46 protein-coding genes and 2 tRNA genes (1 of these 48 cut by a window edge) are annotated in these 57,534 nt (G+C 62.3%); 29 read left to right on the forward strand and 19 right to left on the reverse strand.

The features are described from left to right. Window positions 1–426: 426 nt before the first annotated feature. Both F3W81_RS04040 and F3W81_RS04045 read right to left on the reverse strand, forming a co-directional pair. A complete protein-coding gene (locus F3W81_RS04040; RefSeq protein ID WP_193082379.1) occupies window positions 427–2,226 on the reverse strand; it encodes a methyl-accepting chemotaxis protein in 1,800 nt (599 codons plus the stop codon). A gap of 423 nt (window positions 2,227–2,649) precedes the next feature. Continuing rightward, window positions 2,650–2,725, reverse strand: a tRNA-Ile gene (locus tag F3W81_RS04045). A 223-nt stretch (window positions 2,726–2,948) separates the two neighbouring features. Here F3W81_RS04045 and purM point away from each other — a divergent pair. Together purM and purN are read left to right on the forward strand one after the other, a co-directional pair. Further along, a complete protein-coding gene (purM, locus tag F3W81_RS04050; RefSeq protein ID WP_193082380.1) occupies window positions 2,949–3,992 on the forward strand; it encodes a phosphoribosylformylglycinamidine cyclo-ligase in 1,044 nt (347 codons plus the stop codon). A 55-nt stretch (window positions 3,993–4,047) separates the two neighbouring features. Further along, a complete protein-coding gene (purN, locus tag F3W81_RS04055; protein WP_264298907.1) occupies window positions 4,048–4,593 on the forward strand; it encodes a phosphoribosylglycinamide formyltransferase in 546 nt (181 codons plus the stop codon). On the opposite strand, the gene F3W81_RS04060 is transcribed toward purN, so the two are convergent. Then, complete coding sequence (locus tag F3W81_RS04060; protein ID WP_193082382.1) at window positions 4,594–4,983, reverse strand: winged helix-turn-helix transcriptional regulator; 390 nt, start codon at window positions 4,981–4,983, stop codon at window positions 4,594–4,596. Between the two features lie 99 nt (window positions 4,984–5,082). On the opposite strand from F3W81_RS04060, the gene F3W81_RS04065 reads away from it, so the two are divergent. Beyond that, the gene (locus tag F3W81_RS04065) at window positions 5,083–6,192 is read left to right on the forward strand and encodes an NADH:flavin oxidoreductase (protein WP_193082383.1); all 1,110 of its coding nucleotides are present in this window, start codon (window positions 5,083–5,085) and stop codon (window positions 6,190–6,192) included. A 161-nt stretch (window positions 6,193–6,353) separates the two neighbouring features. Next, entirely contained in the window at window positions 6,354–7,514 is a 1,161-nt protein-coding gene (gene rnd / locus F3W81_RS04070) for a ribonuclease D (RefSeq protein WP_193082384.1), read from the forward strand. A 52-nt stretch (window positions 7,515–7,566) separates the two neighbouring features. Here the strand turns inward: rnd and F3W81_RS04075 are convergent, their stop codons facing one another. After that, a complete protein-coding gene (locus F3W81_RS04075; protein WP_226941846.1) occupies window positions 7,567–8,115 on the reverse strand; it encodes a hypothetical protein in 549 nt (182 codons plus the stop codon). Window positions 8,116–8,223: 108 nt separating this feature from the next. On the opposite strand from F3W81_RS04075, the gene F3W81_RS04080 reads away from it, so the two are divergent. After that, window positions 8,224–8,622: a SufE family protein gene (locus tag F3W81_RS04080; RefSeq protein ID WP_193082386.1), complete on the forward strand. Its 399-nt coding sequence runs from the start codon at window positions 8,224–8,226 to the stop codon at window positions 8,620–8,622. A gap of 2 nt (window positions 8,623–8,624) precedes the next feature. On the opposite strand, the gene F3W81_RS04085 is transcribed toward F3W81_RS04080, so the two are convergent. The 4 genes from F3W81_RS04085 to F3W81_RS04100 all read right to left on the reverse strand — a co-directional run bounded on the left by F3W81_RS04085 (window position 8,625) and on the right by F3W81_RS04100 (window position 10,765). Further along, entirely contained in the window at window positions 8,625–9,140 is a 516-nt protein-coding gene (locus tag F3W81_RS04085) for a hypothetical protein (RefSeq protein WP_193082387.1), read from the reverse strand. Further along, window positions 9,137–9,790, reverse strand: a complete 654-nt coding sequence (locus F3W81_RS04090) for a DUF1638 domain-containing protein (RefSeq protein ID WP_193082388.1) — start codon at window positions 9,788–9,790, stop codon at window positions 9,137–9,139. The genes F3W81_RS04085 and F3W81_RS04090 overlap by 4 nt, the downstream gene beginning before the upstream one ends. Before the next feature lies 1 nt (window position 9,791). Continuing rightward, on the reverse strand, window positions 9,792–9,956 hold the full coding sequence (locus F3W81_RS04095) for a hypothetical protein (RefSeq protein ID WP_193082389.1): 165 nt from the start codon (window positions 9,954–9,956) through the stop codon (window positions 9,792–9,794). 107 nt (window positions 9,957–10,063) lie between these two features. Beyond that, window positions 10,064–10,765 (reverse strand): corrinoid protein, encoded by a 702-nt coding sequence (locus tag F3W81_RS04100; protein ID WP_193082390.1) that lies wholly within the window; start codon window positions 10,763–10,765, stop codon window positions 10,064–10,066. Window positions 10,766–10,952: 187 nt separating this feature from the next. On the opposite strand from F3W81_RS04100, the gene F3W81_RS04105 reads away from it, so the two are divergent. Further along, a complete protein-coding gene (locus F3W81_RS04105) occupies window positions 10,953–12,041 on the forward strand; it encodes a PA0069 family radical SAM protein (protein WP_193082391.1) in 1,089 nt (362 codons plus the stop codon). Window positions 12,042–12,176: 135 nt separating this feature from the next. Here F3W81_RS04105 and bmt read toward each other — a convergent pair whose 3' ends face one another. Continuing rightward, complete coding sequence (bmt, locus tag F3W81_RS04110; RefSeq protein ID WP_193082392.1) at window positions 12,177–13,193, reverse strand: betaine--homocysteine S-methyltransferase; 1,017 nt, start codon at window positions 13,191–13,193, stop codon at window positions 12,177–12,179. Between the two features lie 34 nt (window positions 13,194–13,227). After that, window positions 13,228–15,048 (reverse strand): phosphatidylglycerol lysyltransferase domain-containing protein, encoded by a 1,821-nt coding sequence (locus tag F3W81_RS04115; RefSeq protein WP_226941847.1) that lies wholly within the window; start codon window positions 15,046–15,048, stop codon window positions 13,228–13,230. A gap of 487 nt (window positions 15,049–15,535) precedes the next feature. On the opposite strand from F3W81_RS04115, the gene purC reads away from it, so the two are divergent. The 6 genes from purC (at window position 15,536) to F3W81_RS04145 (ending at window position 24,474) form a co-directional block, all read left to right on the forward strand. Continuing rightward, on the forward strand, window positions 15,536–16,294 hold the full coding sequence (gene purC, locus F3W81_RS04120; protein WP_193082394.1) for a phosphoribosylaminoimidazolesuccinocarboxamide synthase: 759 nt from the start codon (window positions 15,536–15,538) through the stop codon (window positions 16,292–16,294). Window positions 16,295–16,306: 12 nt separating this feature from the next. Further along, window positions 16,307–16,537 (forward strand): phosphoribosylformylglycinamidine synthase subunit PurS, encoded by a 231-nt coding sequence (gene purS / locus F3W81_RS04125; protein ID WP_193082395.1) that lies wholly within the window; start codon window positions 16,307–16,309, stop codon window positions 16,535–16,537. Window positions 16,538–16,877: 340 nt separating this feature from the next. Further along, window positions 16,878–17,546 (forward strand): phosphoribosylformylglycinamidine synthase subunit PurQ, encoded by a 669-nt coding sequence (gene purQ, locus F3W81_RS04130; RefSeq protein WP_193082396.1) that lies wholly within the window; start codon window positions 16,878–16,880, stop codon window positions 17,544–17,546. Between the two features lie 134 nt (window positions 17,547–17,680). Then, window positions 17,681–19,444, forward strand: coding sequence for a sensor histidine kinase (locus tag F3W81_RS04135; protein WP_193082397.1), 1,764 nt, complete (start codon window positions 17,681–17,683; stop codon window positions 19,442–19,444). A gap of 18 nt (window positions 19,445–19,462) precedes the next feature. Then, window positions 19,463–20,800 (forward strand): sigma-54-dependent transcriptional regulator, encoded by a 1,338-nt coding sequence (locus F3W81_RS04140; RefSeq protein WP_193082398.1) that lies wholly within the window; start codon window positions 19,463–19,465, stop codon window positions 20,798–20,800. A 725-nt stretch (window positions 20,801–21,525) separates the two neighbouring features. After that, complete coding sequence (locus F3W81_RS04145) at window positions 21,526–24,474, forward strand: Rne/Rng family ribonuclease (RefSeq protein ID WP_193082399.1); 2,949 nt, start codon at window positions 21,526–21,528, stop codon at window positions 24,472–24,474. Window positions 24,475–24,636: 162 nt separating this feature from the next. Here the strand turns inward: F3W81_RS04145 and F3W81_RS04150 are convergent, their stop codons facing one another. Next, on the reverse strand, window positions 24,637–24,879 hold the full coding sequence (locus F3W81_RS04150; protein ID WP_193082400.1) for a sulfurtransferase TusA family protein: 243 nt from the start codon (window positions 24,877–24,879) through the stop codon (window positions 24,637–24,639). Between the two features lie 143 nt (window positions 24,880–25,022). On the opposite strand from F3W81_RS04150, the gene F3W81_RS04155 reads away from it, so the two are divergent. The 3 genes from F3W81_RS04155 to F3W81_RS04165 are packed head-to-tail and all read left to right on the forward strand — an operon-like array spanning window position 25,023 to window position 28,509. Then, a complete protein-coding gene (locus tag F3W81_RS04155; protein ID WP_193082401.1) occupies window positions 25,023–25,772 on the forward strand; it encodes a cytochrome c biogenesis CcdA family protein in 750 nt (249 codons plus the stop codon). Between the two features lie 50 nt (window positions 25,773–25,822). Beyond that, the gene (locus F3W81_RS04160) at window positions 25,823–27,106 is read left to right on the forward strand and encodes a hypothetical protein (protein ID WP_226941848.1); all 1,284 of its coding nucleotides are present in this window, start codon (window positions 25,823–25,825) and stop codon (window positions 27,104–27,106) included. Further along, window positions 27,103–28,509: a cytochrome P450 gene (locus tag F3W81_RS04165; protein WP_193082402.1), complete on the forward strand. Its 1,407-nt coding sequence runs from the start codon at window positions 27,103–27,105 to the stop codon at window positions 28,507–28,509. The genes F3W81_RS04160 and F3W81_RS04165 overlap by 4 nt, the downstream gene beginning before the upstream one ends. Window positions 28,510–28,515: 6 nt before the next feature. Here the strand turns inward: F3W81_RS04165 and F3W81_RS04170 are convergent, their stop codons facing one another. Next, window positions 28,516–30,924, reverse strand: coding sequence for a GcvT family protein (locus F3W81_RS04170; protein ID WP_193082403.1), 2,409 nt, complete (start codon window positions 30,922–30,924; stop codon window positions 28,516–28,518). A 356-nt stretch (window positions 30,925–31,280) separates the two neighbouring features. On the opposite strand from F3W81_RS04170, the gene F3W81_RS04175 reads away from it, so the two are divergent. Next, a complete protein-coding gene (locus F3W81_RS04175) occupies window positions 31,281–32,480 on the forward strand; it encodes a DUF2254 domain-containing protein (protein ID WP_193082404.1) in 1,200 nt (399 codons plus the stop codon). A 35-nt stretch (window positions 32,481–32,515) separates the two neighbouring features. Here the strand turns inward: F3W81_RS04175 and F3W81_RS04180 are convergent, their stop codons facing one another. From F3W81_RS04180 to F3W81_RS04190, 3 genes are all read right to left on the reverse strand, one after another. Continuing rightward, complete coding sequence (locus F3W81_RS04180; RefSeq protein WP_193082405.1) at window positions 32,516–33,856, reverse strand: HlyC/CorC family transporter; 1,341 nt, start codon at window positions 33,854–33,856, stop codon at window positions 32,516–32,518. Between the two features lie 177 nt (window positions 33,857–34,033). Then, complete coding sequence (locus tag F3W81_RS04185) at window positions 34,034–34,975, reverse strand: site-specific tyrosine recombinase XerD (protein WP_193082406.1); 942 nt, start codon at window positions 34,973–34,975, stop codon at window positions 34,034–34,036. A 6-nt stretch (window positions 34,976–34,981) separates the two neighbouring features. Beyond that, the gene (locus tag F3W81_RS04190) at window positions 34,982–36,679 is read right to left on the reverse strand and encodes a hypothetical protein (RefSeq protein WP_193082407.1); all 1,698 of its coding nucleotides are present in this window, start codon (window positions 36,677–36,679) and stop codon (window positions 34,982–34,984) included. A gap of 276 nt (window positions 36,680–36,955) precedes the next feature. Here F3W81_RS04190 and F3W81_RS04195 point away from each other — a divergent pair, with 276 nt between their 5' ends. The 10 genes from F3W81_RS04195 (at window position 36,956) to F3W81_RS04240 (ending at window position 48,254) form a co-directional block, all read left to right on the forward strand. Beyond that, the gene (locus tag F3W81_RS04195; protein ID WP_193082408.1) at window positions 36,956–37,501 is read left to right on the forward strand and encodes a shikimate kinase; all 546 of its coding nucleotides are present in this window, start codon (window positions 36,956–36,958) and stop codon (window positions 37,499–37,501) included. Then, window positions 37,498–38,622, forward strand: a complete 1,125-nt coding sequence (gene aroB, locus F3W81_RS04200; RefSeq protein WP_193082409.1) for a 3-dehydroquinate synthase — start codon at window positions 37,498–37,500, stop codon at window positions 38,620–38,622. The genes F3W81_RS04195 and aroB overlap by 4 nt, the downstream gene beginning before the upstream one ends. Before the next feature lie 179 nt (window positions 38,623–38,801). After that, complete coding sequence (gene acuI / locus F3W81_RS04205) at window positions 38,802–39,794, forward strand: acryloyl-CoA reductase (protein ID WP_193082410.1); 993 nt, start codon at window positions 38,802–38,804, stop codon at window positions 39,792–39,794. An 18-nt stretch (window positions 39,795–39,812) separates the two neighbouring features. Beyond that, entirely contained in the window at window positions 39,813–40,226 is a 414-nt protein-coding gene (locus F3W81_RS04210; protein ID WP_193082411.1) for a universal stress protein, read from the forward strand. 137 nt (window positions 40,227–40,363) lie between these two features. Next, complete coding sequence (locus F3W81_RS04215) at window positions 40,364–41,779, forward strand: cryptochrome/photolyase family protein (RefSeq protein WP_193082412.1); 1,416 nt, start codon at window positions 40,364–40,366, stop codon at window positions 41,777–41,779. Window positions 41,780–41,854: 75 nt separating this feature from the next. Next, entirely contained in the window at window positions 41,855–43,078 is a 1,224-nt protein-coding gene (locus tag F3W81_RS04220) for an SAM-dependent methyltransferase (protein WP_193082413.1), read from the forward strand. A gap of 176 nt (window positions 43,079–43,254) precedes the next feature. Further along, window positions 43,255–44,379 (forward strand): NUDIX domain-containing protein, encoded by a 1,125-nt coding sequence (locus tag F3W81_RS04225; RefSeq protein WP_193082414.1) that lies wholly within the window; start codon window positions 43,255–43,257, stop codon window positions 44,377–44,379. A 57-nt stretch (window positions 44,380–44,436) separates the two neighbouring features. Then, window positions 44,437–45,468: a cysteine synthase A gene (locus F3W81_RS04230; protein WP_193082415.1), complete on the forward strand. Its 1,032-nt coding sequence runs from the start codon at window positions 44,437–44,439 to the stop codon at window positions 45,466–45,468. Window positions 45,469–45,477: 9 nt separating this feature from the next. Continuing rightward, window positions 45,478–48,033 carry a DUF3772 domain-containing protein gene (locus F3W81_RS04235; RefSeq protein ID WP_226941849.1) on the forward strand — a complete coding sequence of 852 codons (2,556 nt, stop codon included), beginning with the start codon at window positions 45,478–45,480 and terminating at the stop codon, window positions 48,031–48,033. A gap of 131 nt (window positions 48,034–48,164) precedes the next feature. Continuing rightward, a tRNA-Ser gene (locus tag F3W81_RS04240) sits at window positions 48,165–48,254 on the forward strand. A gap of 101 nt (window positions 48,255–48,355) precedes the next feature. Here F3W81_RS04240 and F3W81_RS04245 read toward each other — a convergent pair. The 4 genes from F3W81_RS04245 to F3W81_RS04260 all read right to left on the reverse strand — a co-directional run bounded on the left by F3W81_RS04245 (window position 48,356) and on the right by F3W81_RS04260 (window position 52,420). After that, window positions 48,356–48,583, reverse strand: coding sequence for a thioredoxin family protein (locus F3W81_RS04245; protein ID WP_193082416.1), 228 nt, complete (start codon window positions 48,581–48,583; stop codon window positions 48,356–48,358). A 15-nt stretch (window positions 48,584–48,598) separates the two neighbouring features. Next, a complete protein-coding gene (locus F3W81_RS04250) occupies window positions 48,599–49,597 on the reverse strand; it encodes a permease (RefSeq protein WP_193082417.1) in 999 nt (332 codons plus the stop codon). Window positions 49,598–49,705: 108 nt separating this feature from the next. Continuing rightward, window positions 49,706–51,970, reverse strand: a complete 2,265-nt coding sequence (locus tag F3W81_RS04255) for an ATP-binding protein (protein ID WP_193082418.1) — start codon at window positions 51,968–51,970, stop codon at window positions 49,706–49,708. 63 nt (window positions 51,971–52,033) lie between these two features. Next, a complete protein-coding gene (locus F3W81_RS04260; protein WP_226941850.1) occupies window positions 52,034–52,420 on the reverse strand; it encodes a molybdopterin-dependent oxidoreductase in 387 nt (128 codons plus the stop codon). Window positions 52,421–52,682: 262 nt separating this feature from the next. Here F3W81_RS04260 and F3W81_RS04265 point away from each other — a divergent pair, with 262 nt between their 5' ends. The 3 genes in view from F3W81_RS04265 to F3W81_RS04275 are tightly spaced (at most 34 nt apart) and all read left to right on the forward strand, a layout consistent with a single transcriptional unit that may run on beyond the window. Next, the gene (locus tag F3W81_RS04265; protein ID WP_193082419.1) at window positions 52,683–55,937 is read left to right on the forward strand and encodes a methyl-accepting chemotaxis protein; all 3,255 of its coding nucleotides are present in this window, start codon (window positions 52,683–52,685) and stop codon (window positions 55,935–55,937) included. A gap of 34 nt (window positions 55,938–55,971) precedes the next feature. Then, on the forward strand, window positions 55,972–57,021 hold the full coding sequence (locus tag F3W81_RS04270) for a protein-glutamate methylesterase/protein-glutamine glutaminase (RefSeq protein WP_193082420.1): 1,050 nt from the start codon (window positions 55,972–55,974) through the stop codon (window positions 57,019–57,021). Between the two features lie 12 nt (window positions 57,022–57,033). Then, window positions 57,034–57,534, forward strand: partial view of a chemotaxis protein CheD gene (locus tag F3W81_RS04275; protein ID WP_193082421.1) — the 5' portion only. Its footprint extends 30 nt past the window's final position; 501 of the gene's 531 nt are visible here — the first part of the coding sequence; the start codon lies at window positions 57,034–57,036; its stop codon lies beyond the right edge, outside the window.

A 57,534-nucleotide genomic window follows, 5' to 3' on the forward strand; every position in this document is an offset into this window, starting at 1 on the left:
GGGCTGCGCGAATGACACTCAAACGAAACGGCGGAGGACGTGCATGTCAACTGCCGAAGCGCTGCGCTCCGATCAGCCGCCCGAACAGATCGCGCGCCAAAATGATGAGGCGTGGAAATGAGGTGCGGGGCAGTGTTGATGGCTCTGGCGTTCGCCGCCTGCACGCCAACGATCCCGAGCGACGCCGGATGCACTACATACGGTGCGGAGCGCAGCCACATGCCCAGACCGCTTCCCAACGGCAAGCTTGGTACGTCGGTTGCTGTCACTGATGCGGCCATGACTGGAGCCTGCAGGTGAGCTGAGCGGGGCGGTACGACCGTTTTCGCCCCGTCACTGGTTTGTTGAATCACATGCAGTGCGGTAGCCGATCGATTGCGATCGGCACGTGACGCAAACATCTTCGCTTCACTGCAAGACTTCGGATCACGCTGCCGTTGCTGGACGAGATCGCCACTTTCCGTCATTTCCGTTGTTGTGTGATCTTCCGGTGTCCTGATCGTGGGAAACGGAAAAGCGCGAAACAAGGGAAACGAGTTTGTCAGCATTGGACTGAAGGCGTTGTGTGACCGCCAAAGAGTTTTCAACCATGGCCACATTTCTCTGCGTCACGCTGTCAAGGTCGCTGATGCCGCTGTTGATCTCACCCAAGCTTACCGATTGCTCCGATGCGCCTGCACTGATGTCCGCTATAAGAGTTGAGATATTGCTCACCCGTTCCACGATCCGCTCCAGACTCTTGCCTGCGGTATCTACCTCCGATACTCCGCGTGATACCAACTGCGCGCTATTGCCGATCAAGGATTTAATCTCGTTTGATGCGTCAGAAGAGCGTTGTGCCAGCGCACGTACTTCAGAAGCGACGACGGCAAACCCACGGCCGCCCTCACCGGCACGGGCTGCTTCGACCCCGGCGTTGAGTGCCAACAGATTGGTCTGAAAAGCGATGTCGTCTATCAGACCGATGATCGAAGCAATCTGGTCGGAGGACTGCTTTATGCCGTTGATTGCAACAATGGCATTGCGCACCACCTCGTCGCCTTTGTTGGCCTCGACCTGCGCTTCGGCGACGATAGTTTCGACCCCACGTGCACCCGTGGCAGCAGACCGGACGCTGGTGGTAATAAGTTCCAGCGCCGCGGCAGTTTCCTCGAGTGTTGCAGCCTGACTCGTCGTGCGTCGCGACAGATCGGTACTCGAAGTCGTGATGTCGCTCGCTTCCTCCCTAATCATCGCCGAGACATCGACCACTTGTGCAATGACCGTGCTGAGCACGTCGATTGTACGGTTGTAGTTAATTCGCAGCGTCTCGTAGTCATCGGGGAATGGATCGTTGATGGTATGGGACAGATTGCCTTCTGACAGATGCTTCAATCCGATGCCGAGTTCCTTGACGACACGTTGCTGTGTTCCCTCCTTCAGCTCACGTTCCAGCTCTCGCGCCTTGACCAACGTGCGTCGCAACGCCTCAAGTGCAGTTGCGATATTGCCGACCTCATCTTCACGTCCGACGCCAGAAATCGCAGCGTCAAGGTTTCCGTTGGCCACGTTGACGATCGAGGCCTTTACCGAGTTCAGCGGTCCGGTGATCCTTTTTGATATGATCAGAGTCAGGACGACGGTTGCGGCAATCGTTGCACATGAAAGGGCAAGTAACAGATTGATCCAAAGAATATTCTCTTTCCGGGCCAACTCGCCTGCCTGATTACCAAGAGTCTCAATCTCTTCGCCAAGAACCTCCATCACATCTTCCAGGTCGCCGAACGCAGTGTCGAATTTAGGACGTTGCACCGCAGCTTTATCAGCGTCAGTCAGAGCGAGCGTAAACGTCGAGAGCGACTGTTCGATATAGGCTTCTAAAAGAGGTGCCACGGCATCCACACCGGAACGGACTTTTTGTGCCAGCGGCAGGGCTTCAAGAGCAGAAATAGACGCGCGGAATTCCGCGGCATGTGCCTCAATTTCCTGCTTGGCGGTGGCCTTCTCCTCGGCTGCTCCCTCCGGACCGGTCAGATATGCAGAGAGGACATCGGAGCGCATGGTATCATGCATCATGTCGGCCTGTTTCTGATGCAGGACTGCAGACGTGGCCGTTACGGAAACCGCAAGCGCCGCATTGCTACGGGTCATACCAATCAGGCCGAAGCCTGCAGTGATCCCTATGGCAGCGGTCGATACCAGGCAAATTAGCAAGAGCCGGTAGCGTACTGAAACGAATTTTTTCATAGGGCCATGTACCTTTTCAGACCGAGTCGATTCCAACCTCCCACGTGGAGATAAAGAAAATCACAACTCTGGTGGTCCGGCCTGAAGGGATAGTCCCGAAACTTCGTTTTAAATCCCACGGTGCCACGCTTTTCGTTCTCAGCGTATCGTGAACATTGCGCGACGAAGCCGGACAAAACGTCATCCAGGTTGACGTTTCCGCTGCGAATTATGGCTTTTCGAATAAGATTGGGGGCATTTCTGAGCGTGCTGCAACTATGAGAGGCAACCATATGTGCAAAGATGGTGGACGCCTTGGAGGCCTTCGGTGCCACCGAAAAGAATCATGGTCCACTTTCCAGCTAACCCATTGATAAGTGGTAGGTCGAAAACAAGGTGCGTGGCGCAGTTACCCATTGAAATTATTGTATAAAATGGGTTTATTGGTAGGCCCGGCAGGATTTGAACCCGCAACCAAAGCGTTATGAGCGCTCTGCTCTAACCGTTGAGCTACAGGCCCTACCTTGGGCGAGAGTGGTAGTTTGCGCACGCGGGAGCGTCAAGAGCAGCGCTTTGTGAGTGCAAAGCAGTGGCCCGGCATTTGTTGGTTGCCACTGGAATTGCGCGGCCGGTACGCGGCTTGGGCGGCTTTGTGATTGCGCCAATGAGGCAGATCGGCTACCGGGTGCCGCAACGTTCCCGGTGTTTTCCGGGGAAAATCGCGGCGTGAGAAGGAGCCAGCAATGACCGAGGGCAAGAACGGCATTACCTACGCGGATGCAGGTGTCGATATCCACGCCGGGAATGAGCTGGTTGAGCGGATCAAGCCTGCAGCCAAGCGTACCAGCCGCCCCGGCACGATGTCGGGTCTCGGCGGCTTTGGGGCTCTGTTCGATCTGAAGGGCGCTGGCTACGAGGATCCGATCCTTGTTGCAGCAACGGACGGAGTGGGCACCAAGTTGCGCATCGCAATCGATACCGGACACGTCGACACGATCGGCATCGATCTGGTCGCAATGTGCGTCAATGATCTGGTTTGCCAGGGCGCGGAGCCGCTGTTCTTCCTCGACTACTTCGCCACCGGCAAGCTGGAACTGGAAAGCGCGACGGCGATTATCGAAGGCATTGCCAAAGGGTGTGAACTGTCTGGTTGCGCCTTGATTGGCGGCGAAACTGCGGAAATGCCCGGCATGTACGCCAAGGATGACTTTGATCTGGCGGGCTTTGCCGTTGGTGCGATGGAGCGCGGTTCCGACCTGCCGAAGGATGTCGCGGCCGGTGATGTGCTTCTCGGGTTGGCGTCGGATGGGGTGCATTCCAACGGGTATTCGCTGGTGCGCAAGCTGGTTGACGTCTCGGGCCTTGGCTGGGACGCCGCGAGTCCCTTTGGCGAGGGCACTCTGGGCGAGGCGCTGCTGACGCCGACGCGGCTCTATGTGAAATCCTGTCTTGAGGCGGTACGCGCAGGCGGCGTGCATGCGCTGGCGCATATCACAGGCGGTGGCTTGACCGAGAACCTGCCGCGCGTCCTGTCGGGACATGGTGCGGAAATCGATCTCGATTCTTGGGAAAAACCGGGCGTCTTCCAGTGGCTTCAAGGGATTGGCGGCACCTCAACAGCGAATATGCTGGAAACGTTCAACTACGGGATTGGCATGGTGCTCGTCATCGCGCCTGAGCGCGCCGATGCCCTCAGCGCGCTGCTGTCTGAGGCAGGCGAGACCGTCTTCCGCCTCGGCACGGTTCAGGAAGAACCGGGCGTGCGCTATACCGGCGCGGGTTCGTGAGGCTGGCCAAGTGAGCAAGCGCGTCGCGATTTTGCTGTCCGGTGGCGGATCCAACATGGTCCGTCTGGTTGAGAGCATGGGGCAGGGGCATCCGGCGAGACCCGTCCTTGTGATGTCGAATGACCCGAAAGCGGGTGGCCTGATCAAGGCGGCCGACATGGGGGTGCCGGTTGCCTCGGTCGATCACAAACCTTTCGGCAAGGACCGCGCCGCGTTCGAGGCACAGTTGATCGCACATCTGGACGCCGCAGAACCAGATATCCTCTGTCTGGCCGGTTTCATGCGCATCCTGACGCCTGATTTCATTCGTCATTTCGAGGGGCGGATGTTGAATATCCACCCCTCCTTGCTGCCGAAATACAAAGGACTGCACACCCACGAACGCGCCATTGCCGCTGGTGATACCGAGGCGGGGTGTTCGGTTCACGAAGTCACTGCCGAACTCGACGGGGGCCCGATCCTGGGGCAGGCACAGGTGCCTGTTTTGCCGGATGACACCGCAGATACCCTCGCGGCGCGCGTACTGGTGCAGGAGCATCGCCTGTACCCCGAGGCGCTGCGTCGCTTCGCGGCCGGGGATCGCAGCCGCTTTCAGCTCTGATCAGCTGTTGCGCGCATCATAGGCCGATCGGGCGCTTTGCACGTCGGCCAAGTGATGTTTCGTCCAGCCATAGAGCGTGCGAAACGGCGGCAGAAGGGTGTTGCCCAGATCGCTCAGTGCATATTGCACGGCGACGGGTGAGGAATGAATCACCTCGCGGGTGACCAGCCCGTTGCGCTCCAGCTTGCGCAGGGTCTGGGTCAGGGACTTTTGCGAGATCCCCTCCAGTTGGCGTTTGATGTCATTGAAGCGGGTCGGGCCCCGATCCAGCACCGTCAGGATCATCATCGACCACTTGTCCGCGATCTGATCGAACAGTTCCCGATTGGGGCAGTCCACCGAAAAGGCTGTCACGTCACAACGGACATACTCGTAGCTGAAATCTTCCATGCGGTTACCTCGGGGTGACGTGGTGCACTTCAGGTGCGTGATTGACACTAGGTCTCTCGAATATACTTAAGCCCGGACGAGATTGAAAGGATACTTCTCATGTCCCATCCGACCGACATTCTGTTCCGTCCCTTCACCCTGAAGGGGCTGGAACTGAAGAACCGCATCGTCATGGCGCCGATGACGCGCTCCATGGCACCCGAAGGCCTGCCGGGTCAGCCGCAAGCCGATTACTATACCCGTCGCGCCGAAAACGAAGTCGGCCTGATCCTCTCCGAGGGCACCGTGATTGACCGTCCGGCATCGCGCAACACCGCCGGCATTCCGTTTTTCCATGGCGAAGCACTCAACGGCTGGAAAACCGTGATCGACTCTGTGCACGCCGCTGGTGGACGTATGGGGCCGCAAATCTGGCACACCGGTTCGACCCGTGGCGGCAAGTGGGAACCAGAAGCGCCGGTCGAGAGCCCCTCCGGTTTGATCGGCCCGAATGACCCCCGCGGCGTCGAAATGTCTGAGGACGATATTCAAGCGACCATCGCAGCCTTCGCCTCGGCCGCCGCAGATGCCAAGCGTCTGGGCTTCGATGTGGCCGAGCTGCACGGCGCGCATGGCTATCTGATCGACCAGTTCTTCTGGGCGGGCAGCAACCTGCGCACGGATGCCTGGGGCGGCAAGACCCTTGCCGAGCGTTCGCGCTTCGCAGTTGAAGTGGTCAAGGCCGTCCGTGCTGCCGTGGGCCCGGACTTTCCCATCATCCTGCGGATCAGCCAATGGAAACAACAAGACTTTACGGTCAAGCTCGCCGAAAACCCTGAGGAAATGGAAGCATGGCTGCAACCGCTGGCCGACGCTGGCGTTGACGTCTTCCATTGCTCGCAACGTCGTTTCTGGGAGCCTGAGTTCCCCGAGATTGACGGCGAAGAGGGGCTGAACTTCGCAGGTTGGGTCAAGAAGATCACGGGCAAGCCGACGATCTCGGTTGGCTCGGTCGGCCTGTCGGGGGAATTCATCGCATCCTTCGGTGGCGAAGGCTCGCAAGCAACCTCGCTCGATAAACTGGTGGCGCGGATGGAGCGTGACGAGTTTGATCTGATCGCCGTTGGCCGCGCCCTGATCAGTGATCCGGCATGGGCGGCAAAGGTCAAACGGGGCGCGGCAGACGAACTGCAAGGCTTCGAAGCCAAGGATCTGGCCGAACTGGTCTGATCGTCGAGCCAATGAAAAAGACCCACCCCTGCGCTGCTGTGCAGGGGTGAACAAGCGGACAGACCACGACGCGGTGCTTCGTGGTCTTTTCAACCCCGCCAATGCACTTTATGACGGTGAAGTGAACGCGGGATGAGCCCGCACCCCAAAGAAAGTGCGAGATGCAGACGATTACCAGTACCGAGGGCTTGGCGGCCTTCTGCGAGCAGGCAAAATCCCATCCTTACGTCACTGTCGACACCGAGTTTCTGCGCGAGCGCACGTATTACTCCCAGCTCTGCCTGATTCAGTTGGCTTTTCCCGGTCCGGAGGCCACCTGTGCCGCGATCGTCGATCCGCTGGCCGAAGGGCTGTCGCTTGAACCCCTGTATGACCTGTTTCGCGATACCTCTGTCGTAAAGGTGTTCCACGCCGCACGTCAGGATCTTGAGATCTTCTTTGTCGATGCGGGTCTCATCCCCGAACCCTTGTTCGACACGCAGGTTGCGGCCATGGTCTGCGGCTTTGGTGAACAGGTCGGATACGAGACTCTGGTGCGCAAGATCGCGCATCATCCGCTCGACAAATCCTCGCGCTTTACAGACTGGTCGCGCCGTCCGCTGAGCGATGCTCAGCTGAAATACGCGCTGGCTGATGTCACCCACCTGCGCGAGATTTACGAATACCTCGCCAAGCAGATCAAAAAAGCAGGCCGCGAAAAGTGGGTCGAGGAAGAATTGGGCATTCTGACCAGTCCCGACACCTATATCGTGCAGCCTGACGAGGCCTGGCAACGGGTGCGCACCCGCACGAGTTCGGGACGCTTCCTGGCCATCCTCCGCGAGCTGGCCAAGTTCCGCGAGAGTTTTGCCCAGACGCGCAACGTGCCGCGCAACCGTGTCTACAAGGACGACGCCATGGTGGAGCTGGCCTCAACCAAACCCCTGAATGCGCAGGATCTGTCCCGGTCGCGTCTGTTGCTGCGCGAGGCCCGCAAGGGCGAGATCGCCGATGGCATCATCGCCGCCGTCAAAGCTGGGATGGAGTGCCCTGACAGCGATCTGCCGCGTCCTGACATGTCGGCGGAGAAACTGCAGGTCAACCCGGCGCTGGCAGATCTGCTGCGTGTCTTGTTGAAAGCCAAGTCCGACACGGCGGGTGTAGCGGCCAAGCTGATTGCAGCGACCTCTGAGCTGGATGCGCTGGCGGCGGGTTTGCGCGATGTGCCGTCGTTGCATGGCTGGCGTCGGGATGTATTTGGGGCTGACGCCCTGCGCCTCTGCGATGGAGAGATCGGTCTGGCCACCAAGGGCCAGAAAGTCGTCACCGTCGATCTGCGCTAAAACACCGATAAAGCAAGGGGGCGCCGCGCAGCATGCGTGCGCCCCTTTTCTATCAGCGGGTCTTGCTGAGAGCGTTCTGCCCGCCGACCACTTCGATCTTGCTGACGCCTGACAATTCGATATCCGAGAGCCGCGTCGCAGCAACCACTTTGCGCGAGGCATCTGTGCCGACGGGCAAAAGGCCACCACGCGTTACGGGCAGATATGCCTTCAAGGTGTATTGTGCCACGCCATCAACCGGGCCATCCACGCTCTGCGGAACCAGACCAACCTGGAACGAGCCCTGATAGGCCGCCGTGGCGCTGACGCGAATGATCGCGCCGCCGGGCACTTTTTCAATGTCCAGGGTATCAATCCGGGCGACGGGATCGCGCCGGTCGACGACCTCTTTCTTGCTGCTCAGCAGACGCTCGGGAATCAGCGGGTTGGCGGTGCCTGCGGTGGTGTTGACAGGTGCTGAATAGCTCCGTCCGAACCAATTGGCCGGGTTGGCCCGGCTGTTTCGGATTGTGGCGCATCCGGCCAATGTGAGGGCGGCGATCACCACGACGGGAATAGTCTTGCGCATATGTCCGGGGCCTTTGTGAACCAGTGTCTCCATCTAACCCACTCGGGGACGGTTGAAAAGCCGCGCGTGGCTCTGGACCTTCCCGGGATCGGCGGCTACCTCGGTGGGCATAGCATCGGAACACTGCAGAGGAAGCGGAATATGGCGCAGGAAGCCTTTGAAGAGATCGTCGCGGACTTTGAGTTTCTCGAGGATTGGGAGGATCGCTATCGTCATGTCATCGATATGGGCAAGGCAATGGACCCACTGCCGGATGCGCTGAAGGTGCCCGCTACCAAGGTGGACGGATGCGCCAGTCAGGTCTGGCTGCATCCGCGCCCTGAAAACGGCACCTTCTATTTTGACGGCGAAAGCGATGCGATGATCGTGCGCGGGCTGATTGCCGTGCTGCGCGCACTCTACAATGGCGTCCCGATGGATCAGCTGGCCAAGGTCGATGCCCATGCCGAACTGGCGCGGCTCAGCCTTGAGGACAACCTTTCGGCGCAACGCTCCAACGGGCTGCGGGCCATGATCAAGCGGATCGGCGAGCAGGCGTAAAGTCAGCGCGTCTGGGCCTGTGCGACGTAGCGCCTGAGCGAGCGGACAAAGGCATCAATGGCCTTCTCCGCGGTGCTGGCAGGGAAGGCGGCGACAATCTGTGGGTCCAGTTTGGCCGACAACTTGTCGATATGGGCGCAGCGGATCGCCTCGTCACTGACGGACAGAGGCAATGCCCCTGCCGCGACCAGAAGTTCGATCCTCTGGTGAATGGCGCGCATGCCCGCAAAAGACGTGATCATCGGCCCTGCCAGCTTGGGCAGATCCCGCCAGCTGAGGCCGTCGTAAATCTCCTGCGTGACCCGTTGCCCGGCGCCGAGGCAGTCATAGGCGACGCATCCTGAATAGCCTTTCGGTATCAACTGACTGTGGATCGAACAGTCATGACCTGAGAGGTTGGGGCAGGGCAGACCTGCAGGCTTGTCGATGGCAAAGCTGTCACCTGCGTCCAGCGCCAAAGCCAGGCAGCACAGGGCCGCGCATTGGCTGCAGTCGGCCTTCAACTCGGGTGCAGTCATCGGGTGGCCTCCTCCGTCAGCTCTCGTGCCAGATCGCCGTAGCCGGTGAAGCGGCGCTCAAAGGACAGGCCCAAGCGGGCTGCGCAGTCGCGCGCCTTCTCGGTGAGGCCGGGGTCCTCTGTCTGGGCCAAGAATACCAGCGTTTCATAGTTGGAAAAGTACATCTCGCGCAGGTCCGGATGGCGGTCGAGACCAAGAGGCTGCCAAACGAAGGCATCGAACTGCCGAGCGAGGAAATCTGTAAGGTAGAAGGATGTCACCTCGCCGCGCGCCTCGAATTCTGCGACGCCATCGAAAAACGCATAGCAATGCGGCCCGGAGAGCATCGTAACGCCCATCTCCCTGCAGGCCACCTCCAGTAGCCCCCCGGTGCCACAATCGGCATATAGGACGAAAATGCGCGGATAGGTGGCGCGATGCTCGGCCACTTTGGCGCGCACGGCGTCGGTGATCCGGTCAGGCGTATTGTGCAGAATCGCGGGCAGACAGATCAGATCCAGATGATCCCAGCCGTTGATGCGTTTCAGTGCAAGCACTTCGCGCGCCAATGCGCCACAGGCGATCAGCAATGTACGCTCGGCGCGCGGTGCGAGATCCCGCAGGTCCGCGCCGTCGCAGGTCAGAACCGGGTCAGTCGGAAGCGCACTCATCTCAGCGCCGTTTCTTGTTCAGCACCACGCGCAGCAGCAGGACGCCCCCGATCAGGATGGGCATGCCAACGGGGGCAAGCTGCGGATAGCTGGACGCAACCCAGACGGTGACGCCGGCAAAGGCGACGACAGCGGCGAGCAGCAGCATGAATTGGGGCCAGGGCATAGGGGATCCTCCTGCCTTTTAGGTAATGGGTTGGGGCGGAAACAAAAGGCCCGCCGAAGCGGGCCTTGTCGGAATACCAAGAATACCCCGGTCAGATCCGCCGCAAATCAGCTCGGCGCGCGGTTGTGTTTGCGCGCCATGAAGGATTTCGCGGTCTCGACGGCGACGGCGGCATCCCGGCAATAGGCATCTGCGCCAATGGCACGACCGAATTCCTCGTTCAGAGGGGCACCGCCGACCAGCACGATATAGTCGTCGCGTTTGCCTTGTTCCTTCAGCGTGTCGATCACGACCTTCATGTAGGGCATCGTCGTGGTCAACAGCGCCGACATCCCGAGGATATCTGCCTTTTCGTTTTCCAGCGCCTCAAGATAGCCATCGACGGCGTTGTTGATGCCGAGGTCGACGATCTCGAAGCCCGCACCCTCCATCATCATGGCGACGAGGTTCTTGCCGATGTCGTGGATATCGCCCTTGACCGTGCCAATAACCATCTTGCCGATGGTCGGCGCGCCGGTTTCCACCAGCAGGGGCTTCAGGATCGACATGCCGCCCTTCATCGCATTGGCGGCCAGCAGCACCTCGGGTACAAACAGGATACCGTCGCGGAAGTCGTTGCCAACGATGGTCATGCCGCCGACCAGAGGCCGGGTGAGGATGTCGTAGGGGGTCCAGTTCCGCTCAAGAAGGATGTTGACGGACTCCATGATCTCGTCTTTCAAACCATCATAGAGGTCGTCCATCATCTGATCGACAAGGTCGTCGTCGCTGAGGTCGGACAGGATGATATCGTCTTCTTCGTCGGACATGTGCGTTCCTGTGTCTGTTTGCGCGCTAAGGATCAGTCCATAGACCAAGCCTTGTCGCAACTCGGGTCAAGCGACTTTGCGAAATGCGACTTATCGCGCGATGCTGCCGACTTATAGCGTTTCTGACAAAAAGAAATATTGAAAAAATTTCATGGAGATCATGGGGCTGACAGTCTAAGTTCCGTCTATGTTCCAGACAGACTCACATCCCGTTGAAAAAGAGACCCGCAAAGGCCGTGCCGCAGGCAGCAATGCCAGTGGCCGTTTCGAGGCGCATGAGCGTGTGCCCGAAGACGACGGCTGGGATATTCCGGAGGAAACCGGTCAGATCCGCACCCAGGTGCGCGACGAAATAGCGCGCAGCCTGATCAGTTACAATGCATCGCCCGACCTGCCCTTTGATCGATCGATCAACCCCTATCGCGGGTGTGAACATGGCTGCATCTATTGCTTTGCCCGTCCCACCCATGCCTACCTTGGTCTCTCTGCCGGGCTGGATTTCGAAACCCGTTTGATCGCGCGGCCGAATGCGGCGGCGGTGCTTGCTGAAGAATTAGGCAAGCGCAGCTATCAGGTGGCGCCAATTGCCATCGGGACCAACACAGATCCTTATCAGCCGATCGAGAAACAGCGCGGAATCATGCGGGAATGTCTTGAGGTCCTGTGGGAGCATCGTCACCCGGTTGCGATCGTCACCAAAGGCACGGGAATTCTGCGCGACATGGATATCCTGCGCAAGATGGCGAAACTGGGGCTGGTGCGCGTCGGGATCTCTCTCACCACTCTGGACCGCGACATCGCCCGAACGATGGAGCCTCGGGTGCCCGCGCCGGAAAAACGCCTGCAAGTGGTACGCTCTCTGGCGCGGGCACAGATCCCCGTGCGGGTCATGGTCTCGCCCGTGGTGCCGGGGCTGACGGACGCTGAGGTTGAGGCGATCCTGACCGCTGCGCAGGCTGCGGGCGCCAGCTCCGCCAGCTGGATCATGCTGCGTTTGCCACGAGAAGTGTCGCCGTTGTTTCAGGATTGGCTGGCCGAGCATTATCCAAACCGGGCCGCCCGCGTGATGGCCCGCTTGCGCGAAATGCATGGCGGCAAGGAGTACGACGCCAACTGGCATCGTCGGATGCGCGGGGAAGGGCCCTATGCAGCGATGATCGGTCAGCGCTTCAAGACAGCGGCCAAACGGCTGGGGCTGGATGAGGCGCAACCGCCGCTGCGCTGTGATCTGTTTCGCGTGCCGGTCAAGCCGGTTGAGCAGTTGAGCCTGTTTTGAGGGAGTTGGCGCGTCTGGCGACGCGACAAGCCTCCGGCGGGAATATTAAGAGCAAGAAGAAGCTGGGTGTATCGCCGGGGGAAATGCAAAAGGCGCCCGTTCAGGGGCGCCTTTGGGTTGGTCAGCTTTGGTCTGTCAGACGCGGCGCCGGCGCGTTGCGCGACGGGTGGGAGCGTCGCTGAGATCGCCTGTGCCATCATTGGCGGAAGAAAACCCGCCCAGCAGTTCGGTGATCTGTTCGAGTGTCGGACGCGGGCCGCGGGGCCGTGAGGAGAGCGCCTCGTGCATTTTGGAGAGGTGGTCGGGCATGGTGCCACAGCAGCCGCCGATGATCATTGCGCCACAGTCGCGCGCCATGACGGCGTATTCGCCCATCAGCTCGGGTGTGCCGTCATAGTGGATGTGACCGTCTTCGTATTTCGGGATGCCCGCATTGCCCTTGGCGATGATTGGACGTTCGACACCCATGGCGGCAAAGCCCAGCACGGTGCGCAGCAGGTCGGAAGCGCCGACGCCACAATTCGCGCCATAGGCAATGGGCGGATTTTCCAGCTTTTCCACCATTTTGACCATCGCCTCTGAGGTCACGCCCATCATGGTGCGACCGGCGGTGTCGAAACTCATCGTGCCGCACCAAGGCATGTCGGCGAGTTTGAACGCCTCGGCAGCGGCCTTGTATTCTTCGGGTGCCGAGATCGTCTCAAGCCAGAGAACGTCGGCGCCTCCCTCTTTCAGACCTTCCGCCTGCTGGTGAAAAATTTCGACAGCAAGCTCATGTGTCAGCGGGCCCATGGGGGCCATAATTTCACCGGTCGGGCCGACAGACCCCGCGACGATCACAGGACGCCCGGCCTTGTCGGCAACCTCGCGGCCAAGTTCGGCCGAGATGCGCGACAGTTCGCCCGCGCGCTTTTCCGCATTATGAAGCTTGAGGCGTGAGGCATTGCCGCCAAAGGAGTTGGTCAAAAAGATATCCGAGCCTGCGTCCACGGCGCCCTGATAGAGCTTCATGATGCGATCGGGATGCTCCTCGTTCCACATTTCTGGTGCGTCGCCAGAGCTGAGGCCCATGTTGAAGAGGTTCGTGCCAGTGGCGCCATCGGCCATCAGCCAATCTCGTTTCTCCAGCAGGCGGGAGAGGGCATTCGTCATAGCGGACTCCTTGCGGGTTTCACGGCCGCGTTTCTCACATGGGTGCAGCCGGGGCAATTCCATGGTCTTCATACGCCTCCTCGTCCCCGGTTGGAAGGGGATGGGCAGGTGAGGGGCGCCTTCGCATGGTCAGAGCCAGATCGATTGCCCCAAGGATCAGCGACGCATGAGACGGGGCTGCGATATACAGAGGGATGCGGCGTGGCGCAAAGCTGTCCTTGAACCGGCACAGCCCGTCTCCCCCTGTCCGTTTGGCGACATGCGCACGAAAGCGGGCCAGAAGGGCGTGTTCGGCGACGCTGCGGGCAGGCATCGCGGCGAGGGAGAGCGGCACGCCGTCCCGAGCCGCGTCCTCGATCGCGCGCAGGACCAGCAGGTGCATGGTGCCGTCGGGCAGGCTTGCGCCATGGCGCATCAGATCCAGACAGAGCTGGTTTGGGTTCGTGTGGAAGCTAACGAAGGCCACCAGCTGCTGCTCACGCCAGGCGCAATACACGCGCTGATGATGGATATATCCGACCTCGAAACGCCCTGTGGAGAGGCCGCGAGGTTCGCCATGTGTCTGTTTCCATTGCTGATCGAGCCTGGCCATCTGCTCCAGCAGGCAGGGGGACAGTCCTGCGGCAGGCTGCGTGATCTCGACACCGGCCTTTTCGGCCTGACGGATTTTGCGGCGCAGTTGGCGATGGCGCGCCCCGGAGAGGCAGAAATCACCAGGGTCCAGTACGGCCTCATCAGCGACCCGGGCCACACGCCAACCGGCGCGGCGCGCGGCGATGGCGTGGGAGGCCGTGCATTTATACACCAGCGGGAGCCGGTTGGAGGCGCGCGCTGCGGCGGCGAGCCGTGGCAGCAGTGCCGTGATCGGGCCGTTCAGGGGGTCAAACAACAGCGTCAGGCTCTGTGAGGTATCAACCGTCAGCGCATTGGCATGCGGGCTGGCCAATACGCGGGCGCTGTTCTGGCGTGCAATCCCTACCTCGGCGCGCGCGGCCTGCTGTAGCAGCGCCTCTGGCACGCGCCGTGTGATGCGTTCGCGGGGCAAGGTGTCAATCTGGGCACGTGGGCGAAACACATGTGCCGAGGCGATCACGGCAGGCAGGGCGTAGTAGATCAGGCGAAACGCGAGGATGGCAGCGATCAGATCAGCCTCGGCCACCTGTGGAAGCAGGGCGAGCATCGTCAGTTCGAACGGACCCACTCCGCCGGGCGTTCCGGCGAAAAGTCCAGCTCCGAGGGCCAGCAGGAATGCCGGGAACAGGGTTGTGAAGGCCAGGCCTTCAGGCAGAAAAACCTGCAGGGCAGCCGCGGCGGCGAGAGTATCGATCAGCGCGAAAAAACCTATTGCGCTCATGGCTTGAAGGCTCGGCAGCCGCAGCTTGAGGTGGTGGATCCTGAGGGTGGGAAACAGCAGGCTGATCAGCGGCAGGCTGAGGGCGAGGGCGATGGTGCATCCCGCAAGCCAGCCCGGCAGCAGCGACGGCGCCAGTAGCACACAGGCCAGAGCGGCAATCACCGCCCAGGCCAGCAGAAAGGAGGCCGCCACGGCAGCCGTTACCTTGGCGGCGCGGATCGGGCCGAGATCTGGCAGCAAGCGCCAGCGCGCCAGCGTACCTGTCAGCATACCGAGGCCAAGCACCTGCGACAGGGCGATGGCTGTGATGCCGGATGTCTGGGCGCGCCCCTCAGAGACCCCGGTGCGCAGATGACGGTGCATGACCGCATCGTAGCGTCCGAGCGACCAGAAACTGACCGCTGTCGCCGCCGCAGCTGCCAGCCATTGCGGGTAGGTCACCGCAGTGAAGGCCTGCCACATCAAGGCGGGCTCAAGCGCGGTCAGGCGCCCTGCCAACATCCAGAAACAGACCGCGCCAACCAGAAAAGGTACCGCAAGACGAACCCATCCACTGCGCGCCCAAAGACGCGATCCCATTGCCCAAGCCATTGCTCTAACCCTTCCACTCAACCCACTTCAGGGAGTAGGCAGGCTTTCTTGCCGAGTTCTTAATGCCGTCGCCAGAAACCCGTCGCATTGTAGTGGATCCGGCGTGCCGCGCGCAGGGCCACGGCCAAATTCGCGTTCTATCCCAAGGAGCTGGTCGGTCTGCGCCGGAACACCCAGGGGAACGGGGTCTGTCATGGGGCGTTTGAGCGCTTGGAGCAGGGTGCTGAAGACACCGCTGCCCGAGGGCTGCAATCCGGTGCGTTTACCGCCATTTCCTGAGGTTTTCGCGACGCTTGCAGTCGCGCGCGACGCGGCGTTACTTGCGACACATCACGAGGTACACTAAGAGGGCGCAAAGGCGAGACTCTCTCGCTGCATCAAAAGAGGCCGTTCGCCCATGGCACGACGCAAGAAAATCTATGAAGGCAAGGCCAAGATCCTGTACGAAGGCCCGGAGCCGGGAACGATCGTGCAGTACTTCAAGGATGATGCAACCGCCTTCAACGCCCAGAAAAAGGACGTGATCGAAGGCAAGGGCGTGCTGAACAACCGCTTGTCGGAATTCTTCATGACCGGGCTGAACAACATCGGTGTACCGACCCATTTTATCCGCCGTCTGAACATGCGTGAGCAGCTGTGCCGCAGCTGCGAGATCATTCCCCTCGAAGTGATCGTGCGCAATTTCGCGGCCGGGTCGATGTCCAAGCGTCTGGGCATCGAAGAGGGCACGCCGCTGCCACGGCCCATCGTCGAATATTGCTACAAGGACGATGCCCTGGGCGACCCGCTGGTCACCGAGGAGCATATCGCCGCCTTCGGCTGGGCCAGCCAGCAGGACATGGATGACATCGTGCACCTCGCGCTGCGGGTGAACGACTTCCTCTCCGGGGTCATGATGGCGGTCGGCATCAAGCTGGTCGACTTCAAGATCGAGATCGGCCGCGTCTATGAAGGCGACTTCCAACGTCTTGTTGTTGCTGATGAAATCAGCCCCGACAGCTGCCGCCTCTGGGATATCGAAACCGGTCAGCACCTCGACAAGGACGTGTTCCGCCGTGACCTTGGCAGCCTGACGGATGCCTATACCGAAGTGGCGCGCCGCCTTGGCGTGCTGCCGAAAAACACCGGGCCGTCCAAGCCCACGCTGATCAATTAAGGAGCCTTGCCGATGAAAGCCCGCGTCCATGTCATGCTGAAGAATGGCGTCCTCGATCCGCAGGGCGAAGCCGTGCGCCACGCGCTCGGTGCGCTTGGGTTTGATGGGGTCCAGGGGGTCCGTCAGGGCAAGGTCATCGAGCTTGATCTGGCCGATGGTACCCCTGAGGCCACCGTCACCGAAATGTGCGAAAAGCTGCTGGCGAACACCGTGATCGAGAGCTACTCGGTCGAGCTGGTCTGAGCGACGCACCCCACGCCTGAGGCGCGGGAGACCCCCGAAAAAAGACCCCGGCCGCGACAGCGGTGCGGGGTCTTTTGCTGTGCCCGGAGCGGGCATTCTGACGGCGCCGGGCCGCACGGCAAAGTGGCGAAAACCGCCAGATCGGGGTGTCGGTATCCGGTCGGTATTGCGTCGGTATCTGAACGGTGCGGAAAATCGCAAACTGCACGTCAGGTCACCATTGCTTTACCCCGGTGCGATATGCAGGCGCAGGCGCGGCTAAAGGCTTGATCTGCCGGTGCGGCGCGCGTATCAGCCACGGGATATTCCGCCCGTCCCTTTTTGCCATGGAGTGCCGCCCATGAAAGCTGCCGTCCTCGTCTTTCCCGGATCCAATTGCGACCGTGACCTGCAAACCGCCTTCGAGGCCGTGGGCGTCGACGTCACCATGGTCTGGCACAAGGAGTCCGAGCTGCCCGAGGGCATCGACATTGTCGGCATCCCCGGTGGCTTTTCCTATGGCGACTATCTGCGCTGCGGTGCGATTGCGGCGAACTCGCCAATCTGCACCTCGCTCAAGCGGCATGTCGAACGCGGCGGCTATGCCATCGGCGTCTGCAACGGTTTTCAGATCCTGACCGAAACCCGCATTCTGCCGGGCGCGCTGCTGCGCAACGCCGGGCTGAAGTACATCTGCAAGCATGTGCCGCTGACGGTGACGACGACGGACTCGATCTTTACCCAAGGCTATGAAGCGGGTGCCAGCATCTCGGTGCCGATCGCGCATCACGACGGCAACTATCAGGCCGATGCGGAGCTGCAGGCCCTGCTGAAGGGCGAGGACCGGATTGCCTTCACCTATGGCGACAACCCCAACGGGTCGGCTGCCGACATCGCCGGCGTGCTGAGCGACAACCGTCGTGTGCTGGGCATGATGCCCCACCCGGAGCGGGCCGCGGACGAGGCCCATGGCGGATCTGACGGCGCTGCGGTCTTTACCGGTATCGTCAGCGCGCTGGTCGCGGCCTGACGGCCCGACCGGTTTCACGACAAACAAAAGTTTCGGCGTAATCGAGCCGGTCGGGCCAGACACTGCCGCTGGCCCGCCGCAAGGCCTCTGCGTGCCGGCTTGAGTGGGCGCGCGGGGCGGAGTACCCTCAGCGCATGGCAAAAAAACCTTCCCGACGCGGCCTGAATGGCCGCAAGAGCCGCACCATCTCGTGGCGGGCGCGTGTCGCCCTTGGTCTGTTCATCGTGCTGGTGGTGGCGGTCGTGGCGATCACCAATGCCATGCTGATGAGCCGCTTTACCGAAACGACGCGCAACCGGGCCGAACTGCGGCTGGCGCTGTTCGGGGCCAATCTGGTCAGCGAACTGCGGCGCAATTCCATCGTGCCGCAACTGCTGGCGCGCGACCCCGAGCTGATCGGGGCGCTCAATTCTGCCGATTACAGCCGCTCGACCCAGCGGCTGATTTCGTTTGTCGACGAGATCGGCGCGGCCAGCCTGATGCTGCTGGACAAGGACGGGCGCACGGTGGCGGCGACGGATCGCAACCGTCTGGGCGAACAGCACAAGTCGGATGCCTATTTCGTCGAGGCGCAACGCTCCAACGAGACGGTTTTTTCGGTGATCCAGCGCGAGGCGTCAGGATTTCTGTTCGCCTATTCGCGCCGGGTCGAGCTGCAGGGGCAGTTTCTCGGCGTGATCATCGTTGAGGTCGATCTGCAGAAATTTGAACGGACCTGGGCCGGGTTCTCGGATGCGCTGCTGGTGATGGATTCCCAGGGCCAGATCATCCTCGCGACCGAGCCGGTCTGGCGCGGGCTGACCGAGCCGCAGGCGGTGGCGCGCGAAACCCCCGACAGTGCCATTCAGCGGGCGCTGATGGCGACGACGGACTGGGGCTCGGAAGTCGACGGCTATCTGCAGGGCGAGGCGGTGATGCGGGTGAGTTCGCGCATCCCGTTCCGCGGCTGGCAGGTGGCGAGTTACACAACCTATTCGAGTGTGCGCGAAAAAGTGAACGGCGTTCTGGCGCTGGAGATCATGGGATTCGCGATCCTGCTGGCGCTGGCCTTCTATGTGCTGAGCCGCAAGACGATGCTGCGGATGGCGCTGTTTCAGCGGGAATCGGCGGAACTTCGCGCACTTAACGCAAGGCTGCAGCGAGAGATCGCCGAGCGTGAGCGGATGGAAAAGAGCCTTGAGGTGGCGGGACAAACGCTGGCGCAGAGCCAGAAACTGGCCGCCTTGGGCGAGATGTCGGCGGCGGTAAGCCATGAGCTGAACCAGCCGCTGGCGGCGATGAAGACCTACCTTGCTGGCGCCATGCTGTTGCTGCGCCGCAACCGTCCTGACGAGGCGCTGTCGAGCTTTGGGCGCATCGACGATCTGATCGGGCGGATGGGCGCGATCACACGACAGCTTAAAAGTTACGCAAGTAAGGGCGGCGACAGCTTTGCGCCTGTAAACGTTGGCGAGTCCCTTGCGACCTCGCTGTCGATGATGGAGCCGCAACTGCGTCTGCGAAAGGTGCGGATCACCCGCGCATTGCCGGAAAAACCTGTTATGGTGATGGCCGACAAGGTGCGGCTGGAACAGGTGATGATCAACCTGTTGCGCAATGCTCTGGATGCGACCTCCAGCGTCGAGGATGCCCAGATCGACATCCTGTTGTCGGCCGGCGAGACGGCGACGCTGACGGTGCGCGACAATGGCTATGGCATCGCCGATCTAGATGCGCTGTTTGAGCCTTTCTACACCACCAAGCAGCCCGGCGATGGCGTCGGACTGGGGCTTGCCATCTCCTCCGGCATCGTCAACGACCTCGGCGGGCGTCTGACGGCACGGAACGCAGTAGGGGGTGGGGCTGTTTTTGAAGTACAGCTTCCTATCTTGTCAGAAGAAATAGAAGCCGCAGAGTAGTTGAAGGCGGAGACATATATGCAAAAGGCCATGAAGATCGCGATCGTCGATGACGAGCAGGACATGCGTCAGTCGATCAGCCAGTGGTTGGCCCTGTCGGGCTATGACACTGAGACTTTCCCGAGCGCGGAAGAAGCGCTGAAGAAACTGGGGCCGGATTATCCGGGCATCGTGATTTCGGACATCAAGATGCCGGGAATGGACGGTATGGCGTTCCTGAAGAAACTGATGGGCAGTGACTCGGCTTTGCCGGTGATCATGATCACCGGGCACGGCGATGTGCCGATGGCGGTGGAGGCGATGCGTCTTGGCGCGTTCGACTTCCTTGAAAAGCCGTTCAACCCGGACAAGATGACGGCGCTGGCCAAGAAGGCCGCCAATGCGCGCCGTCTGGTGATGGACAACCGCCAGCTGCGCAAGGAGCTGTCGGATGGTGGCCAGATCATGCGCAAGCTGATCGGCACCAGCCCGGTGATGGAGCGTCTGCGCGAGGATATCCTCGACCTCGGTCAGGCGGATGGCCATGTGCTGATCGACGGCGAAACCGGCACCGGCAAGACGCTGGTGGCGCATTCGTTGCACGCGGTCGGCGCGCGGGCGGGCAAGAAATTCGTGCTGATTTCCTGTGCGGCGCTGGAAGAAGAGGCGCTGAGCAAGCGTCTGTTCGGCCCGATGATGCCCGAGGACAGCCGTCTGCCGGCGATCGAGGAAGCGCGCGGCGGCACGCTGGTGCTGGAGGATGTCGAGGCACTGTCCGACAGTCTGCAGGCGCGTCTGCTGAGCGTGATCAACGAGCAGGGGATGCCGGGCGAGACGCGGATCGTCGCGATTTCCAACCTGCAGGAGCAGGATCGCACCTGCGAGGACATGCTGCGCCCGGATCTGTTCTATCGCCTCGCGGCGCTGCGGATCACCGTGCCGCCGCTGCGCCAGCGCGGCGAGGACATCCTGACGCTGTTCACGCGGTTGTCGGAGCAGTTCAGCGATGAATATGGTTGCGATGCGCCGCAGGTCTCGGCGCAGGAAGCGGCTCAGCTGTTGCAGGCGCCCTGGCCGGGCAACGTGCGTCAGCTGATCAACGTGGCCGAGCGCGCCGTGCTGCAATCGCGCCGCGGCTCTGGCACCATCGCCAGCCTGCTGATGAGCGAGCATGAGGAAATGCAGCCCGTCATGACGACGGAGGGCAAGCCGCTGAAGGAATATGTCGAGGCGTTCGAGCGGATGCTGATCGACAACACCATGCGGCGACACAAGGGCTCGATTTCGTCGGTGATGGACGAGCTGTGTCTGCCACGCCGGACGCTGAACGAGAAGATGGCGAAATACGGGCTGCAACGCTCGGATTATCTGGGCTGAAGCGGGTCTGAGGTCTGGCAGGGGGCGGAGCGGCGTAGGCCGGCTCCGCCTTTTTGCTGTTGAGGGGGCGCTGCCCCCGCCTGCGGCCCCCCGAAGTATTTTGGGCAAGATGACAGGGGAGAGGCGCAGGATTGGCGGAGTCGGACCATCTTGGGCGCGGCGCGGTTTACCCTGTGTTTAGGGGCGGGCGTTAGACCGGGGTGCAGAGCGGGTTCGGGCGCGCGAAAGGGTCCAAGGTCTGGCTGGGGTTGCACAATCGGGGGCGCTTGCCCGGGGTGTGTGATTTTCTCCATTGTCATTGGGCGGTGCTGGGCCTTATGTTCAATTGACGGGGTTGGGTGTTTCCAGCTCCGCGAGAGTTTCGCTGAAGACGGGCGTGACGGAGTGACATCCGGCCCCGGTTTCAGAAAAGATTGAACCCTGACAACAGGGTTTGTGCATCGCCGGAGGGCCTCAGGGTCCGGCCGGCAAAGAATGGGCGGTGCGCCCTCCGACGCGGGAGGTTCCTGAAACAGGGACCGATACCGCGAGAGGGGGCAGCCGTCGGAGAAGAAACGCGATGAGGCGTGTGAGGAGAGAGACAGTGAGTGGGAGCGCCCTGATGGACGCCCGCGACGCTGTTACATCCACCGCCGACATTGCCCCTGACAGACGCGCTCTACGTACCCTTGGTCCCCCTGGCACTGCCCGGGCTCCGGGGGCGGTCTGGCGCGCAATTGGATCCAATGGCAAAGAAGATGCTTATCGATGCCACACACGCAGAAGAAACGCGTGTCGTGGTTGTGGACGGAAACAAAGTTGAGGAATTCGATTTTGAGTCCGAGAACAAACGCCAGCTAGCTGGCAACATTTATCTGGCGAAAGTCACGCGGGTCGAACCGTCGCTGCAGGCGGCGTTCATCGACTACGGCGGGAATCGCCACGGTTTCCTGGCGTTTTCGGAGATTCACCCCGATTACTACCAGATCCCCGTCGCCGACCGTCAGGCGCTGATGGCGGAAGAACATGCCTATGCCGAAGCGCTGAAGGCGCGTGAGGACGAGGACGAAAAGCCCAAGCGCCGCACCCGGACGCGCAGCAAGACGCGCGCCGAAGAGGCCGGTTCGGACGATGCCAGGGTCAGTCAGGACATCGAGTCCGATGACGATAGCCCCGAAATCAGCGGCATGGAGACCATCGACCTTGATGAGGGCGATGATGAGGGCCTGTCGCCCATGGAAACCGTGGCGGAAACGCCTGTCGAGGAGTCCGATGCGTCGGAGGATGACGACGGTGACTATGACGACGACGGCTCGGACGACGACGGTGATGACGATGGCGATGATGACCATGCCCATAACGGCAATGGCACGCGCAGCCGTGGCCGTCGCAGCCGTCGCAAGGATGCCGGTCAGAAAGACAGCGAGATCGAGCACGTCTCGGAAGATGACGACCATGACGACATCCGCCCGCCGCGCAAACCGCGCCCCAAGCGCTATCGCATTCAGGAAGTCATCAAGGTCCGTCAGATTCTTCTGGTGCAGGTCGTCAAGGAAGAGCGCGGCAATAAAGGCGCGGCGCTGACCACTTACCTCAGCCTGGCGGGTCGCTATTGCGTGCTGATGCCGAATACGGCCCGTGGTGGCGGTATTTCGCGCAAGATCACCAATGCCGTCGACCGCAAGAAGCTGAAGGAAATCGCTGCCGAGATCGACGTGCCGCGTGGCGCGGGTCTGATCGTGCGGACCGCCGGTGCCAAGCGTACCAAGTCCGAGATCAAACGCGACTATGAATACCTGCAGCGCCTGTGGGAACAGATCCGGGAGCTGACGCTGCAGAGCATCGCGCCGGCGAAGATCTATGAAGAGGGCGATCTGATCAAACGCTCGATCCGCGATCTTTATAGCCGCGAGATCGACGAGGTTCTGGTGGAAGGCGAACGCGGCTATCGCAACGCCAAGGACTTCATGAAGATGATCATGCCGTCCCACGCCAAGAACGTGAAAAACTACTCGGACGGTCTGCCGTTGTTCGCGCGCTTCCAGGTCGAGAGCTATCTGGCGGGCATGTTCAACCCCGTCGTGCAGCTGAAATCCGGTGGCTATATCGTGATCGGCGTCACCGAGGCGCTGGTGGCGATCGACGTCAACTCCGGTCGAGCGACCAAGGAAGGCTCGATCGAGGAGACGGCGACCAAGACCAACCTGGAGGCCGCCGAAGAGGTGGCGCGCCAGCTGCGTCTGCGTGACCTTGCCGGTCTGATCGTCATCGACTTCATCGACATGGACGAGCGGCGCAACAACCTGGCTGTCGAAAAGCGGATCAAGGACAAGCTGAAGACCGACCGGGCGCGTATCCAGGTCGGCCGTATCAGCGGCTTTGGTCTGATGGAGATGAGCCGTCAGCGTCTGCGCCCCGGCATGATCGAGGCGACAACGCAGCCGTGCTCTGCCTGCCATGGCACCGGTCTGATCCGCTCGGACGACAACATGGCGCTGAACATCCTGCGCCAGATCGAGGAAGAGGGCACCCGTCGCCGCACCCGTGAGGTGCTGGTGAAATGCCCGGTCGCGATCGCCAACTACCTGATGAACCAGAAGCGCGAGCATGTCGCGCAGATCGAGTCGCGCTACGGCATGGCGGTGATGATCGAAGGCCATCCGCATCTGGTCAGCCCGGACTTCGAGATGGAGAAGTTCAAGACTGCGACGCGTAAGGTTGTCGAAGTGGCACATATTGTTTCGGCGGACATGTCGCTGATGGACAGCGTCGATGGCAATGCCTGGGACGATGATGACGCGGCCGAGGAGGACGAGGATGAGGTCGAGACCTCGGTCCCCGAGAAGGCTGCCGAGAAGCCCGTCGAGACCAAGGCCGAGGCGAAAGCCGAGCCGCGCAAGGACGAGACTGGCCCCGAGGCTGGGGGCGAGGGCGACGAGCAGCCCAAACCCAAGCGGCGTCGTCGGCGTCGGCGCAAGAAGAAGGGTGGCGGTCAGGACGACGGCGGCTCGGGTGATGACAATATGAGCGCCTCGGACAGTGAGTCCGACAGCGATGGCGACGACAGTGCCGATGGCGACAACGATGACGCACCGAGCACGGACAAGCCCTCGGGCAGCCGGTCGAGCCGTCGTTCGCGTGGTCGCCGCTCGGGCAATCGGGATGCCTCGCAGGAGACTGCGGGCAGCCAGACCGGGACGACCCAGGGTGACGTCGTGGCTGAGGCCCGCGAAGAGATCGCGGCTGAGGCACATGCCGAGACTACGCCTGATGCTCGGGCAGAGGTCGAAGCGGAGGCCCGCGAAGAGGTGAAAGCCGAAGCGCAGACCTCGCAGCAGGCGGTGCCTGAGGGGCAGGTTGTTGGAAGCCCGGCGACGCAGGACAGTGTTGCAGCCGTGGCTGAGAGCACGGAACCCGCTCCTGTTGCCGAGACCGTTGCGGCGGAGAAGACTTCTGATGCTTTGGCCGAGGTGTCCTCTGGCGAGGTTGCGGCGGAGGCCAGTGCCCTGACGCAGGATCCGGCGCAGGATACGGCCCGCCCGGAACCGGTGGCCGAGACGCCGAAGGCCGAGGTGCCCGCTGCGACACCGCAGGCAGAGCCCGCCATGGCGGAGGAGGCCCCCCAGCCAGAGCAGGAGACTGCCGAGGATGGCGCCAAGCCGAAACGGCGTGGCTGGTGGTCGCTGGGAAGCTGATCACAGGCTGTGAGCCGAGAGATGAAACGCCGCGCAGGAGACTGCGCGGCGTTTCGCGTCAGGTCGGGCGTGGGACCGCTTGGGGCGGGTTGTGTTCAAGTATTTAAGGCAAGATGAGAAAGCTGGGGCGTCCCGTGAGGCAGCGGGCCGCGGGGCTTGGGATCAGGCGCGGGGTTTGCGGATCACGAAGGCATGGCCGGGCTTGGCGGTGTCGAGGTCCGTGGCGGAGAGCAGCTCATACCCGGCCTGGGCGCAGAAATGCGGCATGTCGATCAGGGCCATGGGATCATCGGTGAGAATGCGCAGGCAGGCACCGGGGGCCAGGGCCATCAGGCGCTTGCGCGCGCGCAGCACGGGCAGCGGGCAGAGCAGCCCGCGGGCGTCGATATCCTCGGCAATCTCCATGGCACTCTGGATAGGAGGCGGGCGCGGGCAAGTCCAGTGGCTCCTGAGGTTGGGTGCAACAGTTTGACACGGCGATGTGAGGTGGGGCGCGGGTGACGCGCACGCGCGAACCGGGTAGGAGGGAGGCAATCCTAGGAGGGGTCATGTTCGGAATCGAGATCATGGATGCGGCGCTGATGCCCGCGATGCTGGTGGCGCTGCTGGCGGGGGTGGTGTCGTTCCTGAGCCCCTGTGTGTTGCCGATCGTGCCGCCCTACCTCGCCTATATGTCGGGCGTGTCGCTGAATGACATGGGGCGCAGGGGGGCACGGTCGCGCGCGTTGGTGCCGGCTCTGTTCTTTGTCATGGGCCTGTCGACGGTGTTTCTGTTTCTGGGCTTTGCGGCCTCGGCCATCGGGTCGGTGTTTCTGTCCTATCAGGGGTGGTTCAACACGATTGCCGGGGTGCTGGTGATGGTGATCGGGGCGCATTTCGTCGGGCTCTACCGCATCGGCTTTCTGGACCGCGAGGCGCGGCTGGATGCCGGGGATCGCGGCGGCAGTGCCTTTGGCGCCTATGTGCTGGGGCTGGCCTTTGCCTTTGGCTGGACGCCCTGCATCGGGCCGCAGCTGGGCGCGATCCTGTCGCTGGCGGCGCAGGAGGCCTCGCTGAGCCGCGGGACGCTGTTGCTGGCGGTCTATGCGGCGGGGCTTGGCATTCCGTTTCTGCTGGTCGCGGCCTTCCTGCCGAGCCTGACCGGGCTGATGGGCTGGATGAAGCGGCATATGGAGCAGATCGAGCGCGCCATGGGGCTGTTGCTCTGGACCATTGGCCTGCTGATGCTGACGGGCGGATTTTCGCGCTTCTCTTATTGGCTGCTTGAGACCTTTCCGGGTCTTGCCGTTCTGGGATAAGCCTCTACCTTTGCGAAAAGGTAAGAGTTTTCTGCGCCAAGGGACAGGACATGAGCCGAGACGCCACATTCCATTCCCGCGCTGAGAGCGGCCCTGACGGCGCAGACCCCGCGCCCGTGGTTTTGCGCCGTCAGGTGTTTTACATCCCCGGCTATGATCCGATCCATCCGCGCCGCTACCGTGAGCTCTACCGCAAGGAAGCGGCTGTGCAGGGCGCGATCTCGGGGTATGGCATCGGGGTCAAGGCGCGCCGGCGACGGGCGGCCTATGGCTGGCAGGTCAATGCCGAGATCGAAGGGCAGGCTGTCGAGGCGGATGTCGAGGTCATGCTCTGGTCCGATATCGTGCGCGACAGCATGGGGACCTCGATCGCCGGGACCTATCTGCAGCTGGCGCGCACGGCCTGGAGCTATGTCGCGTCGGGGGCGCTGCTGCGGCTGATGCGGCTGCGCAAGGGACCGGTGCTGGCGGCGCTCTATCCGGTGGGGTTTTTGCTGGCGCAGCTGCTGATTGCTGTGCTGATCGGCGGGCTGATCGGGGGCGTGTTCAACTGGGCTGCGCGCGGATCGCATCTGAACGGGCTGTCACCTTGGATCGGGATCGCGGTCGGGCTGGGCATCGTGCCGTTTGTGCTGGGCTGGTTCAAGGCGCGCGATGGTCGCTTTTACGCCTATTACCTGATGCATGACTATTCGTTCTCTGCACGCGACAAGGGCGCCTACCCGGAGCTGCTGGAGCAGCGTCTGTCCCAGTTTCGCACCCGCATTGAAGAGGCGCTGAGGGGCGATGCGCAGGAGGTGCTGGTGGTCGGGCATTCCTCTGGCGCGCATCTTGCGGTGTCGGTTCTGGCGGATCTGTTGCGGGTCGGGGGGCTGCCGGAGGGCGCTCCCGTGCTGTCGTTGGTCACGCTGGGGCAGGTGGTGCCGATGGTGTCGTTCCTGCCGGAGGCGAAGCGGTTGCGCCGCGACCTTGCCTATCTCAGCGCGCAGGATCGGGTGTTCTGGCTGGACGTCAGCGCGCCGGGCGATGGCTGTGCCTTTGCGCTGTGTGATCCTGTGGCGGTGACGGGGGTGGCCCCGGTGGACAAACGCTGGCCTCTGGTGATCTCGGCGGCATTTTCCCAGAGCCTGAGCCCGGAGAGATGGGCCGAACTGCGCTGGCGGTTCTTTCGCGTGCATTTTCAGTATCTTTGCGCCTTTGATCGCCCGAAGGATTACGACTATTTCCGCATCACCGCCGGGCCGCAGACGCTGGCGCAGCGCTATGCGGGACGGCCCGCGTCGCCGGGGCGGATCGAGCGGGCGGTGAACCGGCATACCTCGGTCGCGCCATGACGCCACCAAAGCCGCCCGCGCGTGAGGGGGCGGTGTCGCTCTGGCGGTATGCGCGGCTGTTTCGGGCGGATATCCTGTCGGCGCAGCCTGCGCGGCTCTATCGGGCGTGGATGGCGGAGTTTCGCACGCCGTTCTTCCGTTCGTTCTTGATCAATCAGCCGGAGCTGGTGAAACGGGTGCTGAAGGAGCGCCCCGGTGCCTTTCCCAAATCGGCGCGCGTGGGCGAGGGGTTGCGACCCCTGCTGGGCAATTCGGTGTTTCTGAGCAATGGCGCGACCTGGGAGCGTCAGCGGCGCATCATCGACCCCGCGTTTGAAGGGGGGCGGCTGCGTGTGCAGTTTCCCGCGATGCGCGACGCGGCGCAGGCCTGCGTGGCGCGCCTGGAGGCTGTTGCGGGAACAGAGGTGGAGATCGAGGCGGAGACGAGCCATGCGGCGGCAGATGTAATCTTTCGCACGCTGTTTTCGATCCCCATTGAGCATGCACAGGCGGGCGCGGTCTTCGATCAGTTTCGCGTCTATCAGCGGGCGCAGCCGGTGCTGAATCTTGCTGCGCTGCTGCCTGTGCCCCGGTGGATGCCGCGCTATTTTCCGCGCCGGGTGCGTCGGGCTGGCCGTGCGATCCGCGGTCTGATCCGGACTTTGGTCGAGGAGCGTTTGCGTGCGATCGAGGCCGGAGTGGCGCCGGACGATCTGGCGACCCGGATCATGACGACGCGCGATCCGGTGAGCGGCGAGACATTCGATGTCGAAGAGATGGTCGATCAGGTGGCGATCTTTTTCCTCGCCGGACATGAGACTTCTGCTTCGGCTCTGGCCTGGACGCTGTATCTGCTGGCGACGCATGAGGATTGGCAGGAGGCTGTGGCGGCCGAGGTTGCCTCGGCGCAAGAGTTGTCCTTTGCCGATCTGTCGCGGCTGGTGCTGACCCGGGACGTGTTTCGCGAGGCGTTACGGCTGTATCCGCCGGTGCCGATGATGGTGCGCGAGGCGGTTGAGCGTGATGTGTTTCGTGGGCGGGTGGTGCCTGTGGGCGCGCAGATCGTGCTGAGCCCCTGGCATCTGCATCGACATGAGCGGCTCTGGCCCGATCCGGATGCCTTCGATCCAGGGCGCTGGCAGAGCGAGGCCGGGCGGCTGGCACAGCGAGAGGCCTATATGCCGTTCTCCGCTGGGCCGCGGGTCTGTCCGGGGGCCGGGTTTGCCATGATCGAAGGCGTCGTGCTGCTGGCCGAGATCCTGCGGCGGTATCGAGTCGAGCCGGTGGTCGGTCGGGTGCCCGAACCTGTGGCGCATCTGACGGTGCGCAGTCGGACTGGCATCTGGCTGCGCCTTGTTCAGCGCGATCAGGGGGCGCTGCCCCCGCGCCTGGCGGCGCCCCCCGAAGTATTTGGGGCAAGATGAGAGAGCTCAGGCCCGCAGGGCGCTGCCGTCGGGATCAAAGCCGGTGTCGGTGAGGACGGTGGCGGGGCACATCTGACCGAGGATCTCGATCTCGGCAGTGGTGCCGGGACAGGCAAGGGCGGTTGGCAGAAAGCCGAAGGCGAGGCTTTTGTGCAGGTGGTGGGAATAGCCGCCGGAGGTGCAGAACCCGACCACGGTGCCGTCGTGCCAGATCGGCTCATAGGCCTGGACGTCGGCGTCGGTCGTGGTGACCTCGAAGGCGCAGAGCTTGCGGTTGGGGGGCGTGGTGCGCGCCGTCTCAGCAGCGGTGCGGCCGATGAAGGCCTCGGGTTTGGACCATTGGATGAAGCGGTCCAGGCCCGTTTCGGCCGGGGTGTAGTCTGGGGAGTATTCCCGCAACCAGGAGCCGAAGAGGCGGTCGAGGCGCAGCGACATCATGGCGCGCATGCCGAAGGGGTGCATGTCGTGCGGCTGGCCGGCTTGCCAGAGTGTCCACCAGAGGCTGCGTTGCGCCATGGGATCGGTGTAGATCTCGTACCCGAGATCGCCGGTGTAGGAGACGCGCTGGACGATGCAGTCGGCATTGCCGATGGTCATGCGCGCCACATCAAGGAAGCGCAGCGTGCTGACGTCCGACAGGGTACAGGCTTGCAGGACCTCTTTTGCTTTCGGACCCGCGATTTGGAATCCTGTGGAAAGGTCTGAAATATTCGTGACTTCCACGCCATCTTTGATGTTCTGCATGAACCATCGCAGGTGGTAGGCCTGGGCGGAGTAGCTGGCGGTCAGGCGGAACTCACGCTCTGACAGGCAGGAGATCGTGAAGTCGCCGATGATGCGGCCTGAGGGGGCGAGCATCGGCGAGAGCGAGATGCGGCCCGGTTTTGGCACGCGGCCCGCCATGATCGTGTTGAGCCAGCTGCGGGCGTTCGGCCCCGTGACGAGGTATTTCCCGAAGTTCTGAAGTTCATTGATTCCAACGGATTGGCGAACGGCTTTCACCTCTCGTGCGGTGGCTTGAAACGCGTTGGAGCGGCGGAAGGATGGGGTCTCGAACGTCGGCTCACCGCCTTGCGCGAAGTAGTTGGCGACTTCGAGTCCGTATTGCTGGCCCCAGACCGCACCAAGGTCGGAGAAGATGTCGTACATTGGCGTGGTGCGGAACGGGCGCGCGGCGGGAAGCTCTTCGTTCGGGTAGGAGACGGAGAAGCGTTTCTGATAGTTTTCAATGACTTTGGGCCGGGTGTAGCCCGGCGTGATCCAGGAGCCGAAGCGTGCCACGTCGAGGGCGGTGGTGTCGCGTTCGCATTCGCCCTCGATCATCCATTGCGCCAGCATCAGGCCGACACCGCCGCCTTGGCTGAACCCGGCCATGACGGCGCAGGCGCTCCAGTAATTGCGCAATCCGGGGACCGGGCCGACCAGCGGGTTGCCGTCGGGGGCGAAGGTGAAGGGGCCGTGGATGACGTTTTTCACGCCCGCCGTGGCCAGAACCGGGAAGCGGCGATAGGCAAATTCGATTGAGTCCGAGATCTTGTCGAGGTCGTCGGGCAGGAGTTCGTGGCCAAAGCTCCACGGGGTGCCGTTGACGGCCCAGGGCTTGGCGCGTTGTTCGTAAAAGCCGATGCAGAGGCCGCGGCCTTCCTGGCGCAGGTAGCTCTCGCCCGCCGGATCCATGACGTGGGGGTGTTCGCTAGGGCGTTGATATATTTCGGGAATATCGTCGGTGACGATGTAGTGATGCTCCATCGGGTGCAGCGGCAGATAGACGCCGGCCATCGCCGCGACCTCGCGCGCCCAGAGGCCGGCGGCATTGACGACGTGCTCGGCGTGGATGGTGCCCTTGTCGGTGACGACGTCCCATGTGCCGTCGCCGCGCTGGTTGGTCTCTCGCACCATGCAGTGGGTTTCGATCAACGCGCCGGCCATCTTGGCGGCGCGGGCATAGGCGTGAGTGGTGCCGGAAGGGTCGAGGTGACCGTCGAGGGGATCGTAGAGTGCACCGATGATGCCCTCGAGGTTGGTCACGGGGGCTATATCGCGGATCTCATCCGGCGTGACGATGCGGGTGTCGAGGCCCATGTGCCGGTGCTTGGCGCGTTCCGCCACCAGCATATCGAAGCGATCCTGTGTGTCGGCGAGAGTGACGCCACCAACGTGGTGCAAGCCGCAGGACATGCCGGTGATCTGCTCCAGCTCGCGGTAGAGGCGGATCGTGTAGCCCTGCAGCGCGGCCATATTGGTGTCGCCGTTCAGTGTATGAAACCCGCCCGCCGCATGCCAGGTCGAGCCGGAGGTCAGCTCCGAGCGTTCCAGCAGCATGACGTCGGACCAGCCGAGTTTTGTCAGGTGGTAGAGCACGGAACAGCCGACGACACCGCCTCCGATAACAACGACTCGGGTTGTGGTCTTCATGGGTCATGCTCCTGTGCTCTCTTCCTGGGATGCTGTGGGGGCTGAACGGGCAGAGCAAGCCTGATTGCGACAGGTCGTGTCGAATTTGACGGATGCCGCTGGGATTGGCCAAGGGCGGATAGGCTGGCGGCGCGTATTGGCTGAAATCCGGGCGATTTTCGGGCTTTGCGCATTAGTTTGCAAATTCAGTGCAGGCCTTTGCATATCTGCGAGGCACGATGGAGGTGCGCAGCTGAGGTCATGACGGCGCATCGTCGGGAAATGCAGACTTTCCCAAAGGCGAAAATGACTTACCTTGCGCAGGGCGACCCGAAAGCGGGGTCGGATCACAGCAGATACCAAAGGCAGGCCGACTGATGCTCCCATCCCTTTTGCGCAAGATGCACGAATTCTCGCGCCGCCTCGTGATCCGCGTCATGCTGATTGCCTTGCTGGCGGTGCTCTCGGTGGGCCTGGCAAAGCTCCTGTCCGGTCTGATCCCGGAAGCCTGGGACGGTCTGGTCGGCAAGGATGCTGTCGATCATATCCTGTCGATTATCGCCAACTCGATGCTGACGGTCACGACGTTTTCGCTGACGGTGATGGCGGCGGCACATCGCAACGTCAGCTCTCAGTGGACGCCGCGCGCGCACCAGATGCTGTTGCAGGACACCACGACGCATACGGTTCTGGCGACTTTCGTGGGTGCTTACCTCTATGCTTTGCTGGCGATCATTCTGCGCGATACCGGGATTTTCGTGCATCAGGGGCTGGCGGTGCTGTTTGGCATGACGATGCTGGTCGTCGCGATGATCGTGATCGCGATCATTCGCTGGATCTCGCATCTTGAGATGCTGGGCAGCCTGATCGAGACCTCGCAGAAGATCGAGGATCAGACCGCTGTCGCCTATGAAATGCGGGCCGAGTATCCCGCCCTCGGGGCACGTATACTGGATGTGGCGCAGATCCCTGAGAGCGCCTCAAATGTCTATGCGCATCAGACGGGCTATGTGCAGAAGATCTATCAGGATCTCTTGCAGGATGCGGCGAAGGACGCGGAGGCCTGTATCTGGTTGCTGCACCCGGTGGGCGGCTTCGTCCACAAGGGTCAGATTCTGGCGCGGGTCGACAGGGAGGGAGAGGCGCTGCTGGATACCGTGCGGCGCAACGTGGCCATCGGCAGTCTGCGCAACTTTGAGCAGGATCCGATCTTTGGCCTGATCTGCCTGTCTGAAATCGCCGTGCGGGCGCTGTCACCTGGGGTCAACGATCCGGGCACGGCTGTCGACATGATGCGGCGCATCACCCGCGTGCTGATGGATGTGAACGATCCGTTGAACGGCGCGGATCATGAGATCCTGCACGACCGGTTGTTCCTGCCAGAACTGGAGCGCGCCGAGCTGGTCTCGAGGCCTCTTGAGCCGATCCTGCACGATTGGAACCGCCGGCCGGAGATGTTGGAGGCGATGCACCAGACCCTCGATGCGCTGTCTGAGCATCACGATCCCGATGTCGCTGGCGCGGCGCGGAAATTGCGGGCCGAGACCTTCGCGGAGCAGATGAACGTCCCCCAGTAGAGCGTTGTTTTAAAATGATCTGCTGGGGGAGTGGGTTACTCTGTGGCGTCCATCAGGGGACGGATCTTGAGGCGTGTCAGACGGTTGTCCTTGCGCGCCGAGACTTCAAAACGGAAGCCGTGGAAGGCGAAGACCTGGCCGACTGTCGGGATCATCTGCGCCTCGTGGATGACCAGTCCGGCGATCGTGTTGGCCTCTTCATCGGGCAGTGACCATTCCATCGCCCGGTTGAGGTCACGGATCGTCATGGCGCCATCGACAAGGTAGTTGCCATCCTCGCCCGGGCGCACGACGTGATCGGCACCGGCGGGGTCGAATTCATCGGTGATCTCGCCGACGATCTCCTCAAGGATATCCTCAAGCGTCAGAAGACCTTGCAGCGAGCCGTATTCGTCAACCACCAGCGCGAAGTGGGTGCGCATGTGCAGAAACTGGCGCATCTGTTCGTCGAGCGTGGTGGTTTCGGGGACGAAGTAGGGCTTCATCATCACATCCGTCACCTTGAACTTGTCGAGCGCATTGGCGACGCTGCCGCCTTCGGTGCCCAGCTTGTAGATGGCGCGCAGCAGGTCCTTGGTGTGCAGGATGCCGATGATATTCTCGGGCTCGTTGCGGTAAACGGGCAGCCGGGTGTGGTTGGATTTCATGCATTGCGACAGGATATCGGCAGGGGCATCGGTGGCGTTGATCATCTCGATCTGGCTCCGATGCAGCATGATTTCCTCGACAGCACGGTCACTTAGGTCGAGCGCGCCGAGGATGCGATCACGGTCTTCCTTTTCGACCACGCCCTCGGAGTGACCCAGTTGCAGGGCACCGGCGATCTCTTCGCGCACGGCGAGGATCTGGCTGTCGGGGTCGGCGCGCACGCCAAACAGACGCAGCACCAGACGCACCAGCAGACGCACCGCACTGACCACCGGAGAGGCGATGGCGATGATGAAGGCGATGGGGGCGGCGACGCGGGCGGCGGCAACCTCGGCATTGGTGATGGCGTAGGTTTTCGGCAGCACCTCGGCGAAGATCAGCACCAGAAGCGTCATCACCAGCGTCGCCAGCGCCACGCCGCCATCGCCGAAAACGCCGGTGAACAGCGAGGTCGCGAGCGAGGTGGCGAGGATGTTCACCATGTTGTTGCCCAGCAGCACGGAGCCGATAAGCCGTTCATTATCCTCGGTTATTTTCAACGCTTTTTCGGCGCCGCGGCTGCCTTTGTCGGCAATGCTGCGCAGTTTGCCGCGCGAGGCGGCTGTCAGGGCGGTTTCCGAGCCGGAGAAAAAGGCCGAGAAGACAAGCAGCAACAGAATGCCGCCTGCGGTAAGCCAGAATGTACTGTCCATTGTTCCTGTTTCGACAAGAGCTGTCGCGCTGTCCATGAGAGTTCCTCTTCTTTGAAGGAGTTATGGGCATGGCGACGCCATGGTTCAAGTGGTGGTGCGGGGTGCGGCGGGCAGAGGCGCGCACAAAGGCGATTTCGCGAAAATCGGGCTGTCGGTATCTGGTCGGTATCGCGTCGGTATCCGGGCGGTGCGCCCAGAAGGGGCGCCGCGGTCTCAGGCGGGCTTGCGGTTGAGGGGATGGTGATCCTCGACGAGGTCGCGCAGGCGCTCCTCGACGACATGGGTGTAGATCTCGGTGGTGGCGAGGTCGGCGTGGCCGAGCAGTGTCTGGATGGCGCGCAGGTCCGCGCCGTTCTCCAGCAGATGCGTCGCGAAGGCATGGCGCAGACGGTGCGGTGTCACCTTGTCCGGCGCGATCCCGGCGGCGACGGCCATTTCCTTGATCAGCAGATAGAAGCGGTGCCGCGTCAGGTGGCCTTCCTTGGAGCGCGAGGCAAACAGGAAGCGCGAGGTCGGCTTGCCCTGAAGCTTGGCCAGCGCCTCGTCTTCGTCGCGCACACTCAGCCAGGCCTGCATCGCGTCTTTGGCATGATCGGAGAGCGGCACGAGGCGTTCCTTGTCGCCCTTGCCCTTGATCAGCAGCATGTCGGGCGCGCCGCGCACGGCGGCGACGGGCAGGGTGACCAGCTCGCTCACCCGCATCCCGGTGGCATAGAGCAGCTCCATCAGGCAGGTGTTGCGCAGGTGGTCGCGTGAGGAACGCCCCTGACTGCGCGCGGCGTCCAGCAGGGCGTCGACCTCGGACACCGAGAGGGTCTTGGGCAGGCTGCGGGCGCGGCCGGGGCCACGGATCTGGATCGCCGGATTGTCGGCGCGCCAGCCTTCTTCAAACGCGAAGCGGTAAAGCTGGCGGATGGAGGACAGACGCCGCGCCCGGGTGGCCTTGGAAAAGCCCTGCGCTTCGCAGTGGATCAGGTAGCCCTCGACCCCCGCGCGGTCGAGCGTCTGCCAACTGAGGCCGCGTGCGCCGAGCCAGTCCTGCGCGTCCTTGAGGTCGCGGCCATAGGCCAGCAGGGTGTTGCGCGCGGCCCCGGCCTCGGCGGCCTGTGCATCGAGGAAGGCGGAAATCCAGCGGTGATCGGGAGTGCCGGTCATGCTGCCTCAGCCCCGCCGTTCCAGCAGTAGCAGCTGCAGGGCGGCGCGGCGCGCGGTATCTTCAAGCCCAACGGCGCGGAAGGTGGCGAGGGCGTCGCCGGCATCCTTCATCTCGCCCGTCATGGCAGAGGCATAGAGGCGCATGGCACCAAGGATCGCCTCGCCCAACTGGCCGTTGTCGAGCTGACTTTGCAAACGTTGCGGCGGCCGGGCCGAGTTTGCAAACCCGGCGGCGACGATACGCGAGGCGGCGTTATAGGGCGGCGCACGGTCGGGGCGACCGGCGGCGAGGGCGATCAGGAAGGCCTCGGTGGTGTCGCGGGGGCTGAGGCCGCGCACGTTCGCCTCATACCCCGGGCCCAGCAGGGTCGCGGTGAAGGCGATGCGGCCCGCAGCCCCGGGAGCATCGGCATAGGCGGCCAGCGCCGGACCGTAGAGGCGGGCGAAGGGCTCTTCGAGCTGCGCGGCGACCATGGCCTGCCAGACATCGGGCAGCGCGGCGAGGACGGCGGCGCGATCGACGGGGTCGGCATTGATGGCGTTGTCGAAGCTCTGCACCGCCTCAACCCGGTCCCAGATCCCGCCGGAGGCCGAGGGGCGGCCATTTGTATAGACACCCAGCAGGTGATTTTCGGGCAGCGCACCGGTACGGGCAAGGCGTTCGGCGGCCTCAAGCTCGGCCTTCCAGCCGGTCAGGCCGCGCAGGTCCGACACGGCATAGGCGCGCGGCAGGGAGGCGGTGGAGAGCGGCTCGCCAATCGCCTCGGCCATGCGGAAAGAGAGCGGCGTGATGGTGGAGGGCGGCGGCAGGCGCACGGCATCCTCGTCCATATCGACGTTGAGAAAACGGGTCAGCAGGCGTTCCTCGGCCGGATCAAAGGCCCCGAGGGCGCGGGTGGTGTCGAGGATCAGCGCGGCGGTGTCCCACTGGCTTTCGCGCGCCAGACAGAAGATGCGGGCGGCCTGACCGGGGGCCAGACGCGGATCGGCAACCATCTGCTGGCAGGCCTCGGTCTCGGTCCCTGCGAGCAGCGACAGGTCGAACCAGCTGGCAAAGAGCGCGGGCGTGCGACTGGGGCCAGCACGCTCGATCAGGGCGAGGGCGGGGTCGACGGCGCCGAGATCGAGCAGCTTGGCAAGGCGCGCCAGCAACATCAGATCCTGATCGCTGGTGTCGGAGGGGGGCTCTCCCTCGGCCAGCAGCAGGGTGTAGAGCAGGGATTGCATCGCAGGCAGCTCGCTGACGTCGAGGCCGCGGATCAGGCGGATGACATCCGCGCTGCGCGAGGCCTGCCAGAGCGTCGTCGGCAGACCGGTGATCTTGGCGGGCAGCAGACCGACGGCGCCGACCTGCTGGGCATCAAGGGGCTGAGAGCTGACCACGGGAATATCGGCGCGCTGGCTGACGGGCGGCTCATCGCGGGTCATGGGATGCGGGTGCGCAGAGGACGCCGGGCGTTGCGCGGCGATGCTGCGCGCGGTGTTGGGCATCGTGCCGGAGAGCGGACCTGTGGCGGGCAGGCTGTTGAGCCAGTCGATGGCCGACATCGGGCCATGGCTCGAGCGGGCACGCGTGGTTTCGTTGAACGATGTGGGCTCGGCAAGGAGCGCGCCGCCGAGAGGGACGCAGACCAGCGCCGCCCAGAGGCCGAGGCGCGAGGCCCGGCCCACAGCGCGAAGGGTCAGGCCCCTGTGAGTGACCATCCTGTCATTGAACATCCAGCACCACAGGCGTTCGCATCTCTTGCACGGGAGGCGAAAAGTCCGCGCCAAGCCATGGTCCGACGTAGGCGTAGGCCACGAGGGCGATTCCCCCGAGGATAGCCAGATAAACCAGCCACTTGATAATGCGCAGCATAAAGATATTGCCCCATTCGTTTGTCCAATGGCCGAACTTATAACTGGCCTTTTTCGCAAGATCACGTCATTCAGGCCGGAAATCCGTTAAAAGGCAGGGCAGCGCCGACAGGCGCAATCGTGATGAGCTGGAAACTGAATAAAACTGTCGTCATGGTCGGCATGATGGGGGCGGGGAAAACCGCCGTAGGCAAGGCGCTGGCGCAGGTGCTGGACGTTGGCTTTCGCGATTCGGACGCCGAGATCGAGCTGGCTGCAAATATGAGCATCGCCGAGATCTTCGGCCGTGACGGAGAGAGCTTTTTCCGCGATCGCGAATCGCAGGTCATCGCGCGGATGCTGGAGGAGGAGCCCTGCGTCCTCTCGACCGGCGGCGGCGCTTTCATGAGCCCGGCGAACCGCAAGCTGATTTCGGAACGGGGCGTGTCGCTCTGGCTGAATGTCGATCTCGATCTGCTGTGGAGCCGGGTGAAGCACCGGGACTCACGCCCCTTGCTGAAGACGCCGAACCCGCGCGCGACGCTGCGCGGGCTGTATGAGACGCGGATGCCGATCTACGCCGAAGCCGACCTCGAAGTGCGGGCCGAGCCGCGCTACAGCGTGTCGGACATGGCGCGTCATGTGGTCACGGCGCTGGCACAGCGTCCGGATGTACTGGAGGCTGTATGATGCGGCATTTGCAGGAAAAATTGCGGGTTGAGCTGGGCGAGCGCGCCTATGATATCCTGATCGGGCCGGGCCTGCTGGCCGAAGCCGGGGGCCATATCGCGCCCTTGCTACGGCGCAAGAGGGTCGCCGTGCTGACGGATGAAACCGTGGCGGGACTGCACCTTGAAACGCTGAAAGACGGTCTGGCCTCGGCGGGGATCGAGATGGTCTCGCTGGCGCTGCCTGCGGGGGAAGCCACCAAGAGCTGGCCACATTTCACCCGTGCGGTGGAATGGCTTCTGGATCAGAAAGTTGAGCGAAACGATGTGGTTGTGGCCCTCGGTGGAGGTGTCATTGGCGACCTCGCGGGATTTGCGGCCTCGGTTCTGCGGCGCGGCGTGCGTTTCGTGCAGATCCCGACCAGCCTGCTGGCGCAGGTCGACAGTTCTGTCGGCGGCAAGACCGGGATCAACGCACCCCAGGGTAAGAACCTGATCGGCGCATTTCATCAGCCGAGCCTCGTTCTGGCCGATACCTCTGTGCTGGGAACGCTGAAACCGCGTGATTTCCTCGCGGGTTACGGCGAGGTCGTAAAGTATGGCATGCTCGGCGACGCGGCCTTTTTCGACTGGCTTGAGCGGATGGGCCCGGCACTTGCGGCCGGCGATATGGCGGCCCGTGTCGCCGCCGTCAAACGCAGCTGCCAGATGAAGGCCGAGATCGTGGTGCGTGACGAGACCGAGCAGGGCGATCGCGCGCGGCTCAACCTCGGGCACACGTTCGGCCATGCTCTGGAGGCTGCGACGGGGTATTCCGACCGGCTGCTGCATGGCGAAGGTGTGGCGATCGGCTGTGCTCTGGCGTTTGAGCTGTCGTCGAAGCTGGGCCTCTGTGCGCAGGAAGATCCCAGCCGCGTGCGGGCGCATCTGAAACAGATGGGCATGAAGGTTGACCTCAGCGATATTGCTGGCGATCTGCCGGATGCCGATGGGCTGCTGGCGCTGATGGGGCAGGACAAGAAGGTCGTCGATGGCCAGCTGCGCTTTATCCTGGCCCGTGGCATCGGCGAGGCCTTCGTCACCTCCGACGTGCCGGGGTCCGTGGTGCGCGACCTGCTGCAAGAGGCGCTGCGCGCCCGCTGAGGCCTTGCATTCCGACCCGCAAGGGGGTGTTGTCACGGTGTCATCATGCCGGGGCCGTGCCGCTCTCTCCCTGATCTGTACGCGCTTCTGGCCGGACGCAGCGACCGCTTGGCCCTGGACTTTGGGTTAAGGCTTTGCATGAGGAGTGTAGGGTAAGGTCAGGATATATTGGAGGAAAGATGTTCAAAGCTTTGCTGGTGGAGAAGGACGAGGGCGGCACTGTCACCGCCGCTGTGAAAGAGCTGAGCGAGGCGGATCTGCCGCATGGCGAGGTGCTGGTCGCGGTCGATTATTCGACGGTGAACTACAAGGACGGTCTGTGCCTGTCGCCTAATGGCGGCGGTTTGGTGCGTCATTATCCGCATGTGCCGGGCATCGATTTTGCTGGCACCGTCGAAGAGAGCAGCGATGATCGCTACGCCAAAGGCGATAAGGTCGTGCTGACCGGCTGGCGCGTTGGCGAGGCGCATTGGGGCGGCTATTCCCAGAAAGCGCGCGTCAAGGCCGACTGGCTTGTGCCGCTGCCAGAGGGGCTGAGCACGCGGGACGCGATGGCTGTCGGCACGGCTGGCTTTACCGCGATGCTGGCTGTCATGGCGCTGGAAGATCATGGGCTAACTCCCGAGAAAGGCGAGGTTCTGGTGACCGGTGCCGCGGGTGGCGTCGGGTCTGTCGCGACCGCGATCCTCGGGCATCTGGGTTATCAGGTGGCGGCCGTCACCGGGCGGCCGGAGACGGCTGAGTATCTGACGGCGCTCGGCGCGACGCGGATTGTCGCGCGCGGCGATCTGAACGAGACGGTCAAGCGTCCGCTGGAATCCGAAACCTGGGCGGGCTGCGTCGATGCGGTTGGCGGAGACATGCTGGCGCGCGTCCTCGGGCAGATGAAATATGGCGGATCGGTTGCGGCTGTCGGGCTGGCTGGCGGCGCGAAGCTGCCGACCTCCGTGGTGCCGTTTCTGTTGCGCGGTGTGAACCTGCTGGGCATCGACAGCGTTTTGCAGCCCTTTGCAAACCGTCAGCGCGCTTGGGCACGGGTGGCGCGTGATCTGCCGATGGATAAGCTGTCGGCGATGATCCAGCCGGCGGTCCTTTCGGATCTGCCGAGGCTCGGCGCGGATATTCTGGCGGGTCAGGTCAAGGGCCGCGTGCTGGTCGACGTAAACGCGTAACCGAAGGGAGTGCGCCTGATGTATAGCAAGATCCTCGTGCCTGTTGATCTGGCGCACCCCGACCGCTCATCCAAGGCGCTGGCGAGTGCCGCCGCCATGGCGCGCAGCTTTGCCGCTCAGGTGATCTGCGTCGGCGTCACCTCGGCGCTTGGTGGCGAGGTTGCCGCCGATCCGCGAGAGTTTGCAAACAAGCTTTCAGATTTTGCAAAGGGACAGGCGGAGGCGCTTGGTTGTGAGATCTCTGCGCATACGGTGATCAGCCGCGATATGGAGGTTGAGGTCGACCTTGAGCTGCTGAACGCCATTGAGCAGACCGGAGCCGATCTGATCGTGATGGCCAGCCATGCGCCGAAACTAACGGATCTGCTGTGGCCTTCGAACGGGGGCCGCGTTGCGAGCCATGCCAAGATTTCGGTCATGCTGGTGCGTTGAACGAGCCGACTCTGGGGACCAAGTTGCTGAGCTCGCTGCCTTTTGTGTCGCGCTTTGCAAGAGGCGGGACTCGGTTTTGCAGCCTTGACCCGGGGCGCAACGCGCTAGGTTCTGCTGCAATCTGTTGAGGAGCCTTCATGACCAATCCGACCTTGCTGTGGCTGCGGCGCGACCTGCGCCTGAGTGATCATCCGGCGCTGAGCGCTGCCGTGGCGCGGGGCGGGCCGGTGATTGCGGTGTTCATCCATGATGGCGGCGTCTCCGGCCTCGGGGCTGCACCGCGCTTTCGGCTCGGGCTTGGGCTGGCGGCTTTGCAGGGCGAGCTTGAAAGCAGGGGTCAGCGCCTGATCCTGCGGCGGGGGCCGGCGCGCGAGGTTCTGGAGGAACTGATTGCGGAAACCGGCGCCGATGCGGTCTATTGGTCGCGACTTTACGATCCTGAGGCAATCGACCGGGACAGTCGCATCAAATCAGCCCTCAAGGAGGCGGGTGTCGAGGCGCAGAGCTTTGCGGGGCATGTGCTGTTTGAACCCTGGGACGTGCAAACCGGGCAGGGCAGCTACTACAAGGTCTACTCGCCCATGTGGCGTGCGGTGAAGGATCGTGAGATCGCCGCGCCCTTGCACACGCCGGAGAAAATCCCGGCGCCCGAGAGCTGGCCGGAGAGCGAGACTTTGCAAAGTTGGCAGCTCGACTTTGCAATGCGGCGTGGCGGGCCCGTCGTCGCAAAGCATGTCGCGGCGGGAGAGGCGGCGGCGCAACAGGCTCTGGCCACTTTCGCCCAACGCCGGATCGAAAGCTATGGCACGCGGCGTGACTTTCCGGCCGAGGCAGCGACCTCGGATCTGTCGCAGCACCTCAGCCTCGGGGAAATCTCGCCCAGGCAGTGCTGGCATGCTGGGTTGCGCGCGCGAGAGGCGGGCAAGACGGGGGCAGAGACCTTTCTGAAGGAAGTGGTCTGGCGCGAATTTGCCTATCATCTGATGTATCACACACCGCAGATCCTGACCGAAAACTGGCGGTCTGAGTGGAACGATTTTCCCTGGAATGAGGATGCCGGCAGCGCCGAGGCACAGGCCTGGCAAAAGGGGCGCACCGGCGTGCCTTTTGTCGACGCGGCGATGCGCGAGATGTTCGTGACCGGGCGGATGCACAATCGTGCCCGGATGATCTGCGCCAGCTATCTGACCAAGCATCTGATGTGCCACTGGAGCATCGGAGCGGAGTGGTTTCGCGACTGTCTGGTGGATTGGGACCCGGCCTCGAACGCGATGGGGTGGCAATGGGCGGCGGGCTGTGGCCCGGACGCCGCGCCTTATTTCCGCGTCTTCAACCCCGAGACGCAGGCGGAAAAGTTCGACCGAGGCGGCCTCTACCGTCAGCGCTGGATTGCGGAGGGCGCAGAGGCGCCGAGTGAGACGAGCCTGAGCTATTTCGACGCCATCCCAAAGACTTGGGGTCTGAGCCCGCAGGATCCCTATCCCGCGCCGCTGATCGGGCTGAAAGAGGGGCGGGAACGGGCGCTTGAGGCCTATGCCGCGCTGAAAAGATGACAGAAAAATGACAAAAGGCTTTCGCAGCGCCGTGAGCTTGCTAGCATCGTGTGATCTGCCGAGAGGAATGATTAGATGAGCGCCAGTCCGCAAATTATGACTGACACCAAAGGGGAAACCGGCCTGCCGCGCTATTTTGCGCAGGTCTTTCACCTCGCCCGCGATCTGCAACATGGCCAGCTTGACTTTCAGCTCGCCGATGGTCGGGTGTTTCGGGCCGAGGGGCGCGCGCCGGGGCCGGTTGCCGTGCTGCAGGTTCACAACGACGATCTGTTCGCGCGGCTGATCCGCGAGGGCGATCTGGGGTTTTGCGATGCCTATCTTGAGGGCTGGTGGTCCTCGCCTGATTTGCAGGCGTTTCTGGACATGCTGCATGCGGACAACGATGCGATTTATGACGGGTTTCCCGGCATGGCGCTGGTGCGGGCCTTCGAGAAGGCGCGGCACTGGATGCGGCGCAATTCCAAGGCGCAGGCGAAGAAAAATATCTCGTATCACTACGATCTGGGGAATGAATTTTACAAGCTCTGGCTGGATGACAGCATGACCTATTCGTCGGCGCTATTCGAGGATCCGCAGATGAGCCTGGAGGCCGGGCAGCGGGCGAAATATGCCAGCATGGTGGACCGGATGGGCGTGAAACCGGGCGATCATGTGCTGGAAATCGGCTGCGGCTGGGGCGGGTTCGCCGAATATGCCGCGAAGGAACGCGGGCTGCGCGTGACGGGTCTGACGATCAGTCAGGAGCAGTTGAACTATGCGCGCGATCGCATTGAAAAGGCAGGACTTTCGGGGCAAGTTGATCTGAAGCTTCAGGATTACCGCGACGAACGCGGCAGCTATGACGGTATCGCCAGCATCGAGATGTTCGAGGCAGTGGGCGAACGCTACTGGCCGGTCTATTTCGAGACGTTGAAGCGGTGTCTGAAGCCGGGGCGCGACGCGGTTCTGCAGATCATCACCGTGCAGGACAAACGCTGGGATACCTACCGCAAGGGCGTTGATTTCATTCAGAAACACATCTTTCCCGGGGGCATGTTGCCAAGTCCGTCGGTGCTTCAGGCGGAGGTCATCAAGGCGGGCTTGCTGGTCAAGGGATCGGTGGAGTTTGGCGACAGTTACAGCCAGACCCTGCGGCGTTGGCATGATTCCTTCAACGAAAAGTGGGAGGATGTCGCCGAGATGGGATTCGACGACCGGTTTCGCCGGATGTGGAATTTCTATCTGACGGCCTGTGCCGGGGCGTTTGCGGGCGGCAATTGTGACGTGACCCAGATTACCGTGTCGCGCGCCGCCTGAGGAAAGGGGCCGCCTGATCACAGGGCCCACCTGTTGGGGCCAGCTGATCACGGGCAAGTCACCGCCGGATCGGGCTCTGCGCCCGGTTTGCGGTTGTGCCTGACCTCGGCTTTGGACAACACAACGGGCAGCGAGCGGGGCGCACCCGGCGCAACCCAATTGCTTCAGGAGGTTCTGTGGCCACTCATCTGTTTCTGTTCGGTACGTTGCGCCATGCGCCCCTGCTGGAAATCGTCGCCGGATCGCTGCCCGTGACCGAAGGCGCCGTGCGCGAAGGCTACCGGATTGCGCCTTCGGGCAATGGCGACTGGCCGGTGCTGGTGCAGGAACCGGGTGCGATGGCGCATGGGTTGCTGATCCGTGATATCGCGCCAGACGTGCTGGACCGGCTGCGGCACTACGAATCCGCCTATGACATGCATCTGGAAAAGGCGCAGGTCACTGTCGGGCAGGAGACGGTTGCGGTCGATGTCTTCGTGCCCGGCACGCCGTCGATGGTTGAGCCTGGGGTCTGGGATCTGCGGGCCTGGGTGGCGCGGCGCGCGGCGCTTGATTGTCTGTCCGCGGCCGAGATCATGCGGCTCTGGGGGCGGTTCTGTGGTGATGAGCTGCGCTTTCGCGTCGGCCAGATCGAGGCGCGGGCCGGCTCGCGTATCCGCGCCCAGACCACGCCGCCGCCGCATGTCGTGGGGCAGGGTCCGAAGACCCCTCAGGCGCAGGTGCTGAGCCAGTTTGATGATCATGCGGGCTATTTCTTCACCCGCACGTTTGATCTGCAGTATGCGACCTTTGCGGGCGGCACCTCGGATGTGGTGCGGCGCGAGGTGTTTCTGGCGCCGGATGCGGCGATTGTGCTGCCCTATGATCCGGTGCGCGACCGGGTGCTGCTGGTCGAACAGTTCCGCATGGCGCCGTTTGCGCGTGGCGAGGCGCTGCCCTGGATGCTGGAGCCTGTCGCGGGCCGTGTCGATCCCGGCGAAACCCCGGAGGAATGCGCGCGCCGCGAGGCGGTGGAGGAGGCGGGGCTGGACCTGCGCGCCCTGCATCACGTGGCCTCGTGCTATCCGACGCCGGGGTGTTCGACCGAGTATTTCCACATCTATCTGGGGGTTTGCGACCTGCCGGATGTCGAAACTGCCAGCCACGGCCTTGAGGAAGAACATGAGGACATCCGGACCCATGTTTTGAGTTACGACGCCGCGATGGAACTTGTGTCCAGCGGCGAGGCGCAGAATGCGCCGCTTATCCTGTCGCTGATGTGGCTTTCGGGCAAGCGGTCCCTATTGCGGGGCGCTGCTTGAGTTGAGGCTAAGGCCCGGATACATCAGGGCCAAAGGTAACGTAGAAGGAAGACCTCGATGCAATTCGCCAAGGATCTGGCCAGCGCTGTTGGCAATACGCCGTTGATCAAGTTGCGCCGCGTCAGCGAGGAGACCGGATGCACCATTCTCGGCAAGGCCGAGTTTCTGAACCCCGGCCAGTCGGTCAAGGATCGCGCGGCGCTTTATATCATCCGCGACGCGGTGGCGCGTGGCGATCTCAAGCCCGGCGGCACGATTGTCGAGGGCACGGCGGGCAACACCGGCATCGGTCTGGCGCTGGTCGGGGCCTCGATGGGGTTCAAGACCGTCATCGTCATCCCTGAGACGCAGAGTCAGGAAAAGAAGGACATGTTGCGCCTTGCCGGGGCCGAGCTGGTGCAGGTGCCCGCGGCGCCTTATCGCAACCCCAACAACTTCGTGCGCTATTCGCAGCGTCTGGCCGAGAACCTGGCCAAGACGGAAAAGAACGGTGTGATCTGGGCCAACCAGTTCGACAATATCGCCAACCGGCAGGCTCATATCGAGACGACCGGCCCGGAAATCTGGGAACAGACCGATGGTAAGGTTGATGGCTTTACATGCGCCGTCGGCTCGGGGGGGACGCTGGCGGGCACCGCGATGGCGCTGCAGCCCAAGGGCGTGAAGATCGCGCTGGCGGACCCGATGGGGGCGTCCTTGTACAGCTATTACACCACCGGGGAGCTGGCGGCAGAGGGCTCATCGATCACCGAAGGCATCGGGCAGGCGCGCATCACCGCCAACCTTGAAGGCTTCACGCCCGATTTCTCGTACCAGATCCCCGACGCCGAGGCGCTGCCTTATGTCTTTGATCTGCTGTCCGAAGAGGGTCTTTGCCTCGGTGGGTCCTCTGGCATCAACGTGGCGGGCGCGGTGCGTCTGGCGCGCGAAATGGGCCCGGGCCACACCATCGTGACGATCCTGTGCGATTATGGCACGCGCTATCAGTCGAAACTGTTCAACCCCGACTTCCTGCGCGAAAAGGGTCTGCCGACCCCAAGCTGGATGACAGAGGCGCCGCGCTCCATCCCCGGCGTCTTCACCGAGTAAGAGGCCAAGATGACCGGTTCCCGCAGTCGCGTGATCCGCAGAGCTTTCCCGATCCGGGCTCTGCTGATGGCAAGTTTCATACTGGCACTGATTGCGGGGCCGGGCGCGGGCGTTCTGTCGCCCGGCACGGCTTATGCCCAGACCGATGCGGCGGTGACCAGTTCGGCGCCGCTGACCGATGCCGATTACAAGGAATGGGAAAAGGTCGCGGACCGCGCGGAAGAGGCCATTCAGGCCAACCGTGTGTCGGATGCGGCGCTTGAGGAGCTGCGGGTCGAGCTGGTGGACTGGCGCGCGCGCTTTGACGCGAACCACACCGATACCTCGGCAGCGGCCAGCGCGGTGCAGGCCCAGCTGGACACGCTGGGTGCCCCCCCGGCGGAGGGCCAGGAAGAAGCCCCCGAGATTGCCTCGCAACGGGCCTCGCTGAACGACAAGCTGGCCGAGATTCAGGCGCCATCGCGCCGGGCCGAACTGGCGCATAGTCAGGCGGATGCTCTGGTGCGCTCGATCGACAGCATGCTGCGCGCGCGTCAGACGGATGCGCTGCTGGAGCTGGGACCGGCCCCGATCGATCCGACCAAATGGCCCACGGCCGTCACCGATTTGTCGAGCTATGTCGTCTCGATGGCCGAGGGCGCGCGTGAGGCCTGGGGCAATCAGAAAAAACGCGATGCTTTTGTCAAGAACCTGCCGGTGCTGCTGGGTCTGGTGGCCCTTGCACTGCTGCTGGTGCTGCGTGGGCGCAGCTGGTTTGAACGTCTGGCGTTCCGGCTGGTGGCCAAGGACCGTTCGGCGGCGCGCTGGCTGATTTCGTTTGTCGTGTCGCTGGGGCAGTTCATCATTCCGACCGGCGGGGCCTTCATGATCGCGGGGGCCATCACTGGCAGCGGCGTTGCCGGTGCGTCGATTGATGCTCTGGCGCCGGCGCTGCCTGCGGCGCTGTTCCAGCTGTTCTTCTCGCGCTGGATCGGGAACAACATCTTTCCGCAGTCCGAGACCGGCGATCTGCCGCTGGAGCTGAGCACGGCTCAACGGCGCGAGGGGCGGCTTTATGCCTTGGCCTTCGGGATTCTGCTGGCGGCCGATACGCTGCTGAGTGCCGCCGGAACCGCTGCGGGCTGGGACGCTGCGACCCATAACGTGCTGCACTTCCCCATTGTCGCCCTGATCGGCCTGTTTCTGCTGCGGATTTCGCGGTTCATGGTGGTCCATGCCCGTGCCGACCAGAGCGAGAGCGAAGACCGGTCCTTCCGCCGTCACCTGATCATCCTGCTGGCGCGTGTTGTCAGCGTCATGGCGATCGTTGGCCCGCTGCTTGCGGCCGTGGGCTATTTCAAGGTCGGCAGTTCGTTCTCGATCCAGACCTTGCAGTCGCTGATGCTGATCGCGCTGCTGATGGGCCTGCAGAAGCTGACCGAGGAATTGTATGTCCTGATCACCCGCGACCGTGCCGGGGTGGCCGATGCGCTCTGGCCGGTTCTGGCGGGGTTTGTCTTTGCATTGATGTCCTTGCCGGTCTTTTCGCTGATCTGGGGGGCACGCGCCACGGATCTTGCGGAAATCTGGTCTGAGTTCAAAGGCGGCTTCAGCATTGGCGAGACCCATATCTCGCCCGGGGATTTTGTCACCTTCGTGATCGTCTTCGGGATCGGCTATGCCTTTACCCGCGTCATCCAGGGGGCGCTGAAAACCACCGTTCTGCCGAAGACCAAGCTGGATATCGGCGGGCAGAATGCGGTTGTGTCGGGGCTTGGCTATATCGGGATGTTCCTAGCGGCGCTGACGGCGATCACCACGGCGGGCATCGACCTCAGCTCTCTGGCGATTGTCGCGGGGGCGCTGTCGGTCGGCGTCGGTTTCGGGCTGCGCACCATCGTGGAGAACTTCGTTTCGGGGATCATCCTGCTGGTGGAGCGGCCGATTTCGGAGGGCGACTGGATCGAGGCGGGCGGCCAGATGGGTTTTGTGCGCAATATCTCGGTGCGCTCGACCCGGATCGAGACGTTTGACCGCACGGATGTGATTGTGCCGAACGCCGATCTGATTTCCGGCGTCGTTACCAACTGGACCCGGGGCAACATGATCGGGCGGCTGATCGTCAAGGTTGGCGTTGCCTATGGCAACGACACCCGCCGCGTGCAGGACATCCTGCAGGAGATCGCGGAGGCCCAGCCGCTGGTGCTGCTGAACCCGCCGCCGGGGATCATCTTCAACGGCTTCGGCTCGGATTCGCTGGATTTCGAGATGCGGATGATTCTGCGCGACATCACCCAGATGCTGGTGGTGCAGACCGAGGTGAACCACCAGATCGCGGAGCGCTTCAAGGCCGAGGGTATCGAGATACCCTTTTCACAGCGCGATATCTGGCTGCGCAACCCCGAGACGCTGTTTCAGGGCAAGGGCCCGGTCTCTGTGTCGCCGCCTGAGGAACCGGCCTCCAAACCCGCGCCTGTGGCGCATCATGACCATAGTCCCACAGGAGAGCGTGCCCCGGCGCATATGCGCGATCGCGACACCGATCACGACGGCGATACGGACGGCGACGGCGACGCGGATCGCTGACGCCGGAGGGGCAATTTCGCTCTGAAAATCAAGCTCCTGCGCGCCGCAGAAAAATGGCGCGCAGGAAAGCGACAAAAAAGCAAAAATAGCTGTTGAACTCCAACCGGTTCCGACGCTAAAGAGACCCCCACGGAGAGGTGGCCGAGTGGTCGAAGGCGCACGCCTGGAAAGTGTGTAGGCGGGAGACCGTCTCCAGGGTTCGAATCCCTGTCTCTCCGCCATTACCCCTGAAATGACCCGCTGACCCCGCCCTTAGGGGCTGGCTTTTGCGTGGGCGTTCAGAGGGTTGATGGCGTTTGCCGGGATTTGGCGCGGGACGGGATCACAGCAGCTTTTCGATCTCCTGCGCGCTCAGCACCTTGCCGGCGGAGACCAGCTTTTCATCAATCACCAGTCCCGGCGTCGACATCAGCCCATAGGCTGCGATCTGCGCGATATCGGTGACCTTGACGATCTCGGCCTGTTTGCCGGCCGAGCGCGCTGCGGTCTGGGCATTGGTCCCGAGGGTGAGGCATTTCTTGCAGCCGGAGCCGAGGATCTTGATGATCATGGGACGCGTTTCCTTTCAGAGAAACAGAGGTGTGAGGGCGTTGAACAGCACGCCGATGCCGAGGATCCCGCCGGTCACGACCACCAGAAACAGCACCAGCAGGGGCGTCTTGACGACACGCCTGAGCATGATGATCGAGGGCAGCGACAGCGCCGTCACGGCCATCATGAAGGCCAGAACCGTGCCAAGACCGGCCCCCTTGGTCACCAGAGCCTCGGCAATCGGCAGGGTGCCGAAGATATCGGCGTACATCGGGATACCGATCAGCGTGGCCAGCGGCACCGACCACCAGTTGCCCTGACCCAGCAGCGCCGTGATCGTGGTGGCGGGGATCCAGTTGTGAATCACCGCACCGATGCCGACCCCGATCAGGATGTAGGGCCAGACGCGATGCACGATCTCGGTGACCTGATCGCGGGCGAAGGCGAGACGCTCGGCGCGGGTCATGCTCTGGTCGGTGTCGCTCACGGGGGTGGTGCGCACGAAGTCTGCCACCTGATCCTCCATCCCGGCGCGCCCGATTAGGGTGCCGCCCACCACGGCGATCACCAGACCGACGGCGACATAGGCCAGCGCGATCGGCCAGCTGAAGATCGAGGCGAGCAGGATGACCGAGGCGAGGTCCACCAGCGGCGAGGAAATCAGGAAGGAAAAGGTGATGGCCAGAGGCAGGCCCGCTGCGGTGAAGCCGATAAAGATCGGGATCGACGAACAGGAACAGAAGGGCGTGATGGTGCCCAGCAGCGCGGCAAGGGTGTTGGCCCAGAGGCCGGAACGGCCCCCGAGGATGCGGCGGGTGCGTTCGGGTGGAAAAAAGCTCTGAACGTAGGAAATTGCGAAGATCAGAACCGATAGCAGCAGGAAGATCTTCAGCACGTCATAGACGAAGAACTGCACCGACCCGCCAAGGCGCGTGGCGGGGTCGAGACCGACAGCCGAGACCGAGGAGGTGACAAGATCCGACAGCCATTGCATCCTGAGCAGCTGATCATTCAGCCAGCCAAAGAGGCTCAAGTCCGTGTCTCCGGGGGGCGGGGCGGTGTGGGCAGGACTGTGGGGCGCATGAGATCTCCTCTTGCGGGACATCTGCGCATAGCCGGGCGTGAATGTGGTTGATCTGGATCAGGACGCGGGATGTCTTGCGCCGGGCGTCGGGGGGGCGGCGGCAGAGCTGGCCTCGATCAACAGCTGGCGCAACACGCGAATCCGGATCGGCTTGGCGATCACGTCATCAAGACCGGCAGCTTGCAGCCTCTCGGTCACGTCGTCGCCGACATGGGCGGTGAGCGCGATGATCCGAGTGTGCTGACAGGGGCCGGGGCTGGCGCGAATGGCCGCAGTCGCCTCAACCCCGTCCATCACCGGCATGGAAACATCCATCAAGATGATGTCGAAGGGCGCCTTCTGAGCGAGCTCGACGCCGCGCTTGCCATTTTCGGCTTCGGTCACGCTGTGGCCGTCGCGTTCCAACATCCGGCGGGCAACGAAGCGGTTTGTAGGGTTGTCCTCGACCAGCAGGATGCGCTGCGGCGGGGCTGTGAGGATGTCGTCCTGATCCACATCGCGGACGGGGTGAATCTGCTGCACGGCGGGCAGGGGCAGGCGCACCTGAAAGGTGGTGCCAAGGCCCACCTCGCTCTGCACGCAGATGGTGCCGCGCATGGCGGTTGTGATGTGGCGCGAGATCCCCAGACCAAGCCCGGTGCCCTGAATTTGCAGCGCAATGGCCCCGTCGAGGCGGACGAAATCCTCAAATATGCGCTCGCTTTCCTCGGCGCTCATCCCGATCCCGGTGTCGTGAACGCTGAAGGTGACCGTGTCGCCCTGCCGCTGGGAGTCGAGCGTGACACTGCCGTTGCGGGTGAATTTCACCGCGTTCGAAACCAGATTGAGCAGCACCTGACGCAGCCGTGTCGCATCGCCGATGGCCCATCCGAGAGGGCTCGCGCCGCTCTGGCGCAGGCTGTTGCCCTGAGTGCGCGCGCGCGGGGTCTCGCTGGCGAGGATGTCCTGCAGCAGCTGGTCCATGTCGAAAGGTGCGGGCTTGATCAGCACGTCGCTGTTTTCAATCTGGGTGATGTCGAGGACGTCGTTGACGAGGTCCAGCAACGTCTGCGCCGAGGTGCGCACGACATTCAGATAGGTCGAGGTTTCGGCAGACTCATCGCCTTCGGCCATCAGGTCAATGGTGCCGAGAATACCGTTCAGGGGGGTGCGCATCTCATGGCTGATGACACCGAGAAAGCGGGCCTTGGCGCGTTCTCCCGCCAGCGCCTGATCGCGCGAGGCGGTCAGCTCGGCCTCCGAAGCAACCTGGTGGGAAATATCACGCACGACGCAGACCAGCATGGCGATGCCAGCGCGATTGCTGACATCCATCGAGAGTTCGACGGGAAAGGACGAACCGGTGCGGTCGCGTCCGAGCAGCCGATAGCCGGTTTTTGGCCCCTGCGCGCATGACTGGAAGAGATCGGCACCCGAGACCCCCAGCAGACCACTTGCGCCTTCCCGTCGCAGGAAAGTGCCCGCCGGCAGGCCGTCAATCTCGCCCTCGGAAAGCTGGAACATCTCCTCTGCGGCGCGATTTGCGTCGCGCAGGCGGCCGCGCGGATCCAGAACCAGAATGGCATCGCGGGAGGTGCTGAAAATCGTCTCAAGTCGGGCCGAGGCGGCCAGTTTCTGCTGCAGCCGTTTCTTCGATACCTGAGCGAGAGAGCGAAACAGGATCACCATCGCCGTCAGCGCCCCAAGCAAGACCGAACTGGCCCAGGCCAGACGTTTCAGCACATGCGCCACGTCAAGCCGGGCAATGTCGGATTGCGCCACAAACTCAAGGTTGCTGTAGGACAGGATGTCGCGAAGGCTGGGGCGAACTTGTGTCAGGGCGCGTTGCATCGTGTCCATAGCGTCGATCAGCCCGGCGTCAGAGCCGTCGATCTGGGGCGCGAAACCCTTGACAAGGCGTTGCAGGGTGCCGAAATCGTCGCCGAGCGAAGGGTTGAACAGAACGTTGGAATAGTGTTCTGCCTGCGACAGGGTGTCGAGGCGGCTATAGAGGATATCGTAGCGCTTTCTGAGGTGAGTAAGGGACTGGCTGAGGGGCTCTGCAAGGTCTGCATTGGGGCTGTCGATCGGTAGGGGATTGGTGCGCGAAAGCAACTTTGCCGCCTGCACGGAGAGTTGGAATTCCAGAAATTCGACCTCAAGCTGCGACAGGGTCCACTGGATATTGTCCGTGGGGGAGGATGCAAGTTCACCGAGTTTCTGGCGGACATCTGTCAGCAGATAGACAATGACAACAAGGCAGAGACCCGTGATCGTGCCCAGGAGCGCAAGCCGGATGACGCTGGTGTCCATGCCGGCCGAGTTTATTGCGAGACGTGACATCTTCGCCCCCCGTCAAAATCGGGCTGAGGTCCCGGGCGGTTCACAGACCACAGTGCGCAGCGATCACTCGGTTGCGGACATTCTGTCGAGTTGCCAGATCGAGTTGGAATAGATCACCTCGGATTGAAACTTTGGCGATGAATCATAGGGATAGACCACCCACAATGGCCCCTTGGTGCGCAGGGTCATGGTCTGGCCATTGCGCTGATAGGCCAGGATTGCCCCGTCGTCGGTGAAGCTGTCTACAGGCACGTCGATCGAATAATCGTTGGCGGCTGTCAGTTTCAGCGTGCCGCTTTCGATGCCGAAATGCGCCAGCAGATCGACCATACGCACGCCACGAAACACCTGTGGGCCCTCGGTCCAGATGGTGCTGGTTTCAAACTCGGTCACCGGCAGGGCCTCCAGTTCGTCCATCGTCATGCCGACCACCGCGTCGGGCAATGTCATGGTCAGAACATCCTCGGTGGAGGCGATGCCGGGAAGTGGCATGAGAGCGAGGCAGGTCAGCCCGATCAATGTAGTTCTTTTGCAACGATCCACGTCTGTCCCTTTCAACGGGCCGGCCTTGTCGCGCAATCGGGCGCGGCAGGTGAAAGCCGGCAGTGCTCACGGAGAAAGACCCCGCTGCATGAATCGCTAGGTCAAAGACCTTAAGGTTCTCTATCGCTCCTCTAGGGAAATGCGGAGAAAAGGCAAAAATTAGAGAAAAATGGGTGCCTTGGAGGGGCTGCGGATGGCGCAACCTACGCGCGCCTCTGAGGCCGTGTTGTCTGCAATTTTCGTGAAATTTGCAAAGGTGCTGCCGGATCAGAATGCGCTGATTAAAGCTATCTTCACGCCTGTTCTTTCATACCAACCTGCAGATTTGGGCTGCACCGGATGTCCGGGCGCCGTGGATGACATGCAGAGGATACTCATGGGCCTTTCCAGGATTCGCATCGCATACAGGTTGCCTGCTGCGTTCATTTTGATCGTCGCACTTTCGCTGGGGGTGCTCGGGGTCTTTTCCTATCGCTCTGCCAAAGTGACGCTGATCAACAGCGGCGAGGCTGAGCTTCTCGATATCGCCCAATCGCGCGGAGAAGCGCTGAAACATTGGTCCGATGAGGTGGAAACAGATCTGATGATGCAGGCCCGCAGCCCACTGCTGCACAATGCCTTACGGACCTTTTCGGCGGCCTGGTCTGTGCTGGGGCCGGATGCTCAGGAAAAGCTCTACCGCCTTTATGTTGCCGACAATACCTTCCCGGCTTTCCAGCGTCTCGACTTGATGGATGCAGGGGATGGTTCGGTCTATTCGCGGGCGCATCTCAGGTTTCATGATCACTTTCGATCTCTGATGAAGCGCGGGGCGTATCGCGACGTCTACGTTTTCGATGCTTCGGGTAACATGGTCTATTCCGTCGCAAAACAGGATGATTTCGCAAGGTCGACGACCGACGGCGCGGGCGGTGCCTTCTTGCAGGCCGTTGGGCGTATTCTGTCTGACGCTGATTTTCAGGGTCCGGAATTCATCGATTTCTTCAAATATGGCAGTGCTGGCGAATCTTCCTCCTTCGTGGTGGCCCCTGTTCGTCAGCAGGACGGGACGACCATCGGCGCAATCGCCTATCGAATGACCATCGCGACATTGTCGGAAAACATCGGCAAGAGTGCGGGCCTTGGCCAGACGGGCCAGATTTTCGCCATTGGCCCTGACGGTATCGCGAGAACCGAGGCGACAGGTTGGCACGATGACCCTCTGCCTGAGGGGTCACCGCTGCTGGGTGCACTGACCGGGGTGAGTGCCATCCTGCACGATCCTGCAAGCCTGGCGTTGAGCGATCTGAGTGACCAGATGACAGCCTATGCCCCGGCAAACGTCTTTGGCGGAGAGTGGATTGTCATCGCCTCAAAAAACCTCAATGAAATCCTTGAACCGGTTTCGAATTTCATGAGCAACACCGTGACCTTCGGGGGGCTGACTCTGCTGGTCGCAGCCGCGATCGGGTTGTTCATCGCTCTTGGGGTGTCCAGACCCTTGCATGATATCAAGCAGAGCATCGAACAGGTCAGCAAGGAAGACTACGACCATGCTGTGCCCCACGGAAACCGCCGCGACGAGATTGGAGACATTGGCCGGTCGCTGGAAGAGCTGCGGATGCGTCTTGCCAGTGCCAGTGCACTGACCCGGGAAATGTCTTTCAAGAGTGCCGCGCTGGTCTCGACTTCGGCGGCGTTGATGATCACCGACGAGAATTTCAACATCACCTATATGAACGATGCCGTGAAGGTGATGATGCAAAAGCAGATCGCGGAATTCCGTACCGTTCTGAAAAGTTTTGACCCCGAAAAGCTCATTGGCGTCAATATCGACCTCTTCCATGCCAAGCCGGATCAGATAAGACGGTTGATCGAAGACCCCTCAAAAATGCCGTTTCGCACCGATATCCGCGTTGGAAATGCGCGTATTCAGATCGAACTGAGCCCGGTCTGGGGGCCGGAGGGTGAATTTGGTGGGCTTGTCGTAGAATGGGCCGATGTCACCGAAGAGCGCCGCAAGACCTCGGTTCTGAGTGCTATCGAAAGCGGGCAGATCATGGCCGAATGTGATGTAGATGGCCGATTTGTCCGCGTGAACAGCAACTTCGCCACCATGATCGGTGTGGCCGAGTCGCGCATCATTGGCCGGACCTTCATGGATATGGTCAGTCTGGACGCGCAGACGGAGCATAGTGGTACAATTCTTGCCACGATCCATGCCGGAACAGCAGTCCAAGGGCGCTTTACCGTCAAATGCGACGCGAAGGGCGATGCGATTGTCGAGGGTGGATTTTACCCGGTGATCGATCGGCGCAATGATACGATCGGTGTCACGCTGATCGGCTCCGACGTGACTGCGGCACAGGCACAGCTGAGGATGGCCGAGGAGCGCCAGCAGATCATGCAGGCCGCGCAACAATCTGTGGTGGAATCCCTCAGCGTGGGCATGCGCGATATCTCGAATGGAGATCTGACAACGCGTCTCAACGTGGCCTTCGCCCCCGAATACGAACAGCTGCGGACGGATTTCAATGACGCTCTGGAAAATCTGACCCGTGCCATGCGCAATATTTCCGCCGAGACTGGCGCCATGCACCACGAAACCTCCGAGATCGTGAAAGCGGCAGATGAGATGTCCGTGCGCACGGAGCGCCAGGCGATGACCCTGCAGGAGACAGCCTCCAGTCTGGATGAGCTGACGACGAACATCACGCAAACCGCCAATGGCGCCGCGAAAGCCAATCAGGTTGTCAGCGAAGCGAGAACCCGGGCTGAACAGAGCGGCAGCGTGGTGGATGAAGCGGAAAACGCGATGGCACAGATTGCGGCTTCGTCAAAAGAAATCGTCAAGGTCATCAGTGTGATCGATGATATTTCCTTCCAGACCAACCTTTTGGCCCTGAATGCGGGGGTTGAGGCCGCGCGTGCGGGTGAAGCTGGCCGTGGCTTTGCCGTCGTCGCAACGGAGGTGCGCGCACTGGCGCAACGCTGCGCCAATGCGGCAGCTGAAATCAACCAGCTGATCTCCGTCTCGGGGCAACATGTGTCTAGGGGGGTGGAACTGGTTGGCGTGACTGGCGAGACGCTGAAAAAGATCGTGAATTCGATTTCCGATATCTCTGGTTACATCGCTGAGATTGCGGAGGCGGGCAAAGAGCAGTCCATTGGGCTGGCTCAGGTCAATACGGCGGTCAACCAGATCGACCATGTGACCCAGCAGAATGCCGCGATGTTCGAGGAAACGACCTCTGCCAGCCATGCGTTGGCGCAACGGGCCAATAGCCTGTCGGAAACCATCGGCCACTTTCAAATCGGAAAGACGGAGACTATGCGGCCTGCATCCCCGAAAAAGCTTCGCTCGGCCCGCGCGCCTGCGGTGCGGGGTAATCTCGCGATGGCTCAAGCTCCTAAATCTGATCCAAACGACTGGGAGGATTTCTGATGATGAACTTGCCAGAGAACGGAGCTGACAGGACATGACCTCGACCCCCACCAAAGTGCTGATCGTGGATGATCAGCCATCGGTTCAGAACCTTATCCGTCATGCACTGGCAAAGGACCCGGAGATCGAGGTTGTGGGTGTCGCAGGCGATGCCTATCAGGCGCGCGATCTGATCAAGCGGCTAAATCCTGACGTGATTACACTGGATATCGAGATGCCCCGGATGAGCGGGTTGGACTTTCTGGAGCGTCTGATGCGCCTCAGGCCAATGCCTGTGATCATGTTTTCCTCGCTCACACAGAAAGGCAGTGAGCAGGCCGTCAAAGCACTCTCCCTTGGGGCGGTTGATGTGCTGTCCAAACCGCTTGAGGGATTCACGACGGATATTTTGCAAAAGCTGACCCAGAGTGTCAAAAATGCCCGCCATGGTCAAAGTGCCAAGGGATCAGGCGTGGTCGGCCCTGTGATCAAAGGCGCGCCTGAGCAGGTCAGCATGGCGCGCTGGAACGGCAAGATCGTCCTGATGGGGGCCTCCACCGGTGGGGTGGCGGCAGTCGAGGCGGTCTTGACGCGGATGCCCTTGGACTGTCCCCCGATTGTCATTTCGCAGCACATGCCCGAAACGTTCCTCAAGAGCTTTGCTGGCCGTCTGAATGATCTCTTGCCTCAGAGAGTTCAGTTGGGGCGCCATGGCACCTCCCTTGATCAAGGCAATATTTACCTTTCGCCCGGAGGGTTGGCGCATACCGGGGTTCGTCGCAATGGAAGACTTTTTGAAGTGACCGCAATAGAGGCGCCCAAACGCAACGGACACATTCCCTCGGTGGATGAGCTGTTCTACTCAGGCGTCGATATTGCCGAAAACATCACTGCGGTACTGTTGACAGGCATCGGCAAGGACGGCGCCGAGGGGATGCGCGAACTGAAGCAAAAGGGTGCCTATTGCATTGGGCAGGATGAGGCCAGCTGCGTTGTTTACGGAATGCCTCGGGCTGCGGCGGATATGGGAATTCTGGACCAGCAGTTACCTCTTCAGGATATCGCAAGAGCAATATGTGCAAGCTGTGAGACGCGCAGGGCATGACGGGAGTACGATGTGAAAAGAGCTGCTGATAGAGGCCCGAATATCAATATCACCCAGGGTGAATATGCGGTTTCGGAGATTGAGGGTGGTGTCATCACGACCATACTTGGGTCGTGCATCGCCACCTGCATCTGGGATCCTGTCCGTAAAGTTGGCGGCATGAACCACATTCTTTTGGCCCGGTCTCAAACCGCTGGCGGCGTCAGCGACTATGCCGGGGTCAATGCCATGGAGCTGCTTATCAACGGATTGGTACGTCTGGGCGCGGATCGCAACCGACTGAATGCAAAGATATTTGGCGGCGCGCGCATGATCTCGGGACTCTCTGACGTTGGGAATACAAACGCCAGTTTCGTCGTTGAATACCTGGAACGAGAGGGCATTCCTTGCCTCGGCAAGAGTTTGGGCGGCGTTTCAGCGCGCCAGATCCGCTTTTTCCCCTCAGAAGGACGCGTCATGCAGCGCACCGTGGCGAGCGCGCCCGAACCTGTGGAACCCGTGCGCCAGGCTCCG

Origin of the sequence: Pseudooceanicola spongiae (genome assembly GCF_014899185.1) — a bacterium.
GTDB lineage: Bacteria > Pseudomonadota > Alphaproteobacteria > Rhodobacterales > Rhodobacteraceae > Pseudooceanicola > Pseudooceanicola spongiae.

Excerpts from the sequence above, each read along its gene's own strand:
- F3W81_RS04040 (WP_193082379.1), bottom strand. The coding sequence starts at position 2,226 with ATGAAAAAATTCGTTTCAGTACGCTACCGGCTCTTGCTAATTTGCCTG.
- purM (WP_193082380.1), top strand. The coding sequence starts at position 2,949 with ATGACCGAGGGCAAGAACGGCATTACCTACGCGGATGCAGGTGTCGAT.
- purN (WP_264298907.1), top strand. The coding sequence starts at position 4,048 with ATGGTCCGTCTGGTTGAGAGCATGGGGCAGGGGCATCCGGCGAGACCC.
- F3W81_RS04060 (WP_193082382.1), bottom strand. The coding sequence starts at position 4,983 with ATGGAAGATTTCAGCTACGAGTATGTCCGTTGTGACGTGACAGCCTTT.
- F3W81_RS04065 (WP_193082383.1), top strand. The coding sequence starts at position 5,083 with ATGTCCCATCCGACCGACATTCTGTTCCGTCCCTTCACCCTGAAGGGG.
- rnd (WP_193082384.1), top strand. The coding sequence starts at position 6,354 with ATGCAGACGATTACCAGTACCGAGGGCTTGGCGGCCTTCTGCGAGCAG.
- F3W81_RS04075 (WP_226941846.1), bottom strand. The coding sequence starts at position 8,115 with ATGGAGACACTGGTTCACAAAGGCCCCGGACATATGCGCAAGACTATT.
- F3W81_RS04080 (WP_193082386.1), top strand. The coding sequence starts at position 8,224 with ATGGCGCAGGAAGCCTTTGAAGAGATCGTCGCGGACTTTGAGTTTCTC.
- F3W81_RS04085 (WP_193082387.1), bottom strand. The coding sequence starts at position 9,140 with ATGACTGCACCCGAGTTGAAGGCCGACTGCAGCCAATGCGCGGCCCTG.
- F3W81_RS04090 (WP_193082388.1), bottom strand. The coding sequence starts at position 9,790 with ATGAGTGCGCTTCCGACTGACCCGGTTCTGACCTGCGACGGCGCGGAC.
- F3W81_RS04095 (WP_193082389.1), bottom strand. The coding sequence starts at position 9,956 with ATGCCCTGGCCCCAATTCATGCTGCTGCTCGCCGCTGTCGTCGCCTTT.
- F3W81_RS04100 (WP_193082390.1), bottom strand. The coding sequence starts at position 10,765 with ATGTCCGACGAAGAAGACGATATCATCCTGTCCGACCTCAGCGACGAC.
- F3W81_RS04105 (WP_193082391.1), top strand. The coding sequence starts at position 10,953 with ATGTTCCAGACAGACTCACATCCCGTTGAAAAAGAGACCCGCAAAGGC.
- bmt (WP_193082392.1), bottom strand. The coding sequence starts at position 13,193 with ATGACGAATGCCCTCTCCCGCCTGCTGGAGAAACGAGATTGGCTGATG.
- F3W81_RS04115 (WP_226941847.1), bottom strand. The coding sequence starts at position 15,048 with ATGTTGGCAGGGCGCCTGACCGCGCTTGAGCCCGCCTTGATGTGGCAG.
- purC (WP_193082394.1), top strand. The coding sequence starts at position 15,536 with ATGGCACGACGCAAGAAAATCTATGAAGGCAAGGCCAAGATCCTGTAC.
- purS (WP_193082395.1), top strand. The coding sequence starts at position 16,307 with ATGAAAGCCCGCGTCCATGTCATGCTGAAGAATGGCGTCCTCGATCCG.
- purQ (WP_193082396.1), top strand. The coding sequence starts at position 16,878 with ATGAAAGCTGCCGTCCTCGTCTTTCCCGGATCCAATTGCGACCGTGAC.
- F3W81_RS04135 (WP_193082397.1), top strand. The coding sequence starts at position 17,681 with ATGGCAAAAAAACCTTCCCGACGCGGCCTGAATGGCCGCAAGAGCCGC.
- F3W81_RS04140 (WP_193082398.1), top strand. The coding sequence starts at position 19,463 with ATGCAAAAGGCCATGAAGATCGCGATCGTCGATGACGAGCAGGACATG.
- F3W81_RS04145 (WP_193082399.1), top strand. The coding sequence starts at position 21,526 with ATGGCAAAGAAGATGCTTATCGATGCCACACACGCAGAAGAAACGCGT.
- F3W81_RS04150 (WP_193082400.1), bottom strand. The coding sequence starts at position 24,879 with ATGGAGATTGCCGAGGATATCGACGCCCGCGGGCTGCTCTGCCCGCTG.
- F3W81_RS04155 (WP_193082401.1), top strand. The coding sequence starts at position 25,023 with ATGTTCGGAATCGAGATCATGGATGCGGCGCTGATGCCCGCGATGCTG.
- F3W81_RS04160 (WP_226941848.1), top strand. The coding sequence starts at position 25,823 with ATGAGCCGAGACGCCACATTCCATTCCCGCGCTGAGAGCGGCCCTGAC.
- F3W81_RS04165 (WP_193082402.1), top strand. The coding sequence starts at position 27,103 with ATGACGCCACCAAAGCCGCCCGCGCGTGAGGGGGCGGTGTCGCTCTGG.
- F3W81_RS04170 (WP_193082403.1), bottom strand. The coding sequence starts at position 30,924 with ATGAAGACCACAACCCGAGTCGTTGTTATCGGAGGCGGTGTCGTCGGC.
- F3W81_RS04175 (WP_193082404.1), top strand. The coding sequence starts at position 31,281 with ATGCTCCCATCCCTTTTGCGCAAGATGCACGAATTCTCGCGCCGCCTC.
- F3W81_RS04180 (WP_193082405.1), bottom strand. The coding sequence starts at position 33,856 with ATGGACAGCGCGACAGCTCTTGTCGAAACAGGAACAATGGACAGTACA.
- F3W81_RS04185 (WP_193082406.1), bottom strand. The coding sequence starts at position 34,975 with ATGACCGGCACTCCCGATCACCGCTGGATTTCCGCCTTCCTCGATGCA.
- F3W81_RS04190 (WP_193082407.1), bottom strand. The coding sequence starts at position 36,679 with ATGGTCACTCACAGGGGCCTGACCCTTCGCGCTGTGGGCCGGGCCTCG.
- F3W81_RS04195 (WP_193082408.1), top strand. The coding sequence starts at position 36,956 with ATGAGCTGGAAACTGAATAAAACTGTCGTCATGGTCGGCATGATGGGG.
- aroB (WP_193082409.1), top strand. The coding sequence starts at position 37,498 with ATGATGCGGCATTTGCAGGAAAAATTGCGGGTTGAGCTGGGCGAGCGC.
- acuI (WP_193082410.1), top strand. The coding sequence starts at position 38,802 with ATGTTCAAAGCTTTGCTGGTGGAGAAGGACGAGGGCGGCACTGTCACC.
- F3W81_RS04210 (WP_193082411.1), top strand. The coding sequence starts at position 39,813 with ATGTATAGCAAGATCCTCGTGCCTGTTGATCTGGCGCACCCCGACCGC.
- F3W81_RS04215 (WP_193082412.1), top strand. The coding sequence starts at position 40,364 with ATGACCAATCCGACCTTGCTGTGGCTGCGGCGCGACCTGCGCCTGAGT.
- F3W81_RS04220 (WP_193082413.1), top strand. The coding sequence starts at position 41,855 with ATGAGCGCCAGTCCGCAAATTATGACTGACACCAAAGGGGAAACCGGC.
- F3W81_RS04230 (WP_193082415.1), top strand. The coding sequence starts at position 44,437 with ATGCAATTCGCCAAGGATCTGGCCAGCGCTGTTGGCAATACGCCGTTG.
- F3W81_RS04235 (WP_226941849.1), top strand. The coding sequence starts at position 45,478 with ATGACCGGTTCCCGCAGTCGCGTGATCCGCAGAGCTTTCCCGATCCGG.
- F3W81_RS04245 (WP_193082416.1), bottom strand. The coding sequence starts at position 48,583 with ATGATCATCAAGATCCTCGGCTCCGGCTGCAAGAAATGCCTCACCCTC.
- F3W81_RS04255 (WP_193082418.1), bottom strand. The coding sequence starts at position 51,970 with ATGTCACGTCTCGCAATAAACTCGGCCGGCATGGACACCAGCGTCATC.
- F3W81_RS04260 (WP_226941850.1), bottom strand. The coding sequence starts at position 52,420 with ATGACATTGCCCGACGCGGTGGTCGGCATGACGATGGACGAACTGGAG.
- F3W81_RS04265 (WP_193082419.1), top strand. The coding sequence starts at position 52,683 with ATGGGTGCCTTGGAGGGGCTGCGGATGGCGCAACCTACGCGCGCCTCT.
- F3W81_RS04270 (WP_193082420.1), top strand. The coding sequence starts at position 55,972 with ATGACCTCGACCCCCACCAAAGTGCTGATCGTGGATGATCAGCCATCG.